This is a genomic window from Thiomicrospira sp., from assembly GCF_036568485.1.
GTDB lineage: Bacteria > Pseudomonadota > Gammaproteobacteria > Thiomicrospirales > Thiomicrospiraceae > Thiomicrospira.
In genome coordinates, this window is record NZ_DATCSL010000062.1 from 1 (window position 1) to 42,468 (window position 42,468).

The window sequence follows — 42,468 nt, forward strand, 5'->3', positions numbered from 1 at the left end:
AATCGGTCTCTAGCGTCGAGCTATAACCGTCCAAAACCAAAGCTGTTTTTTGTGTTGTTGGTAATGCCTGCAGGTTAAATCGAATGGGCTTGCGACTAAAGGTTTGATCAAAATTGACATCTCGCACTTTTGCCGTGATGTGACCCCAGTCAATATCTCCGTCAAAATCAATGCGTTTAATCATAAATTTCGGCTGGGGATCAAACTCTTTAAAAGCTATATTTTCACCGACGCTACGTGGTTTCTTAGCTTGTTCAGCCAAGGCTTTTTCCGCAGCCGATTCAGCGCGATATTTCTCAATCCATTTAATTAAAGGCTGGGCTTTACGATGCCAGTCCAATGCCAACTGCAATTTTTGTTGAAGACTTTCGCCAAACAATAAATAGGTTAAGTTAGACAAACCAGATTGATCCATCGAATAACTAGACAACAGGCGTTGTAAATCTTGGTTAGGCAGCTTTTCGAGTTGACCTAAACCTTGGCTTATTTCTGAACTGCGGTTTTGAATAAAATCTTGCGCTTGTTGAATCGCGGCTTGGTCAGCTTGCCAATCCTTCTGCAATGCCTTTAAGCGCTGTTGACGCTGCTGAAGGTCATTAAGATCTTTCACTGAGCCTTCAAAGATCGCTTTCAATTCGGTTTCATAACGCGCTAAACTTTTCGCGGTTGGCAAAGACTCTTCAATTTTTGCCCACTCTTTTTCTGTACTATTGGCAAGATCTTCCAGCCGTTTTGCCTGGTCAACCGTATCTAAACGCTCACGTGCGATCACCTCTTTTGCATCCGGCATGGCAACCGATGGCAGCTTAAAGTCCGAGGATGATTTTTCAGGTTTTTGCGTCGCAGACGACTCAAGTTCAGGTTTTAATGGCTTAGACAATTCGCCACTCGTTTCACGTGGCTGGTTCAATGCTAAGCCTGATATCACTAGGTCTTCAACCACAAAACGTTTAACCACTAAATGATATAAATTAACGCTTAAACGAATCTGTTTTAACTCTACTAAATTTTGCATCGGCTGCTCTGGGTCGGTTAGTTTTACACCGGTCAAATCTACCCCCACCGGATCAAAACTAAAACTCAAGTCTTCAATATCAACTTTGGCTCCCCAAGCATTAGAAGCCATACTTTCTATTTTGCTTTTTAATGCCCAGCTACTCATCACATAGCCTAAGCCCACAACTAACCCGAGCAACACCAACACACTGATCACGCCTGACCATCGAATCCACCCTTTGGGCTTGGCGGTTTTCAAGGGTTTCTTTTGGATTGATAATTCGTCTGATGCGGCTGTAGTTTTGTTTTGCTCACTCATTTAAAAAACCCCGACATTGTTTCCGCTTTACTTGAGACCTTCAACATTTGCACAAGCTTAAACTTGTTGACCCAAACCAAAAAGCGCTGACGATAAATGCGCACTAACAACCAGCTAAAGCCAAAAAATGGCAAGGCCAAACTATAAGCCACCACAATACTGCCCATCACAATCGTGTTGTTAAACGACATAAAACGCCACCAGGCCTGGTTGTACCACTGTGTCCAAATATCCACCAGGCCTGGATGATTCAGTATCCATAGGCCTAGTTGATGAAAAACCGGGTCGAAGGCATAAGCGAAGCCGGTAAATACACCCCAAGATACCAACACGGCTGAAAGATTGACTCTCAGAATCAGGATCAATAAAAGGGTGAGTAGCGTGTGCGGAAAAAACAACGGGGTGAGACCAAGCAGCAAACCCAAGGTTAACGACAGCGCAATTTGCCCCGGATGTTGATTGGCGTTGAGCGCCTTAAATAACTTAATAAAAATCGTCACTTTGCCACCTAGTTAATGAATTATGATAGGTCAATTTTAAACCGAAACCCCTAAAACGCAACCGGGATTCCGTGGATGCTTGCGTTATCTCAACTCTTGCGGATCAACATCCACACTCCAGCGTACTTTACTGACCCAAGGCGACTGATAAATCTTTGACTCAATCGCACTAAACCAAGTTTGCAAGGCTGCCCGACTTTCTGACTGCATCAGTAAATGATAACGATAACGGCCTTGACGCCGCTCCATCGGCGCACTCACTGGCCCCCAAACCTCGCAAGGCTCGGCCACCGCAACGCCTAATAACTCGTCTTTAATGCTGTTTAAAAACGCAAGTGCTTCATTAATATCAAACGCCTCCGCGCGAAGCAAAATTTGAAAACCATAGGGTGGAAGCTGGGCGGAGGCTCGCTCGGCCAGGGCCTTTTGCGCAAAATCATCATAACCTTTCGAGACTAAACGCATTAATAATGGGTGTTCTGGGTGATGGGTTTGAATCATGACCTCGCCTTTACGTTCAGCTCGGCCTGCTCGGCCGGCGACTTGAACAATAAGCTGCGCCATGCGCTCGGCCGCACGATAATCTACGCTAAATAAACCTTGATCTAAATCCAGTAAACCAACCAAGGTCACATTTGGAAAATGATGACCTTTGGCCAACATTTGGGTGCCGATTAAAATATCCGCTTCACCGCTACGAGCCTGCTCAATTTTTTGGCCGAGTGCGCCTTTTAATCGTGTGGTATCTCGATCGATGCGAACCAGCGTCTTATCTGGAAACCAAGTCCGAATCGTTTGCTCCAAACGTTCGGTGCCTTGGCCAACTCGTATAAATTCTTTGCTCTGACAGTCCGGACAAACCGGCGGCTTTTTTTCGCTATAGCCGCAATGATGACAACGCAGTTCATTCCAGGCCTGGTGGTAGGTTAAGTTAGCATCACAACTAGGGCAAGCCGCTTGCCAACCGCAATCATGACACATTAGAACGGGTGCATAACCGCGTCGATTTAAAAACAGCAACACCTGGCCTTTGGCTTCTAAGTGACGTTGCATGGCGGCTTTAAGGGGAGCGGACACACCTTCTGCTAAACGTTCACCCCGAATATCCAATAAATGAATACGCGGCATTTCGGCTGCGGCTGCACGTTGGCTTAAAACCAACTTTTGATAACGCCCTTGTTGCACATTGTAAAGCGACTCTAAAGATGGTGTCGCCGATCCCAACACCACGGGTACCTTGTGCATTTGTGCGCGTCGAACCAACAAATCACGCGCCGAATAACGAAATCCATCCTGTTGTTTAAACGACAAATCGTGCTCTTCATCAATAATGCACAAACCTAAATTTGCAAAGGGCGTAAACAAGGCTGAGCGAGTGCCTAATAACACCTTCACTTCGCCACTACGAATCGCTTGCCAAGCGCAATGGCGTTCTTGATCGTTCAAACCCGAATGCAATGCAACCACCCGCTGTTGTAAACGCGCTTCAAAACGTGCCGCCGTTTGCGGTGTTAAACCAATTTCTGGCACCAAAACCAAAGCTTGCTTGCCCTTCGCCAACACCGATTCAATCATCGCCAGATAAACTTCGGTTTTTCCGCTACCGGTTACCCCTTGTAATAAAAACGCACCAAACTCATCCGAAACGGATAAAACACTATCGACGGCGGCTTGCTGCTCGGGATTTAGTTGATGGTTCGGCTTATCTGCAAATTGAACCGGCGGCAAACACGAACCATAACTTAGCTTTAACCATTGTTTGTCTTGCCAGTTCTTCACCACTGGTCGCCAATTGTCGAACTGCTGATTTAACTGGGCTTCCGACCAGGCCTGGTCGTTACTGAACGCCTGCCAAATGGCGCGTTGTTTGTGGGCGTTTTTGGCTAGATCATCCAGCGTAATCGTTTGACCCAAGTCAGTGCGTTGCCATTGCTTGATTCCTTCAACCGAGACGGCTTCGCCTGCTCGCAGGCGCTTAGGCAAGGCGGCCATAATGACTTCGCCGATGGGTTCATGGTAATAATGAGCCGCCCAACTTAAAAAACGCAACTCCAACAGGCTAAATAGCGGCTCATCATCTAATACTTCGGAAATGGCTTTAAGTTTACTGGCGTCATAATCGCTTTCATCACTTAAGGCGAGAATCAGTCCCACCTTGAACTTTTTTCGAAACGGCACCCGCACACGCATACCTGGCTGGACTTGTTCGAAAGTACATTCGTAATCGAGGGCGTTTAAAAATGGGCCATTTAAGGCGACTTTGACAATCATGAGCGTCTTTGCATTAAAAATGTAGCCCTATTATAAACCAGTCTGTCGAGATAACTGGTTTGGCATAAGTTGTTTTACGCCTAGTTCAGCGTCATAATGCACAGATAGAACTTAAAAATTAAAGGTCAAACCTTTGAAACACGCCAACCCCTTTAGTCAGCATATTTGGGTCATCCTACCAGGCCTGGTTGTGCCACTCATTTTAGCCTTGGCGATCCCGATCGTATTTGGCTCAAGCAGCTGGCCAAATATTCCGCTTCACTCGGTGATTGAGGGCGCAGGCGTACTGTTAAACCTGATTTTAGGTTTATATATTATCCTTTTAATTCATGCCGACAAACTCTGCGAGCGATTCTATTGGGTGGCGTCTGGGTTTATTGCCATGGCCGTCATGGGTGCTTTTCACGGCAGTGTTGAGCCTGGCAACACCTTTGTTGGCTTGCACAGTCTGGGAGTTTTAGTCGGCGGGCTTTTGTTTTCTCTTTTTGTGTTACCGGTATCTTGGCAAAGCTCGCGTTGGTTAAAACAACTGCCTTGGTTAAGTCTATTTGGCGCGCTGTGTTTAAGCTTTGCCTTACTTTTGAGTCATCATTTGCTACCGAGCATGTTACAAGACGAAGGGATATTTAGCCCGGCCGCCATCACCTTTAATACGCTGGGTACGGCTGGTTTTTTGGTTGCTAGCCTGACATTGATGATGCACCCAAAATCGAACTTTTCCCACCAAAACTTAGCCGTACTAACCCTCATGTTTGCGGTTTCGGCGGTGTTGTTTGAATATTCAAACTTATGGGATGCAACCTGGTGGCTATGGCACTTTTTACGACTCGCGGCCTTGTCCTTAATCGTCGGCTATTTCTTTATTTGGTTTTACCAGCAAACTCAACATACCAAACAGCAAGCCGAAAGACTCGAGACACTTGCGTTTCGAGATGCGCTCACCCAGTTGCCTAACCGCGCGCTGTTTTACCAACAACTGGCACAAGAACTTAAGCAAGCTCAACGCGAGCAACACAATCTCGCGTTGTTGTTTATTGACCTTGATCGTTTTAAGCACGTTAATGATAATTTGGGCCATGATATTGGCGATCAACTTTTGATTGCGGTTGCGCAACGTTTAAGTCACTCACTACGCCAAGCGGATTTATTAGCGCGCATGGGCGGCGATGAATTTACCGTCATATTAAATGGCGCTCAAACCCGTGAAACTGCGGCGAGAGTGGCACAGAATATTATTGATTGCATTGCGCCTGCTTACCAAATTGAAGGCCATACGCTTCAAATTGGCGCCAGTATTGGCATTGCGTTTTACCCCGATGATGCCAAAGAGCTCGGCACCTTAATGCGTTTAGCCGATACCGCGATGTATCTAGCCAAGTCGAGTGGACGCAATACCTATCGTTTTTATGAAGCTAACCTGATTAATTAAGCGGTAAGATCAAGCTTAAATTTAACCTCACGCCGTTTTGTCACAAAAACCGCGTAAAATAATGACTTTTCAAATTTGCTTAAACCTATGAATCCAAAATCTATTTATGTTCTTTTAAATCAACTTCTGGCGTGGCAAAACCGCTTTCAATCAAGCGTTGGGCATAGTGTTGCCTGGTTAACGCTGTTGTTGGTTGTACTAGCGAGTTTAGCCGTCGGCTTACGTTATGGCTTCGATTTCAGCAGCACTAAACTCGATGAAAGTTTGCTCTATGTGCATGGCTTAATTTTTATGTTGGGGCTGGCTTATACCTATCAACAAAACCAGCATGTGCGTGTAGACGTGTTTTACGAACGTGCTTCAAAACGCCGAAAAGACTGGATTAACCTGCTGGGTGCGGTCTTTTTTGTGTTACCCATGATGCTGTTTATCCTTTGGTCTGGCTGGGATTATGTTGCCGCCAGCTGGGCAATTCAAGAACGTTCGGTCGATGCCAGCGGACTGGCTTATTTATACCTACTTAAAAGTGTAATTTTGATCAGTGCTGGCCTGGTGCTTTTGCAAACACTGGCTTTTATTGTGCAATACAGCCTAGCGTTATTTGCGCCAGATCAATTGAACCCTCAAGCACAAGCTGAGGCGTTTCAAGATCATTTTCAGGAGGGCATTTAATTATGGAATGGCTTGCTCTACTGTTATTTGCGTTGGTGCTACTGGCTTTAATGATTGGTTTTCCGGTCGCCTTTACACTCGCCGGGGTGTCGTTATTATTCGCTTTGGGCGCGAGTTTATTTGGTGTGTTCGACATGGCATTTTTAAACAGCGTACCGAGTCGAATTTTTTCCATCATGACCAACAGCACCTTATTGGCCGTGCCTTTGTTTGTGTTTATGGGACTGATGCTGGAAAAGTCTAAAATTGCCGACCAGCTCCTGCTAACGCTGGCCGAAGTCTTCCAGGGTGTACGTGGCGGTTTAGGTATCGCGGTGATTTTAGTTGGGGCATTGTTGGCGGCCAGCACCGGTTTAGTGGGCGCAACCGTGGTCATGATGGGCTTATTAGCACTGCCCACCTTGCTCAAGCAAGGCTATTGTCCGCGCCTTGCTAGTGGCACGATCTGCGCCTCAGGTACCCTTGGACAAATCATCCCGCCGTCAATTATTTTAATTTTATTAGCCGATGTGTTATCCAATGCTTATCAACAAGCCCAGTTACAACAAGGCATTTTTGCGCCTGAAACCGTGTCGGTCGGTGATCTATTTGCCGGCGCGATCATACCAGGCCTGGTATTGGTCGGGCTTTATATTTTATATGTCATAGGCGTGGCGATTTTTCAGCCTCATCGCGTGCCGGCTTTTCAATCCGAATCTAACAGCCTACAAGCCGGTTTACTCTTGCGCGTGATGCAAAGTTTACTGCCGCCGATAGGTCTAATTATTCTGGTTTTAGGTTCGATTATTGGCGGTATCGCCACACCCACGGAAGCCGGTGCATTAGGGGCACTGGGCGCCTTACTGCTGGCGCTAGCAAAACGCCAACTCAGCCTTGAAACCTTAAAGTCTGTGATGCTAAACAGTCTAAAAATCACCAGTATGATTTTTTTAATTTTCATTGGTGCCACCTTCTTTTCACTGGTGTTCAGAGGCCTAGGTGGCGATGAACTGGTACATGGCTTACTCGGCGATTTACCCGGTGGTTTATTCACCGCCATGCTGATTGTGATGGTGATGTTATTTGTGCTGGGTTTCTTTTTAGACTTTATCGAAATCACCTATGTAGTCGTGCCGATTGTTGCGCCGATTTTATTTATTCTGGGTGCGGACCCCATTTGGTTGGGGATTATGATTGCGATTAACCTGCAGACGGCTTTTTTAACCCCACCATTTGGGTTTGCACTTTTTTATTTGCGTGGCGTTGCTAGCCAAGCGAGCTTAAAAACGATGGACATGTATCGTGGTGTTTGGCCTTATATCGGGATTCAACTCTTTTTGCTCGGACTACTGGCGCTTTGGCCAAGTTTAAGCACTTGGCTACCAGGTTTGCTATCTTAAAACTTCACCCAAGGAAAGCGGATGTTTTGGATGTTTTTACGCTTAGGCTTGACCTCTTTTGGTGGGCCGATGGCCCATATCGGTTTTTTTCGCCAAGCGTTTGTTGAAAAACGCGCTTGGTTTAATGATCAGCAATTTGCTCAATGGATTGCACTATGTCATGCCTTACCTGGGCCATCCAGCTCACAACTGGGTTTTCTAATCGGTTATCAACGCGCTGGCTGGCCAGGTGCTTTTGCGGCTTTTTTAGGATTTACCTTGCCTTCGGCGCTGATTATGAGCGCGGTTGCTTATGGCTGGTTTGCCTATCACCAGGCCTGGTCATCGCTGATTCCAGCTTTGTTGATTGTCGCCGCGGCGGTGGTCATCCAGGCCACCTGGGGCATGACCAAACAGTTTTGTCGCCGCGCCGAATGGGCACTCACCGCGATCAGTAGCGCACTCGTCTTATTGGCCTTTCCCAGTGTCTGGACACCGATTTTATTATTGCTCGGTTTGGCGTTACTAGGTCAATGGTTAAAAACCTATACATCTAGCGCTCCCTTGGACTTGCAACGCACACCCAGCCGCACACTTGGCTTGGCGCTATTGATTGCACCTTTGAGTCTATTAATCATACTACCAGGCCTGGTACTTGTTTTACCGGAGTTGGCCTTATTTGATAGTTTGTATCGTGCCGGTGCGCTGGTATTTGGCGGCGGTCATGTGGTGCTGCCTTATTTACAAATCGAACTGGTGCAACCAGGCCTGGTGACGGAGTCGGCTTTTTTAAGTGGTTATGCGTTTGCGCAAACCTTGCCCGGCCCCATGTTTAGTTTCGCTAGCTATTTAGGCGCGCTTACGCAAGGTTGGCTGGGGGCAATTGTCGCGACCATCGCGATTTTTTTAGCCGGCTTAGCTTGGATTATTGGCGTGCTGCCATTTTATCAACAGCTTATTACAAATTCACACTTTCAAGCAGGCCTGGTGGCTATTCAAGCCGGGGTGGTGGGGTTTTTGTTAGCGGCCTTAATTAACCCGATCTTGCCGCACGCCATCGTGAGCTGGCCAAGCTTGGGTTTATTAGTTTTAAACCTGTTATTACTCTGGCGGTTTAAACTATCCGTAGTGGTTTTGATTTTACTAAACTTAAGTGTTGTGACATTGGCCGAATGGCTAGCACCAGGCCTGGTGCTTCAATAAAATAGGCTACGCCGGCTTGATTGAACGAACCGGCTGGACCAATCAGTCTTGTTGATCGTCTTTATTGGCTATCTTCTTCAAGTTCTCGTGAATCTTAAACAACACAATCAATAATTCGCACCAAATTCTTGCCAGAACCGCACTAAAAACCATAATTGCCAAACCCGTTGCAAAACTCCCAAGGGTGACACCGTAATAGCCTGACATGGCGTTTAAACCAGCCACCAACGCAACCAACAATAACAGCCAGTACACAAACGTAATGATCTTGGGGGTCAACATCGAATCAAACATCAAAACTTGCTTTAACATCGCATCCTTCCTTTTATTATTTAATAATATTCACCTAAGTGAATGAACCCCATTCTTCGGCAAAATCAGGGGTATGTACAATAAAATTGTTTTATCGATGGATTGTGTTTTAGGAGGACTTAGCTGATGCCTTGCGCTGAATCGTCAACACCCCCACACCAATCATCACCAAGGTAAAACCGATTAAGTGCGACAGGGTGAAAGGTTCGGCCAGAATCCATACCGCCAACGCGATCGTAAATACCGGCCCTAAACTACCGATAATGCCGGTTTGTGCCGGGCCTAGGCGGGCAATGGCTTCAGAAATCATAAAGCTGGGAATAACCGTGCTGACAATCGCCAACAAAAACGTCCAAAGCAGAATCTGTGCATTCAGCTCAAACGCGGACCAATCCATACTGATGCCAAAAAACACAATCACCCAAACACAGGCCGCCAACATAGCCCAGCTGGTAAACCATAAACTGCCGACTTGGGCGATAATCGCGCGGCTAAACAGCACATAAAACGCAAAACTAAACGCGGCTAATGCGACCAACAATGTGCCTTTGGCGACGCCATCACCGGCCAAGCTGGCTTCTTGCGCGTAAATTAGCCATATGCCGATATAAGATAAGGTTAAAGCTAAAATGATTTTGCGGGTTAGGGGTTGTTTAAAAAATAACGCACCTAAAATACCCACCATAATCGGGTAGGTAAACAATGTCAGACGTTCGAGCTGGGCAGAAATCAACTCCAACCCCATTAAATCGAGCCAGGACGAGACGAAATACCCCATGAAACCTAGACCGATCAAGGCCAACCAGGTGCGAGTTGGAATCTGTGCCCCTTTTTGCGGGTAACGTTGCCACAAAGCCCAAGCGATCACGGCATAAACCGGCATCGCCATCAGCATTCTGAGCAGCATCACGCCATCCGCATCCGAGCCGGCTTGATAAGCGAGCTTGATAAGAATCGATTTGACTGAAAATAACAAGGTGCCCACTACCGCCAAGCCAAATCCGATCCAAAAGTAGCTTCGTGTCACACGACTCATCCTTCTATCAAAAAGGCCATTATAGGACAGCCTGATGATTCACTGGTTAATTCTAGCTAGCTTAATTGAACTGACCTTGAACCAACCGCTAACTCGTTGCATGATAGATACCAAAACTTTCGTTTTATTTGGACGCGGGTTTTGTATAATGCAGGGTCAAGGTTGGTTTATTTTAGACGCTGTAACAAGGACATTATCCCCTATGAAATTTCGTTTCCCTGTCGTCATTATTGATGAAGATTTCCGCTCAGAGAATGCCTCAGGCACGGGTGTCCGTGCGCTGGCCGAAGCCATCGAATCCGAAGGCATGGAAACCCTAGGTGTTACGAGCTTTAATGACACCGCCATGATTGCACAACAGCAAAATAGAGCCTCCTGTTTTATTTTATCGATTGATGATGATGAATTTGCGGATGAAGAACACAAAGACGATGCGATTGAAAAATTGCGTTTGTTTGTAGGTGAGATTCGTCATCGCAACGCCGACATTCCGATCTTTTTATATGGTGAAACCCGCACTTCTCGCCATGTACCTAACGACGTGCTCAAAGAATTGCACGGCTTTATCCACATGTTCGAAGATACGCCCGAATTTGTGGCACGTCATATTATTCGCGAAGCGCGTGTTTACTTAAAAGGCTTAGCACCGCCCTTTTTCCGCGCCTTAACAGGTTATGCCGCTGACGGCTCGTATTCTTGGCACTGCCCAGGGCATTCTGGCGGCGTGGCTTTCTTGAAAAGTCCGGTTGGGCAAATGTTTCACCAGTTCTTTGGTGAAAACATGCTGCGTGCCGACGTATGTAATGCGGTAGATGAACTTGGTCAACTATTGGATCATACTGGTGCGGTGGCCGATTCAGAACAAAACGCAGCACGCATTTTTGGCGCGGATCACTTGTTTTTTGTAACCAATGGTACGTCGACTTCAAACAAAATTGTTTGGCATGCTAACGTCGCGGATGACGATATCGTGGTAGTGGATCGTAACTGCCATAAATCGGTTTTACACTCGATCATCATGACGGGCGCGGTACCGGTTTTCTTAATGCCGACTCGCAACCATTACGGCATTATCGGCCCGATTCCGGAGTCGGAGTTTCAGCCAGAAACCATTAAAAAGAAAATTCAAGCCAACCCATTGGTGAAAGACGCCACCGCCAAGCCACAGATGTTGACGCTGACCCAAAGTACCTATGACGGTATTTTGTATAACGTCGACACCATCAAAAAAACCTTGGGCGAATATGTTGAAAACCTGCATTTCGATGAGGCTTGGTTACCGCATGCGACTTTCCACGAATTTTATGAAGGCATGCATGCGATTGGTCGTGACACCAATCGTTCAGAAGGGCCAATGGTGTATGCGTGCCAATCTACCCACAAACTACTGGCTGGTTTAAGCCAAGCCAGCCAGATTTTGGTACAAGAATCACCTAAGCGAATGTTAGACCGCGGTCGCTTTAACGAAGCCTATTTAATGCACGTTTCGACCAGTCCGCAATATTCTATTATCGCCAGCTGCGATGTCGCGGCCGCCATGATGGAGCCACCAGGTGGCACAGCCTTGGTTGAAGAATCTATTGCCGAAGCACTGGACTTCCGTCGTGCCATGCGCAAGGTAGATGAAGAATTTGGCGATTCTTGGTGGTTTAAAGTATGGGGCCCAGACGAACTCGCGGAAGAAGGCATGGGTGAACGTGATGCTTGGATTTTACGCGCCGACGAACCTTGGCATGGTTTTGGTAACTTAGCTAACAACTTCAACATGCTTGACCCAATCAAAGCTACCATTATTACACCAGGCCTGGCAGTGAATGGCGACTTCTCCGAAACTGGTATTCCAGCGGCGATTGTGACGCGTTACCTGTCTGAGCACGGCGTTATTATTGAAAAAACCGGCTTATATTCCTTCTTTATCATGTTTACCATCGGCATTACTAAAGGTCGCTGGAATACCATGGTAACGGCTTTACAGCAGTTTAAGGATGATTACGACCGCAACGTGCCTTTATGGCGTGTACTGCCGACCTTCATCGCCAAGTACCCGCGTTATGAACGTATCGGTTTAAAAGACTTGTCAGATGCGATTCATAATATGTACAAAGAAAACGATGTGGCGCGCTTAACCACCGAAATGTACACTTCGCACATGGAACCGGCGATGAAGCCAGCGGATGCTTACGCGAAAATGGTCCATAACAAAATTGAGCGTGTTGAAATTGATGATCTAGAAGATCGCATAACCGCGATTTTGTTAACGCCTTATCCACCTGGGATTCCCCTGCTCATTCCAGGTGAGCGTGTGAACAAAAAGATCATGGACTATTTGAAGTTTGCACGTAACTTTAACGAAAAATTCCCTGGGTTCGAAACCGATATCCACGGATTAGTCAAAGAAGAAGTAGATGGCAAAATGGTCTATTCAATGGATTGCGTGAAAATTTAAATTCGCGCCAACCAGTCAAAAAGCCCGCTAAGCTGAAAGCTCACTTAGCGGGCTTTTTGCTACTAGGTTCGTGGTTTTTTCATAATCTAAACTATCGGTTTCTTTATACTTAGCCTGAGCCGATTAATTTCGCCATATTACTAACTGGAACACACCATGATTGTGAGCTTTAAAATCAAACTCATCGCCTTATTGCTTGTCTTTGGGCTTTTTTTGATCGTCGGCACGGTGGTCACGAACCATGCGATGCTCAAAAATAGTTTGATTGAATATGTAGATAAACGTGATCAGCAACATCTGGATCGTATCAAAAAGAACATTCAGTTTGTTATTGAAGAAAAATTTGCCGATGACTTGAGCATTATTGACGAAATTACCTGGCGCAAGATTGTCAGTATCTCCAGCCGGGTCGATTTTACTGAAACCTTTGTGCCGGTTGATTTATTTTTAAACTACCCTTATTCAGACTTTAAACAACGCCATCCAGATTTTGCCGAAAAACGCCTCAGCCTGGTGGATGAAAACAAGCAATGCATGTACGGGTTTCCATCAGAAGAAAGTCGCATGTTTATTCCGATCGAAATTAACCAACGTATCGTCGGATATATTGGTTACAGCCATCGAGCCGAATTAACCGAAGCACTCGACATTCAACTTGCCGAACGTCAACGCTCCTTGCTCACCTATGGCGTGTTTTTCTTAGTGTTATTATCTGGTCTGTTATTAATGCCATTTGGACACTACTTTTTGCAGCCGATTTTATCGGTTACCCAGGGCATGCGCTCCTTAACCGCCGGTAAATTTGAAACACGTTTAAACGTGAATCGACGTGACGAGCTAGGCCAACTGCAGCAGGATTTTAACCACTTGGCCATCAGCCTAGAAAAAAACCAGCAGAGTCGCAACCAGTGGATTGCCGATATTTCACACGAGTTGCGTACACCTTTAACTATTATTCGTGGCGATATTGAAGCCTTAAAAGATGGCGTGCGCCCGTTAAATAGCGATAGCCTAGATAACTTATATAGCGAAGCGATTCATTTAAACCGTTTGATCGAAGATCTTTACCAGATTACGCTGAATGATGTCGGCGGTTTACGCTATCAAATGCAGCCTTTGGAGTTCGGCTTATTGGTCAAACAATCGATTGAACCCTTTATTAGCTTGGCGCGCGAAAAAGGGCTTAAACTGGAGACCTATTTACCAGTATCAGAAATCAAGTTCCGTGGTGACGCTGATCGTCTCCAGCAAATGTTGACTAACTTAATCAGCAACAGCTTAGCCTATACCGATGCACCAGGCCTTGTACGCCTGAGTCTAAAATCCAACAAAAAGAGTTTAAGCATCGAGGTGGAAGATTCGGCACCCGGTGTGCCAGACGATGCGCTGCCTAAATTATTTGATCGATTCTTCCGCGGCGAAGCCTCGCGTAACCGTCGTTATGGCGGTGCGGGCATTGGCTTGGCATTAGTTGAGCAGATTGTACAAGCTCACCAAGGTAGCATAGACTGTCAGCATAGTCCGTTGGGCGGGCTGCTTATTTCAATTCGATTACCCCTAGAGGCCTTTCCAAAATGAACATTCTGATTGTTGAAGACGAACAACGCATTGCCGATTTATTAATGGACTATGCCAAAGCATCTGGCTATCAAGTTTCACACTTAAACACCGGCACTAATGCGGTCGAAACCATTCGCCAGACGCAGCCAGATTTAGTGTTACTCGACATTATGTTGCCTGGCGTAGATGGGTTAGACATTTGCAAAGAGGTGCGCAAAACCTCGCAAGTGCCCATTATTATGGTGAGTGCGCGCGTGGAAGAATTGGATCGAATTTTAGGCTTGGAAATCGGCGCGGATGATTATATCTGCAAACCTTTCAGTCCACGCGAAGTGATGGCGCGCATTAAAGCGATATTGCGCCGTCATTACGAAGCCCAAACGCCAACTGACTGGATTTTAGATGAGTCGCGTTCACAAGTGCAATTCCAACAAAAAAGCGTGGCATTAACCTCGGTCGAGTTTGCGTTGTTTCATGTGTTATTTGAACATCCAGGTCAAATTTTTTCTCGCACCCAATTGATGAACCGAATTTATCAAGATGGACGTGTCGTGTCTGATCGCACTGTCGACAGCCATATCAAAAAACTACGTCAAAAATTGCACCAGGCCTGGCCAGAAACCGAAGTTATTCATTCGGTCTATGGTATTGGCTATAAATTTGAAATACTGGATGACGAACAAGGTGAACCTGTTTAAACCCGTTTTACACGAGTTCATTAATCATCTTCTGCGCAACATAACGCGCTTGTGCCAATACGGCGGTGAGCAAATAACCGCCGGTAGGGGCTTCCCAGTCCAACATTTCACCCACACAGTACACACCAGGCCTGGTAATGAGCTCGCCCTGTGCATTTAACGCTTCAAACTTTAATCCGCCCGCTGTACTAATCGCTTCCGTAATCGGTCTAGGGCGCACTAAGTTTAGGCGGTAATGCTTTAACGTCTGGGCTAGCAAGGCACGATCTTTGAGTTGTTCTGCCGTGAGTTTATCACGCACCAAACCAATACGAAGCGCATCCAGGCCGACACGTTTTAAGAAGTTCGATACCGATAACTTGCCTTGAGGTTTGTTTAATTTTTGTAGCAAATCCGACTCGCTTAAATCCGGCATTAAATCCAACATTACCTCTAAGTTAAGCCCTGATTTTAGCGCTTGGCGAATCAGTTTCGACAAAGCATAAACTAAACTGCCTTCCAGCCCATGTTGCGTAATCAAACACTCACCACGCTGACGAACACTTTGCCCACCCGATTGCACGTTCAACACCACATTTTTTAATGGCTGGCCAGCAAAACGATCAACGAAAACTGAGGACCAGGCCTGGTCGAAACCGCAATTCGCCGGTTGAAATTCCGACAAGTCATGGTCTTCAAAAAAATCCGCCCACTGACCGTCCGAACCCAAATGTGGCCAACTGGCTCCGCCCAACGCCAAAATCGTGCTGTCGGCGACCACTTCTAGCTCATTCTGCGGGCTGACAAACTTGAGGCGGTCATCATGCCAACCTTGCCAACGATGTCTCATATGAAATATTACGCCTTGTTCGCGCAAACGATGCAACCAAGCACGCAATAGCGGTGCGGCTTTCATATCCTGTGGATAAACCCGTCCAGAACTACCGACAAAAGTATCGATACCAAAACCATGCACCCAATCACGAATCGCTTGGGGTGAAAACGCACGCACCCAAGGTTCAATCATCAGTTGGTGCTCAGCATAAGCTTGCAAAAATTCATCGAGCGGTTTAGCGTGGGTGATATTTAAGCCGCCGCGTCCAGCTTGCAAAAACTTACGCCCAGCCGACGGCATCGCATCATAAACCGTGACCACCAGGCCTGGTTGTTGCGACAGAACTTCGGCGGCCATCAAGCCGCCCGGACCCGCACCGATAATGGCGATTTTTTTCATCAAACACTCTTAAAAGATATAAAAAAGCCCCGAACTTGCGGGGTTTTTGTTGTCTAAGTTCAGACTACTTATTGTAGCCGAATCTACCAGACTCACTTAAGAACCGTTTGTAATTTCATCAAACACATGTTGAGCATTACCTTTGTGAGTTTGTTGGAAAACTTCTCGGTGCTTAAACTGTGATTGGTCAATATTCTCTGCATCCAGTTTATCGCCACCTTTATCCACCACTTTTTGAACCTCGGCCTGCAACCACTTTAAATAGTCATAAGTGTCACGTTTAACCGTGGCCATATCGGTCACACTACCGTGCCCAGGAACAATAATGGTCTCTTCTGGCGTGGTTTGCATAAAGCGTTCAAAGGTCTTCACCCATTCAAATGTATTGGTATAAGGGAACAAGGCCACCATGCGGCTGTTATAAGCCAAGTCGCCTGGGAAAATCACTTTGCGCGAAGGCACATAAGCAATCGTTGCACCTGGCGTATGACCCGGGCCGTTATAGAACAACATCACTTTTTCGTCACCGCCGACATCAATTTCCATCTTTTCATCAAAAGTGGTGAACTTATCCGACACATTGTAAGCAGGAGCCGTGTATTGATAACCGACTTCTTTGATCCAACGTTCTTTGGTCGCGTCCCAAGTCTCGCTAATATCTTTATGCGCCAGACTTTGAGAATAAAAATTTCGCACCCCCATGTCGTACCAATAACTTGCCCCCAAATGTGCATGGCCTTGATGGTTCTCAGCTACCACCCATTTAACAGGCTTGTTGGTATATTTTTTAATTACTTCGTGGAAAGCTTTCGCCAACGCAGGGTTGCCGCCCGCGTTATAAACCATCACACCATCCTCAAACTCCATAAAGCTCAAGTTATTATTAAGACCATAGTTTGAGGGCGTCGGCCACATCATGCTGCCAATCACGGTATAAATTCCGTCGGTAACTTTCTGCTCCTCAGGAAGATACACATCCGGACCAATATAACCCACAGCTCGATCTGCTTTTTCTAACTCGGCTTTGTAATGATCCATTGCGACCGCTAAAGGGTCTTGAGAACTTGGGGTGCCGGCTGACATAATCGCCGCCGATGATAAAAGTGCGGCACTTGCAGCCAAAGAAACGACTGTTTTTTTCATGATGATTAATCTCTCAAATTTTAGTGATGTGTTCCGTGCTAGTGTTTAACTAGTCAGGCTCTATTAATACATAGTTTTTGTATGGCTAAATAATAACCTTACAAAAACTATCAATAATGGAAGAATCCAGAAAATAGCGGGGAAGAAAAATGAACTCATAAAAAAGCCCCGTATAAACGGGGCCTTTAAGTGCATCAGTTAAGCATAAAATTATTTTAACGCGTCAACTCTTCATAAATATGACGCGAATTCGCTCGCCAGGTTTGGTCAAATACTGGACGATCTTTATAAGCCGACTGATCAATTTTTTCAGCTTCAGCTAAACCACCACCAGCATCGATGACCTTTTTAACTTCAGTTTGCAACCACACCAAATAGTCATAAGTATCACGTTTAACCGTTGCCATATCAGATGGTCCACCATGACCTGGAACAATAATCGTTCCTTCAGGGGTAAAGTCCATAAAGTTTTCAAACGACTTCACCCATTTAAAGGTATCCGTGTAGTTAAACAACGCCAACATACGCGTGTTATAAGCCAAGTCACCCGGGAAAATCACATTACGTGATGGCACATAAAGTGCGGTTGAACCTGGAGTATGACCTGGGCCAAAGTAATGCATTGAAACGGTTTCACCACCGCCCACATCGACTTCCATCTCGTCATCAAAAAGAGTGAACTCTTCAGAAATATTGTGTGCACCTTGGGTATATTGGAAGCCTACCGCATCTGACCAACGCTGTTTAATAATATCCCAGCTAGCGCTGAAATCCGCATAAGCTTGTCGGTTCGAGTAGAAGTTACGCACCCCCATGTCATACCAATAACTTGCGCCTAAATGCGCGTGGCCTTGATGGTTTTCAACCGCGACCCATTTCACCGGCTTATCCGTGTGTTTTTTAATTTGCTCATGCAAAGCTTTCGCTAGGGCTGGGTTGGCACCGCCGTTAAATACAAACACCCCGTCCTCAAAAATCATAAAGCTCAGGTTGTTGTTTAAACCAAAGTTAGAGGGGTTATGCCAGATCAAGCTGCCGACCACGGTATAAACGCCTTCGGTGACTTTAACGGCTTCTGGAATATAGGCTTTCGGGCCTAAGTATCCAGCCGCTTTCTCAGCACGGTTTAACTGATCGCGATAATGATTCATGGCATTGGCTAACGGATCTTGAGAAGCGTTGGCCCAACGGCTGCCTAACAGTGCCGCGGCCCCAAATATAAAATGTCGTCTATTCATAGTATCTTCCTTTTTTATTGTTTAACGATCGTTTTGTGCGGGTTAGCAATCGCACACCAAGCCGTTTCAGTCAGCTCGTCCACATACGCCATTAAAGGCTTTTCCAGCACGCCATCCAAATGAAGCTGCACCATTCTTAAGACACTTCCAAAAGCCAGTGAAACCGCAATCATGACATCCATAGGTCGCACCTCTTGCGAGGCCATGCCCTGCTGAATAATATCCCTTAAAATCATAAAGGGTTTTGAGGAGCAGATGTGGGAAAAATTGGGCAAGTAATTTTTATGACGTGCATAGAGAATAAAGCTCATGACCTCTGGATAGTCCAAACTAAACTCTACAATCCACATCACAAGCGCACGATAGCGAGCTTGAGTCGTATCCTGCGCTGCGATAACCGCTAATTCTTGCCGATAGAGTTCCTCAACCAACAATTCCATCAAACTATTCGCAAGACCTTGTTTGTCACCAAAGTGTTTATAAATGGTGCCGGTGCTCACGCCCGAATGTTGAACTAAGTCCGGAATGCTGGTGTTGTAATAGCCTTTTTCCACAAACAAACACAGCGCACTCGTCAGTACCTTAGTTTTGAGCGGTGAACCTGTATCTATTTGGAAAAAATTTTGCATAATCTGGACGAACCAAACAACGAGAATGAACGTTCATTCTAGTTGTTCAATCTCGACAATAACAGCCTTGTTTCATGCAAAAATTATGAAAGCGTGATTTGACAAAAGCAGATAAAAAACGGATTTAGTCAAATAAGTCAAAATAGAATTTGTATAAAAATTACTAATGGCATATAATTTCGGGGCTTTACCTCATGCTCTCTCATTAGTGACGACTTATTTTCACGGTTATTGTTTGATAAACCGTTTGATTTCGCTAGACCTGAGAGCCGTACGGAGCTCGGGATCATTTTTTTGGCGCTTTCGCCATCTTCGTGACTTATTACCTGCTAACAAATACTGGCTATTGGCCTTTTTGAACAGGAACTTTATCGCCCATCATCTCCGTGGAATTGAGTGTTAGCGTATTTAATTAACGCACTTTAAGGAATCCACCATGAGCGACACATCTAATACAGACATCACTTTTGAGAGTTTTAACCTCGACCCAATGGTTTTAAAAGGCCTAAAAGACATAGGTTATGAAACCCCGTCACCCATCCAGGCACAAGCCATTCCATCGATTTTAGAAGGCCGCGACATTTTGGGTATGGCGCAAACCGGTACCGGTAAAACTGCGGCATTTGCTTTGCCTTTGTTGTCACGCGTTGACGTCAAAAACACCAACCCGCAAATTTTAGTTTTAGCCCCAACTCGCGAATTGGCGATTCAGGTGGCGGAAGCCTTCCAAGGCTTTGCACACCACATTAAAGGCTTTCACGTTTTACCTATTTACGGTGGCCAGGAATATGGCGGCCAAATTCGCGCCTTAAAACGCGGTGCCCAAGTTGTCGTTGGTACACCTGGTCGTGTTATGGACCATATGCGTAAAGGCACGTTAAAACTAGATCAGCTACAAGCTCTAGTGTTAGACGAAGCCGACGAAATGCTCCGCATGGGCTTTATTGATGACGTGGAATGGGTGTTAGAACAAACCCCACAAGATCGTCAAATTGCCTTGTTTTCAGCCACTATGCCCAAAGAAGTGCATAAAATTGCATCTAAGCATTTGAACAACCCGGTTGAGGTCATCATTAAGCAAAAGTCTAATACAGCTTCAACCATTAGTCAGTCATACTGGTTAGTGAGTGGCTTGCATAAATTAGACGCCTTAACCCGTATCTTAGAAGCCACTGAGTTTGATGGCATGATTATTTTCGTGCGTACTAAAACCGCCACCGTCGAACTAGCTGAAAAACTTGAAGCGCGTGGTTATGCCGCAGCCGCCCTAAATGGTGATATTGCGCAGAACCAACGTGAGCGTATTGTTGATCAATTGAAAAAAGGCAAAATTGATATCCTAATCGCCACAGATGTTGTGGCACGTGGTTTGGATGTTGAACGCATTACCCATGTTGTGAACTACGACATTCCGTACGACACGGAAAGTTATGTTCACCGTATCGGCCGTACTGGTCGTGCCGGTCGTGAAGGTAATGCGATTTTGTTTGTTGCACCACGTGAACGTCGTTTGCTTCAGCAAATTGAACGCGCGACCAACAAAAAAATCGATATGCTGGAGTTGCCAAGCACCCAAACCATTAACGATCAACGCATTGAGAAGTTCAAATCACGCATTACCGAAGCCTTGGAACAAGAAGGCCTAGAGTTTTATCAGAAAATGATCGAAGACTTACAGCAAGCGTCAAATGTACCGGCTTTAGAAATTGCGGCTGCTTTGGCGAAACTGGTGCAGGGTGATACCCCCTTCTTCCTAGAAGACAAGCCGGTGCGTCAAAACTTCCGTGACGATGATCGTGGTTCGCGTGATTTTGGTCGTGATCGTCCAGGCCGTGGTCGTAATGATCGCAACTCAGATCGTCCAGAACGCGCGCCACGTCGTCCACGTGCAGACGGTCCGCCTGAATCTGGTATGAAGCGTTACCGTTTGAATGTTGGTTTTGCCAATGGTGTGAAACCAGGCAACATTATCGGTGCGATTGCCAATGAAGGCGGGATTGAAGGTTCATCGATTCGTCAGTTGAATATTCAGGACACCTTTAGTTTGGTTGACTTGCCAAGTAACTTGTCAAAAGAGCAGTTAGCGACCTTGAAGAAAACTTGGATTTGCGGTCAACCGAGCGGGCTAGCTGAAGTAAATGAAACGGCTGGAGCAGGTACCCCGCGCCCAAAACTTAGCCGTAAGCCAAGCACTGGCGCGCCACGTAAACCGCGTCGTTCTTAATCAGGTAGATTAAAACCGGCTTAAACGAAAGCCCAACCACCAGGCCTGGTGGTTGGGCTTTTTTTATATTTGCAAGAAACGTATTATCCGAAACCGCGAACTTATTTACCGCTTAAAAATTCAATAACCGTCTTGCCTTGCATTAATCGGCTGTAGCCGGTTGTGTCCTGAATAGCGGCTTGTTCACTGTCTGGTGACACACCGCGCGCTTTTATATTCGCCGTAGAAACAATTCTATTTTTAGCATCCGTCACACTAATTTGCGTATCACGATTCACCATCTTCAAACTCGCAATTCGAGCATCCGTGGTTCTTACTGATAATGGGGCCACTTGGGTACTAAGCTGGATGCGTACATTGGCTCCAACATTGGATACTTTGTAATTTTCGGTCGTCAATTGTTGCTCAATCAAGCGGGCTAAAGCTTGCGAATTTTGATCCGCTTGAATCGCAAACACCGCGGTTTGTTGTTGCTGGCTCATATAGGCATATAAATCCTGATTTAAACCAATCACGGCATCGGGATTATAGGAGGGCTGTAAAACCTGCATCACACTTAAGGTCGACATCAACTCGGCTGACGCTTGCATAATCACAGGCTTGTTTTTTAACTGCTCAAATAAACTGGTTTGTTTATAAAGCGCAAAGTCCTGTTTCAGTTGGGTATGCGCTTGGCTTAACTTGTTCTGATAATTTTGAATCAGAGCTTGGCGGTTTACACTCACCACCACTTCTATTTGTTCGCCATTTCGCTGCTGATCCAACAAGCTAACCCCAACAAAATCAATCGCTTTAGTTTGAGTTAAGACTTGATTTCGATAGTCTTGCTCCACCTTTTCATCACCATCACGCATGGTAACCGCTAGGTTGGTTTCGGTCTGAGATTGAACCGACACCGAAATCCGTGTCGCAATTCGCGCTAATGCATCTTTTTGGGCGGCTTGCTCCGACACGCCAAAACCTTGCGAATAAAAATGCGCTTGATTGTCTGGCGGTACCATTAATTCGGCTTTAGCTTGTTGAGTTTGATTGGACGAGTTTGACGCTTGTTTTGGATTTGACATACAACCCGTTAAAATCAACAAAAGACTCAGACTTATTAGACTATTTTTAAACATAAACTATTTTCTCAATTTAGTGTATTCAATCAATTTGAAGCAAAACCGCATTCTAATAACCAGGCCTGGTTAGTTAGTCGCCTGCATTTTTTTCTGACTTGCGTCGGCCTCAATAATCACCTCTACCACATTCGCATATTTACCCGCTAAGGAATATTGTTTCACTATGTAGTAACTGCCCATACCAATGGCCGGAAGCAAATAAATTACATTTTCAGTTAAACGCTCGATTCGAGCGCCCATCAGGTCACGCTTTTTAACCGGCACCAAGGCGGTTGCAGCAGCAAGACTCATCAATTCTTTGTCAAAGTTTTGAAAACTGTTACGCCCAATTAACGTAGCCACCGACAAGGTATAAAGCACACCAGCCTGCATGGAGCTGGATTTGACATCATCCAATACCCGCTTAATATTGTTTGCCAGCATCACGCTTTCTGGCGATAGGTTAATATCACTTTTAAGTGCATCAAGGGCGGAATCTAAAAGCTGAAAGTGAATTTCTTGCTTTTGATCAGCCTGCTGCTCGGCCTGTTTAATTTGCACATCCAGCACCGAAATTTGCTCATTAATCTGTTGAATCTCCTCAGTACTCAAAGGGCTTAGAGGCCCTGAATAATTAGGTTTTGTGCTCAATTTATTATCTTCCAACCGCTTTTCGAGATAAGCCTTGTCCTTTTTTAAATAGGCGGTTTCATCAAACGCGGTTTGCATTTCGTCATGCGAGACACTTAAATCTTTTTGATAATTAATCGGCATTAATGAGGTAATAGCGGCAAACAGATTTGGGTACATATTCGCTTGCGCCGCTTCTATCTGAATCGGGGTTTTGTCTTCGGCATCAACAAACTCAAGAAACTGATCCAGCTTTGGCGAATACTTGAGCAGGTTTGGCCAGTTTTCAACATTTGGACCATAGAGTATGCGGATTTTTTGATAGACCTCATAAGTTAAGGGTGAAATGCCCGGCGCCATATAGCCGCCCAGCACTTGCAATTGATACGGATCCGAATAATGGCGGGTAGCGTACCAAGGATCGTTCTCTAAGGCTTTACGGATTGCCTGATAATCATCATCCGTCATCTCATCCGTGATGACTTTAGGCCAGTTCGCATCCGCTGAAATCGGCATGTTGTTAAGCAGGTGATTATTCACTCTTAATACGCCGGTGCCGACTGCGACACGATTCGCACTGGCTTCTACCGATGGCACTTCAAGCAGTGCGGTCGCACCTTCTCCCATCGTAGCGCAACCGGCATTAAACAACACCCCCAACAATAAGCCGAGAACGGCCAAATAACGTTTAATCATAAGTACCCTTATTATTGTTTTATTTTAGAGATTAACGCATAAAAAATTGATCGTTCAACTCTTGATTCAGTTGCTGGTTTTGCGTTTTTTGGTCTTGAGTTAACACCAGTAAACGATAGAAATTATCAAAACGCGCTTTAGCCGAGGCGATCGTGTCATTTTTATTGCCGCCTAAACGAAAAGCTTCCTCGTAAGCTTGCTTCGCCTTGGCCGTGACATTTAAGTTTTCCGAACGACTGCCTTGCGCTTCATACAGCACGGCCAGATTGTAATAAAAGTTCACATCACGTTTACCTTGATATTTCAGCATGTCTTCAATGGCCGATTGAAAGTTACCCTTCTCAGCAAACCCAATCACGTGTGACAAATCCGATGGTAAAGTCAGAAACTCTCTTAGCTGGTTAGTACGAGTGGGTGAAATGTCGGTGACAAATTTTTGCACCACTGTTTCAGACAATTTAGCTAAGATTGCTTGTTTATTAGGCAAGCGGTTAGGGTCGCTTGAAAAACGGAATTCATTGCCATCGTAAACCTTAGCCAGTACCGCATTTGTGCCTTTTGACAAGGTAAAGGTCACGCTTAACTTGGCTTTGCGCTCACCACCTTGCTCTGTATATTGGAAATCCATCACTTCCATATCCAGTACCACACTGGCCATATCATAGATTGGATGGATGGTGATAAAGCTGGTTTCGGTAATCTGAACTTGAAGCTGATTAACCAAATTGCGCGCCAATAAATCAACCTCATCTGGCGCGGGTTTTTGGCTAGAAAACGCAAGTTCTGGATTAATTGCAAAACTCAAATACACCCCTTCGGTCGTGTCGCCGCCGCTTTTAAGTGCCTCGATTTTGCTGAGTTCAACCGGCGCGGTGTAGGATGGCACCACGATTTTAGTGTTTTGCGCACAACCACTCAGTAATAAGCTCAAACTCAAACCCATTAGGCCTACATGCTTAAATCTATTTTGAAACATACCCATTCCTTTATTTTTAATCGGCCGTTTTACAGGCTAAGCCTTTTGATAGTTGGCCTGCGCAGCCAGCACTTTGCGTAAATAATTTTTGGTTTCGTCATAGGGTAAATTAACCATTAATTGCTCGTGCAGCTGTGCTGCAGTCATGGCATTAACCTTAGCATACATGGGGGTTAATTTAGTGTTGCCCGTGATGGCGCGGGCCACATTACCCGGCCCGGTGTTATAAGCCGCAATCACACAATAAAGGCGCGCGGTTGGATCTTTAACTTCTTTGAAATAACGGTACTGCAATAAATGCAAATAGGCACTGCCCATTTGTATGTTATTGCTAGGGTTATAAAGATAACTGGGCGAAACTAACCTCGACTGACCATAAATCAATTGGCTTGCATCCATACCAGCCGAACGCGGCACAATCTGCATCAAACCAAATGCCGGCACATAGGATTTAGCCAACGGATTAAAGGCACTTTCAGTACGTGTAATCGCCATAATCAGAGCGGCATCCACCTGCCAACGCTTCGCTTGTTTATTCACTTCCTGCCAATAAGGTTGCTCACGTTTTGTTAAGGACTCAATGCTAAGCGGCATCACATAACGCACAATAGGTTGTTGGTTTTGGCTAACCAATTGAGGTTTCGACAAGGTTTCGGGCAAACGCAATACTTGGGTAGCCGCTAGAGTGCCATCTAACTCACTAAGCTGAGCCGCTTGTTGGCGCGTAAATTGATTTAAGGCTTGATCAACCGGATCTCGCTCTACCAATTCACTAAAACCACTGCGGTTGATCTGTTTAATCATGGCTTCGATTTCAGCCTGATGCGCTGCACTGGGTGGCAACACACTTTCAACACGTACCTCACCGGTTTCATAGTCAATGATCAGTTTATGCGACAAACCTTTATCATAGGTCACCCAACGTTTTGGACTCGACACTTCGACTTGAGACCAACGTTGCTGAATCGAAGCCTTATACTGATTAAACGCACGATCGTTGAGTTGTTTATAGGCATGAAAGGCCGCTTCTAGGTCGGATTTATAATCGCTAAAGGCTTGATTTTGGCTTTGCTGGTAGCGATCAAACTCATCTGTTTGCGCTTGTGAAATATGCCAGCTGCTAAAGAGCGACAACCCCATGCTGACTTTTAAAAATTCACGTCTAATCATGCTTTATCTATTTTTAAGGTTTTAATTTTATTCAACAAGCGGCACCACCCATAAATACAAGCGCTGGCTAACCGAATCAAACCATTCGGCTTTTATTTTTGCCTTCACAAGCGCCGACTCATTGGCCGAGGTGATTTCAGCATAATCCACCTGCTGAACTCGATCGGTTACTTGATCGTTATAAACCTGGGTCGATTTACTTAACTGAGTATTGAGTGAAATCTTACTGCCAAACTGGGCTTTAGAAAACTCCACCAACACCTGATTAAACACCCAATCGCGTGTCGCATCTCGGCCATTAATATGCAAAGCACCAGATCGCACCACACCTTGTTCTGGTACAAAGCCAGGCTGAGTCCAAGCTGGACGTTTTGTCTCTGAAAAAGTTTGGCTGGAGCTGGTTGCACAACCGGCTACTAGAAGCCCCAAGGCATAAAGAACAACGGCTGCGTAATAAAAGTTAATCTTTAGTAACACGATCCAGCTCTTTAAATGACTTATCTGATTCCGCTTTTTGTGCGTCCGCTTTGGCGCGCTCAAGTTGCATACGCTCGGCTTCCGACATCGCCATATTGGCACAACCACTGAGCACTAACGTACTCAAAGAGACCATCAAAAATAATAACTTCATATCATGCTCACTTATATTTAAGTTTGTAACAGATCGTAAAGTAAAAAAAAGCCTCGAGTTATCGAGGCTTTCTTCATCCCTAATTACATAGGTTGTTTTGCAATTTCGGCCGACATTTCCTCAAATGATTTTTGAGACTGGAACTGCTGCCACAAAGCTTGGTCATTTTTCATGCTGGTGTTAACAGACTGTTGAATGATTTTTTGCGCATTTTCTTTATCAATCCCCATCAAGACGAAGTAGCGTCCATCGGGCGCTTGTAATGAACGGTAGATTTTTGAACCATACAACTCTTGGTTGGCAACCGTACGCAAGGTTGAACTAGCCGCAGCGTCTACGGTTTCCGCATCACCCACACCAGTGGTACCTAAATAGCTTTTTACCATTTTCTGCGCACTGACTTGAACCTGCTCAGCTAAACGTCCACGCGCATCCGCCGCAGCCTGATCACGCATAAATGAGATACCGGCTTTAGACGGCTCCGTCACGCCAACAGCTGAAATTTCAACGCCGGGTACCGGCTCATCACAAATCCAACCGGGTGCCGGTGTTGTGGTACCTGGGAAGGAACAATCAGGTACGACTGTCTGAACGGGTTCAGGCTTGACTTCTTTACCGCCACAAGCGGCTAATAAACCGACCATTGATAACACCGGAATTAATTTTATTAGTTTCATTACTTCTCTCCTGAAAAAACTTAACCACACCGTCGACATCGCGACGACTTTAATTTCTAGTTCATCTTAATTCAACCATCAAAAAAACGTAAGCACTTGTTTGTAAAAATCAACCAAATTATTGCGCAAAAACAAGTGCGTTCATTTTTAAGGTAAAGCAAAAAATCATGCGTAATTTCAAACAAATCCAACTCAATCAAAACCTTAACCACCAGGTCTGGTGGTTAAATAAACTTATTTATTCAGAACCCTGTGTGAGCAGAGAACGCCAAATAATTAATGAAATTGCGAGTTGGCTAGACTGACTTCATTGCTTAAAGGCGCATGCTGTTTAAAAGCGAGGAGATTTTCGATGGTGGTTTGTGCGATATGGTCGAGTGCCTCTTCGGTAAAATAGGCTTGATGACCGGTTACCAGCACGTTGGGAAAAGTCATAAGACGTTCAAAATTATCATCTAAAATAATGTCATTGGAATGGTCTTCAAAAAACAACGGGCCTTCTTCTTCATACACATCCAACCCAACATAACCAATTTTTTTCGACTTTAAAGCCTGTATCAAAGCTTGGGTTTCAATCAATGCACCGCGTCCGGTGTTGATGAGCATTACTCCGTTACGCATTTTTTCAATACTGGCTTGGTTAATCATCCGATGCGTGTCCTTAGTCAAGGGACAATGTAATGACACAATGTGAGATTCTTCATAAAGCTGATCTAAAGGCACCTGCTCAAAACCTTGTTCTTTACAGGTTTTACACAAATAAGGATCGTATACCAACACATGACAACCAAACGCTTTAAGACGTTCAGCCACCAATAAACCTATTTTACCCGCACCAATAATCCCGACAGTTTTGCCATAAAAGTCGAAACCTAATAAACCATTCAACGAGAAATTACCTTCACGCACTCGGTTGTAGGATTTATAAAGTTTGCGACTTAACGCCAACATTAAGCCAATCGTATGTTCAGCCACTGCATAAGGTGAATAGGCCGGGACACGTACAATTTTTACCCCCAGACTTTCGGCCGCTTTTAAATCCACATTATTAAAACCCGCGCAACGTAAAGCGATCAGCTTACAGCCACCATTCGCCAAGATTTCTATCGTCGCTTCATTTAATTCATCATTCACAAACGCACTCACCGCGTCAAAGCCTTGCGCATAATGCGCGGTTGCAACATTCAACGGCACTTCAAAATACTGCATCGCCAATTCGGCTACCTCGTAACGGCGCAAGGATGCTTTATCGTAAGGTTTGCTGCTGAATACGGCGACTTTCATCTCAAGCTCCGATCGGGTAAGGGGTTATAAGTCGCGCAAATCTAAAAAAGATTTTAACGAGTGTTTCGTCCAGGGTGCGACTTGGTCACGAAAGGCTTTTTGTGAAGCCCATACTTTTTTCGCCAGCGGATCACGATCTGCCGCGGCTTCGACCACTTCTGCTGAAGCCTGTTTTAAAGCTAACAAGACCTCTTGTGGAAATTCGCGTAGCTGAACTTGGTGTTCATCAACCAAGCTGGTTAAAGCCTGTTGATTTCGAGCGGTATATTCGGAAAGCATATTCAAATTAGCGACTTTCATCGCATTACGCACAATACTCTGCAAATCCTTTGGCAGTTCGTTAAAGGCTTGTTCGTTGATCATACATTCCATCGTCGAACCTGGCTCTTGCCAACCGGGCGAATAATAGTAGCTTGCCACACGATGAAATCCAAAAGCCAAATCATTATAGGGCCCAACAAACTCGACCGCATCGATCAAACCACTTTGCATGGCTTGAAACAATTCATTACCGGGCAAATTAACGGGCACCGCCCCCACTTTGGCATAAACCTCAGCACCCAAACCCGGCATGCGTATTTTGAGACCTTTTAAATCCGCTAAGCTGTTAACTTCGCGATTAAACCAGCCCCCCATTTGCGTGCCCGTATTGCCGGCTGGATTCGGGATCAAGCCAAAAGGTTTATAAGCTTCTTCCCAAAGCTCTAAACCGCCGCCGTTATATAACCAGCTGTTCATTTCTTCAGCGGTTAAACCCAGCGGGACACCAGTAAAAAAATCGGCGCTGGGTAGTTTACCCTTCCAATAATAAGCGGCGGCATGACCGAGTTCGGCACGACCTTGAGAAACCGCATCAAATACTTCAAACGGCCCCACCATTTCACCCGCACCGTACACGCTCACTTGAATGCGACCACCTGACATTTCATTAATCAAACTGGCCAACTGATTCGCGCCTGTTCCTAACCCGGGGAAATTCTTAGGCCAAGCCGTGACCATTTTCCATTTAAATACACGATTATCTTTATTTGCCACTGAATCCGACTCGGATTGACACCCCACCAGGCCTGGTAAACTTGTAGCGGCCGCAAGCGCGGTTAACCCACCTAATAATTGACGTCTGCGCACTCTGTTCTCTCCCTAAATTGAATAATGGCCATTATAGACAAATCCATCCCTAATATAAAAAACCTAGCAAAATGGTGATTAGAGTCTTAAAGCCACTTCGATCACCGTCGGATCATCCTCCATTACCTGCGCTTTAAAGCCATGCTGTTTAGCCAGCTCAAGCATAGCGTGATTTTCGGCTAATACTTCGCCCATCATCACTTTTAAACCACGTGATTGTGCATGGCTGATTAAAACCTCTAATAATCGGCTTCCAATGCCTTGGTGTTGATAGTCATCGCGAACCACCAGCGCAAATTCACAACTTTCACCATCTGGATTGGTGGTGTAACGTGTTACACCCAGCTCGATGGTCTCGCCTTTGATACGGGTTAAAGCAACAAACGCCATCTCACGGTCATAATCAATTTGAGTAAACCGAATCAACATCTCATGACTGAGTTTCTGTACGCTTTGCATAAAGCGTAAATATTTGGTTTTTTCTGACAAGCTGGCGACAAAATCTTCTTCAATGCGTGCATCCTCAGGACGAATCGGCCGAATCTGCATGATTAAACCATTTGGCAAAGGCACATTGGTTTTTAAGTGTGCCGGATAAGGGTGGATCGCCATATGTGAATAAGCCGGCGCCATCGCCGATGTCTGTGCCACACTAATACGTGCATCCACCGCCATGACGCCATCTGGACCCGCGAAAATTGGGTTTAAATCCAGTTCATTAATTTCAGGCAACTCAGAAACCAAATCTGATACACGCATCAATACCCGAATAATTTCGTCCATATTAACCGCCGGCATACCGCGAAAACTCTCCAGCATTTTGGAAACTTTTGTACAGCCAATCATCTTACGCGCCATAAACGCATTCAAGGGCGGCAAAGAAGTGTGGCTATCCTTATCCACTTCTACCGCAGTACCACCACGACCAAACGAAATCGCTGGACCAAAAACCGGATCACGACTCACGCCAATAATTAACTCGCGTGCATGCTTCAGTTTCGCCATAGGTTCAACTGTCACCCCATCTAATCGAGCCTGAGGTTCGTGAGCTTGCACCGTTTCCATCAGCTCACGAAAGGCATTGGGTACATCCGCGGCATGACTGACATTTAACACCACACCGCCTGAATCCGATTTATGGGTAATGTCTGGTGAATTAATTTTTAGCGCCACCGGAAACCCTAAGGTTTCGGCTGCAATCAGAGCGCTGCTGGTATCTCGGGCTTCAATTACTGGCGTCACCGGAATATCAAACGCATGTAATACAGCTCGGGTTTCGGTCGCGCTTAGAACTTTACGTTTTTGTGCTAGCGCATGCTGAACGATTAAACGAGCACCTTCAAAGTCGGGCGTAAAATCTTCTAAAGCTTCGGGTACCTGCATCAACAACGCTTGGTTTTGATGATATTGCCCCAAGAAATGAATCGCTTCGACCGCCGCCTCTGGCGTGCGAAAGGTTGGTAGCCCAGCTTTAGCAAATATCTGACGAGCTTGTGACACCAAACGCTCACCCAACCAAGCGGTAATCACCGGTTTAGTGGTGTTTTTTGCCTTTAAATGTTTGACGATGGCCTTGGCAACACTCGTTGGATCGGTCATGGCTTGAGGAGTTAAAAGCACCAACACCGCGTCATAATTAACATCGTTTAAACAAATATCCAAAGCTTGAATATAACGTTCGGCATCCGCATCCCCCAGAATATCCACCGGATTGGCATGTGACCAATGCGCCGGCAAGACATCATTCAAGCTCGCTAAGGATTCGGCTTGTGGCGCGGGCATGACAATCCCTAATTCGGCCGCACGATCCGTCGCCATCACGCCCGGCCCACCGCCATTCGTCAGAATCGCCAAGCGTTGATTTTTCAAACGTACTTGGCTGGATAACACTTTAGCTGCTGAAAATAATTGAGAGATACTTAAGGCACGCACCACCCCGGCGCGTTCAATTGCGGCATTAAAGACATCGTCCGCCCCCACCATCGCACCGGTGTGCGAAATAGCGGCTTGCGTACCTTCTGGCATACGCCCAGATTTCAATAAAATCACGGGCTTCATGCGCGCAGCTTTTTTTAAGCCACTGATAAAACGTCTTGAATGGGCAATGCCTTCGATATAAAGCAAAATACTTTGAGTTTTCGAATCCGTCGCTAGATAATCCAGCAACTCACCAAAGTCCAAATCGGCCGCATCGCCTGTTGAAGCCACTAAAGAAAATCCAACATCATTCGCCTCGGCCCAATCCAGTACCGCGGTACACAAAGCGCCACTTTGCGAAACAAATGCAATATGCCCAGGGTTCGCTTGGTTTTTACTAAAAGTGGCATTAAGACCGATAGCGGGGCGCATAATGCCCAAACAATTTGGCCCCACTAATCGCATGCCATAAGATTGTGCCACTTGCAGCATTTGAGCTTGCAACGCTTTTCCCTTGGCATCTTCAAACCCGGCCGATAAAACAACCACATGCTTGATGGCCTTCTCGCCGCAAGCATGCAATACATTGAGCAATGTACTCGCGGGGGTCGCGACCACCGCTAAATCTATCGACTCTTTAATCAAGTCAACCGACGCATAACAAGGTTGACTTTGAATCATGCGATGCTTAGGATTAATTGGATAAACCTTGCCTTTAAACCCGGCGGCAAGCAGGTTAACAAAAGCCGTACCGCCCACTGAGTTAGCACGCTCACTGGCGCCAAACACCGCCACCGATTTCGGGTTAAATAATGTGGTTAAATAGTGCGGTCCCATAAAATCCCTTTACGCTTAATTTAAACGGGTTCACACCCCGGAGGCATGATGTTTTTATATGTTAGCCACCCAATGTGCAAACAACATAACAATGGCTCAGGTCACCCTGAAAACGCTGAACGTTTTAGTCGCATCGAAGATGCATTGCTCAGCGCGCGTTTGCTTGATTATGTGCTGAGCCGAGAAGCACGTCAAGCCAGTGACGAAGACATCTTGCGTGTCCACACGGCGCATTTTTTAAAGGTCTTGAGCGAGGCCATTCCCGAAACCGGTTCGGTCAAACTGGATGAAGATACCGCCTTGTCTCCACAAAGCTTGCTGGCGGCGCGTTATGCCAGTGGCGCGGTACTTGAGGCCGTTGACGCGGTATTGTCCGGCGAAGTAAAACGCGCATTCTGCAATGTGCGTCCGCCAGGACATCACGCCGAAGTAGACAGACCGATGGGTTTTTGTTTACTCAATCACGTGGCCATTGGCGCGGCCTATGCACTGGAAAAATATGGTTTAGAACGCGTCGCGATTTTAGATATCGATGTTCACCACGGCAATGGTACAGAAAGCTATATTCGCCAAGAGCCACGTGTTCACTTGATCTCTAACTTCGAAACCGACATTTATCCGTTTAGCCCGGCGGTGTCAGACTTGCCCAATGAGCTTAAATTGCCCATGCCAGCACAAACCAGTGGCGAAACTTGGTTGCAAAGCTGGCAGCAGGCCTGGTGGTTTTTAGAAGCCGCTAAACCACAACTGATTTTTGTTTCCGCTGGTTTTGATGGCCACCAAATGGATCCATTAGCCCATTGGAATTTACATGAAAAAGACTACCAGGCCTGGACTCAGATGTTGGTGGAAAAAGCCAATCAACTTTGCGAAGGTCGCATTATTTCAAGCCTAGAAGGTGGCTACGACTTAACCTCACTAGGTTTAAGTGTTGTTGCGCACGTAAAAACCCTCGCAGACCTGTAATCGGACGCTCTAGCTTAATTTGATCGGATATAGACCCATAAACAAATTTTGGGAAATTAAGGATATAGTAAGGCTTCCTTTTAAAATTTTAGGTCTGCATAATAGCCGCCACTATGCAAAAACAACTCGCACAACATTTATTCGATCACAGCCAGCAAGTTATCCTTACACTCGATGACCAGGGTTGCGTTAAATCTATCAACCCCTTTGCCTGTCAACTACTGGGGCAAACGGAAGAAGAACTATTGAATCAAAACTGGATCGAACGTTATGTGCCAGTGGACGAACAAACCGCGTTAAAACGTCACCTAAACGAAGTTAAGACCCTTCAACTCACGCATGTCACCTTTCATCATCACCTACTGGATCACGCTGGACATCTGCATGCGTTCAATTGGCACCATGGTTTTTTAAATAACGATCAAAATCAGGCTTCATTAGTGTGTTTAGGCCAAGATGTCACTGAGTTAGAAGACACTCAAAAGCGCTTAAGTTATTTAAAAGACTACGACAAACTGACTCAACTGCCCAAAATGGATTTGTTCAAAGAAATGTTTGAACATGCCATGCACATGGCAAAACGTTACCAGCATAAATTAGCCTTATTCTTTATTGATATCGACAGTCTAAAAATCATTAATGATCGCTATGGCCATCATGTTGGTGACGAATTGATTCAACACGCCGCGCGCTGCTTAAATCAACTAACCGAAGAAAACCATACCCTGGCTAGTTTTGGCGGTGATGAGTTTGTATTGTTAGTTGAAAAAGCCGACATGCAACAAGTTTTTAAACACTGTGAAGCGATAAATGCGCTATTTTCTCAGCCGTTTGAGACTCAGGTTGGCGAGATGATGATGTCTTGCAGTATGGGCATCAGTCTTTACCCTGAAGATGGCACGGATTGCAACACCCTTATGCAACATGCGGACATCGCTAAAAACCGTGCTAAACAAGATGGTAAAAACCAGTTTCACTTTTATCGCAGCGGCATGGATGCCGAAATCAGCCAGACTCATATGATGGAGCTGGAACTTAAAAAAGCGATTTTAAATAATGAATTTGAACTTTATTTTCAGCCGCAAGTCGATAACCATGATCAACACCTCGTGGGCTGTGAGGCCTTAATTCGCTGGCACAATCCATTATTAGGTTCGGTGTCGCCGGCTGAATTTATTCCGTTTGCTGAAACCTCAAATTTAATTGTCCCCATAGGCGAGTGGGTGCTAACCCATGCGATTGAGCAGCATATAGATTGGAAAAATCAAGGTTACACTATTCCCGTCAGTATCAATGTATCGCCCAAACAATTGGAACATAGCAGTTTTATTGAACTGGTGATGAGCTTACCCACACGTTATCCAGCGCTTGACCTGAGTCAAATCGAACTCGAAATCACCGAAACCTCGATGGTCAAAAACCCAGAAGCGACGTTTGCATTATTAAAAAACATTACCTCGCTTGGCATTAAAATCGCCATTGATGACTTTGGTACGGGTTATTCGTCTTTTGCCAGTTTAAAGCGCGGTATGTTCAACAAGGTCAAAATTGATCGCTCATTCGTCACCGACTTGCATTTAGAGTCTGAAGACGCGGTGATTGTGACCGCGATTATTCGGATGGCTGAAACCCTAGGCTTGAGCATTATTGCCGAAGGGGTTGAGCATCAAGAACAAACCAATATTTTGACTGAGTTGGGTTGCCGCCACATTCAAGGCTTTTTATATGGCAAACCCATGCCGGCCGAGAATATGATCGAATTTATGCAGAATGACTTTCCACTTGCCAATCCGCCTGCTTAATCATCAAACCGCGCCTTAAGCCAACGCTTAGCTCGTGACTCTCTACCGAATTTTCAGTATCATAACCCCTTTATAAATTTAACCCACTGAGTTGCTATGTATTTAGATCCATTTCACGCTAGCCAAGGTTCAACCATCACCATCACCCCCGAGCAGGGCAGTCAATTCGCCAAACAAATTTCAGACGATTTTAACCCCTTACACAATCCAGATTCAAAGCGCTTTTGTGTACCAGGCGATTTGTTGTTCGCCTTAGTTTTGGCTCGTTATGGTTTAGCCAAAAACATGGCATTTAAGTACACCGGCATGGTGGGCAAAGGCGTGGTGCTCAATTTTCCTGAAACTCAAGCGTCCGAATTTTGCATTGCCGACACCAATGAAAAACCTTATTTAGAAGTATCACGCGACGGCGACATTAGTCACAACATGACTTTAATTGAGGCCTTTTCACGCGCTTATGTCGCCTTTTCAGGCCACAGTTTTCCTCATATTCTAGTGCCCTTAATGCAGCAGGAAAACGTTATGATCAACCCAGATAAGCCTATGGTGATCTATGAAAGCATGGCCTTTAATTTTGAAAATTTAAGTGCCGAGCGCCCGAGTTTAGAACTCACCAATAGCTCGTTAAATGTCAGCGGCAAACGTGGTTTGGTTCGAATGGAGTTTGATATTTGTGAGTCCGGCCAACGTGTTGGTTCTGGCTATAAAACCATGGTATTAAGTGGTTTGCGCGAGTTTGATCAGGCTCAACTCGATAACCTGATCCAGCTATACGAGCAAACAAAATCCAACTATCGCATCTAACTTAACCACCAGGCCTGGTGGTTTTGCTCATTATTGACAACCTAGGCAGTCATGGTAAGCTTTTGCACTTATAAAACGAATTTATTACTACCTCTTAAATAGTTAGGAAGCCCATGAGTTTAGTTGCGTTTAATCTCCCGATTGTTGCCTTACTTCCCTTTGTCGGAGCCATTTTAGCGGCTTGGTCTTCCAAACTAAGCCGGGTCGCGTCAGCTTGGACGGCGGCGGGCATTACCGTGCTGGCCATGGCTTTTTTAGCACCGACGTTTAGCATCCCTTTTAACGGCGAAACCCTAGTACAAAGTTGGGCATGGATGCCCGCCATTGGCCTCGATTTTGCCTTCCGTTTAGACGGGCTTTCTCTGTTATTTGCGATGCTTATTTTGGTGATCGGCTTACTCATCATTGTCTATGCCCGCTATTACTTGTCACCAAAAGATTCAATGGGACGTTTCTTTGCTTACCTATTAATGTTCATGGGCTCCATGCTGGGGATTGTGTTATCCGAAAACATGATTCAGCTAGTGGTGTTTTGGGAACTGACCTCATTAAGCTCTTTCTTATTAATCAGTTATTGGCAACATCGCAAAGACGCCCGTCAAGGCGCACGTATGGCTTTAGCCATTACCGGTGCGGGTGGCTTAGCTTTATTAGGTGGCGTGTTAGTATTAGGGAACATTGTTGGCAGCTACAACTTAACCGATGTGCTGGCCGCTGGTGAACTGATTCGCAACCACGAACTTTATGTCCCCGCCTTGGTATTGATTTTATTGGGCGTCTTTACCAAATCTGCACAGTTCCCTTTCCACTTTTGGTTGCCCCATGCGATGGCGGCGCCGACTCCGGTTTCGGCTTATTTGCATTCGGCGACGATGGTTAAGGCTGGAATTTTCTTATTGGCACGTTTTTTCCCGGCCTTATCTGGCACGCCGGAATGGATGTGGTTAGTCGGCGGGGCTGGGATGATCACGTTTGTGATTGGCGCTTATACCGCGTTATTCAAACATGATTTAAAAGGCCTGCTGGCTTATTCCACCATCAGTCATTTAGGTTTAATCACCTTACTATTCGGTTTTGGCACCCATATGGCCGCGGTGGCCGCGATCTTCCACATAATTAACCACGCGACCTTTAAGGCTTCCTTATTTATGGTGGCCGGTATTATTGATCACGAAACCGGCACACGTGACATGCGCAAACTCAACGGTTTGCTTAAATATATGCCACACACCGCTGTATTGGCGATGATTGCCGCGGCCGCCATGGCTGGCGTGCCCTTGTTAAACGGCTTCTTAAGTAAAGAGATGTTTTTTGAACAAGCTGTCACAGCCTCACATGCCTCGATATTAGCTTGGTTTATTCCGATCATTGTGACGATCGCCGCAATTTTCTCGGTAGCTTATTCATTGCGTTTTATTCACGATGTATTCTTTAATGGCGAACCCATTGATCTACCCAAAACACCCCACGAGCCGCCTCGTTTTATGAAAATCCCGGTCGACCTGCTGGTGATCATTTGTTTGGCGGTTGGCATCGTTCCGATGTTTACGGTCGCTCCGATCCTTGCCGTGGCGGTAGCTGGTACACTTCAAGCCACACCGCCGGATTACAGCTTAGCAATTTGGCATGGCTTCAACTTGCCACTCATGATGAGTTTACTCGCCCTGTCTTTAGGGGTAGCGGTCTACTTTGTACGCGAGCGTTTGTTTGTTTGGCATGAGCGTTTCATCGCCCGAATGGATGCGCGTATTATCTATAACGCGATTCTCTTGTCTAGCTTACGTTTTTCGGTTCGCCTAACTCGTGCTTTTGACAAAGGTTCACTTCAACATGCCGCCGTTTGGGTAATTGCCAGCGCGCTTATCGCTGGCCTGATTGGCTTTATATCGATGCCGGCTGCTTTGTTGGGCAATCGTGAAACCTTACCAGTGGATGCGGTAACCCTAATTGCCGCATTGGCTTTAATTATTGCAAGTTATTTAACCGTGCGCTGGCATCAACAACGTTTAACGGCGCTCATTACCATTGGTGTTGTCGGGTTAATTGTGTCACTAGGCTTTGTGAAGTTTTCAGCCCCCGACTTAGCACTGACTCAGCTGTCGGTGGAAGTGGTCACAGTTGTTTTATTATTGTTAGCGCTTTATTTCCTACCGCAATCCAGCCCCAAAGAAGTCGGGCGCCTGCGTTTAAGCCGTGATGCCATCCTTTCAATTTTGGCAGGGGTTGGTGTCACCTTATTTACCATGGCGGTATTAAGTCGGGAATACGATCCGATTTCAACCTATTTCCTAGAAAATGCTAAGCCAGGTGGTGGCGGTACCAACGTTGTCAATGTGATCTTAGTGGATTTTCGTGGCATTGATACACTCGGCGAAATCGTGGTATTGGCTCTGGCTGGTTTGGGTATTTTTGCCATGCTAGAAGGCATGAAGCTGCCTGCCCCAGACAAGGATGCACATGGGCGCCAATGGAACTCAGATAACCACCCCATGATCATGCAAACTTTGACCCGCCTCTTGTTACCTTTAATGTTGATGGTTGCGGTGTACATTTTCTTACGCGGCCATAACTTGCCAGGCGGTGGTTTTATCGCAGGTTTAATCGCAGCGGTCGCCTTAATTGTGCAATACCTGTCGAATGGCATTGAGTGGACCAGTAATCGCTTAAAAGCAGATATGCATTGGGTAATGGGCTTTGGCTTATTGGTCGCAACCGGCACTGGCTTAGTTGCGATTGGTTTAGGTTTCCCATTCTTAACGTCTACCTTTACCTATTTAAATTGGCCGGTAGTCGGCAAGTTTGAAGTCGCCAGTGCGATCGCGTTTGATGTCGGGGTGTTTTTAGTCGTAGTGGGTGCAACCGTGATGAGTTTGGTTCAACTCGGTAAACTCAGTTACGCCTCTCACCATAATGGTCACAGCCCGCAACAGGAGTCAAAATAATGGAGTGGTTAATCGCAATTCTTATTGGTGTCATGACCAGCGCCGGCGTTTATTTAACTTTACGCGCCCGAACCTTTCCGGTCGTATTAGGTTTAACTTTATTGGCTTATGCCGTAAACGTATTTTTGTTTGCAATGGGACGTTTAACCATTGGTCAACCGGCGGTCATTGATGCCGCCGCAGCCGGTTATGCCGACCCTTTGCCTCAAGCTTTGGTACTCACTGCGATTGTTATCGCATTTGGGATGACCGCCTTCTTAATCGTATTGGCTCTAAAAGCGCGCGGTGAAATGGGCAATGATCATGTCGACGGTATCCATCTCGCAGACGATGAACGGCTATCTGAACAAACCACAGCCCATAATAACCAGGAGGCAAAATCATGATGCAATTAACTGCCTGGGCTGTATTGTTACCTCTTATCGCTGGCTTTGTTTTACTCTTCGCCCGCATGGGTGGCTTACGCCTACAACGATCGCTTAACCTACTGGTCGTATTAGGTTTGGTCTTTATGAGTATCGAGATGGTTAAAGTCTCGGTTACCGGCGTTCATCAGGTTTATTTAGCTGGCAATTGGATCGCCCCCTTTGGCATCGTATTTGTACTGGATCAACTTTCAGCTTTAATGGTTTTAATTACGTCTTTGCTGGCATTAGCGGCACTTTGGTATGCGACTGCGGCTCAATATGACAGACAAGGCTCTCACTTTCATGTGCTATTTCAACTGCAATTATTCGGTTTAAACGGCGCCTTTTTAACGGGGGATGTGTTTAACCTATTTGTATTCTTTGAAGTCTTACTACTAGCCTCTTATGGTTTGCTTTTGCATGGTGGTGGGCGTTTACGTACAAAAGCGGGTCTGCATTATGTGGTCATTAACCTGATTGGCTCCACATTATTCTTATTTGCGGTCGGCGCGCTTTATGGTGCGGTCGGCACGTTAAATATTGCCGATATGGCCGCCAAAATATCGGTGGCGCCTGCCGAAGACTTAGGTTTGATTGCCGCTGCGGGGTTATTGCTTTTAGTGGTATTTGGTGTCAAAGCTGCCATGTTCCCGCTGTATTTATGGATGCCAAATGCCTATGCTCAAACTTCGGCGCCAGTTGCAGCCTTGTTCGCAATTATGACAAAGGTCGGCATCTATTCCATTATCCGCGTACACGGTACTATTTTTGGTGAACAGGCGGGTGATTTAGCCAACTTCTATACACCTTGGGTACTGAGCTTGGGCTTGGTCACCTTGCTGCTGGCGGCCTTTGGTGTCATGGCCGCGCGTGGCTTACGTGAACAAGTGGCTTATTTAGTTTTGGCCTCTGTCGCGACCTTACTGATTGGTGTCGGCCTGAACAGTCCAGAAGCGCTGACGGCGACCTTATATTATTTAATACACTCCACCTTAATAGCCGGTGGTATGTTCTTACTCGCCGATGTTATTGCACGTGGTCGAGGTGTTGCTGAAGATCGATTTAAATCTGCCCCCATTATGCCTAATGCTATTTTAATTGGCAGTGTCTTTATGTTTGGCGCCATCGCCATGACCGGCATGCCGCCGTTATCAGGTTTTTTTGGCAAGGTATTGATCCTGTCTGCGGCGCTTGAAAATACCTGGTTCTTTGCCATATTAGCAACGGTGTTAATTGCCAGTTTGTTAATGATCATTGCGATGGCGCGTGCAGGGTCGCTGCTTTTCTACCGCACACAACCGGTCGAAGTTTTACCTGGCGAACCCCTTAATCGTGCGTCATTTAGTGCGGTCATCGGTTTATTGGCGATCAGCCCAATTTTGGTTATCTTTGCCAACCCGATCACCGCTTATACCGAAATGGTATCCACCCAAGTTTTTGATAACGCCACCTATATTGAAGCGGTGTTATCAATACCAGCGACACAGAGGGTTGAATAATGCTTAAGACACTGTTTCCGCATCCGATTTTAATGTTGGTTCTTTGGGCAACCTGGCTATTACTTAACAACACGCTATCTGCCGGGCATATCGTTTTAGGATTTGTTTTGGCGACGTTTATTCCGTGGTTAACGTCTAGCTTTTGGCCTGAAAAGATTTGCCTGCATAAACCCGTGACACTGCTCAAATTTATCCTGGTGGTGTTATGGGATATTTTGGTCGCGAACTTCACCGTCGCCAAACTAATATTGGGCAAAAATGAATGCTTGCAACCTAGCTTTATTTCTATTGATTTGGACATTACCAGTCCGATTGGTATCAGTTTATTAGCCAATACCATTTCATTAACACCGGGTACGGTATCTTGTGATCTCTCAGCCGATAAGCGCCAATTATTGGTACATGGGCTGCACGTAGAAGACATAGATGCCACCATTAATGAAATCAAACAGCGTTATGAAAAACCACTAATGGAGGTGTTTGTATCATGCTAACCACGGTGTTACCGATTGCATTTGCGCTGGTCAGCTTAGCGCTGGTACTCAGTTTGGCTCGCTTAATAAAGGGCCCCGATCTGCCAGATCGAATTTTGGCGTTAGACACCCTATATATTAATGCGATTGCGCTACTGATTTTGCTTGGCCTCCACTTAGGAAGCGCGCTTTATTTTGAAGCCGCGCTGTTAATCGCGGTAATGGGATTTGTTGGCACAGTGGCCCTAAGCAAATATCTATTGCGCGGCGATATCATGGAATAAGGACATAGTATGTTGGAATGGATTTTAGCTTTACTGGTACTCATTGGTGCCTTTTTTACGCTCGTCGGTTCGGTTGGACTATACAAATTACCGGACTTTTTTATGCGTTTACACGGCCCAACCAAAGCCACCACTTTGGGCGTAGGTGCAATTTTATTAGCCTCGGCGCTTTACTTTACATTTAAAACAGACCAAGCCAGTTTGCATGAAGTTTTGGTGACGTTATTTTTGTTTATCACCGCTCCGGTTAGCGCACATTTGATGGCCAAAGCTGCTTTACATATCAAACTGAAACAAGTCGAACGCACCAAAAACATATCTGAAACTGATCATTTCTAACTATCTGTCGCTCTCACCACCAGACCTGGTGGTGAGGCGCTTGCCTACAAAAACTCCGACAAAACTAGCCCTTACTGATAAAATGACGGTTTTTTACACTTAAGCTGAATCCCACCATTATGAGCCAGGCGCAACTGATTTTATTTGATAAACGTAACCAACCTTTAAAAGAATACATTGTCGCTGTCACGGCCTCAGATGGCTTAGATATCAAAGGGGTTCAGCTTGTTGCCTCCCCCGCCAAAGGCGAAAAGGCATTGTTATCGGCCGGTCTGCGTATTCCACCGCTTGAACAGTTCGATTACAACACCAAAAAAATTGCCCATACCGCGTTAGATCAACTCATCATCTCAGAAGACGAAGTCATCAGTTGTGAAGAATTTATTCAACGCGCTTCAGAAGATGAAGCCGTGCGTGCGTCCTTGACCCGCTCCATGAATAAAGCTCAACTGGCGATTGAGGCCTTAATTAGCGAGTTCACCCAATCAGATGTGATCCCACTGATCAAAGAAAACCGCAATGATGCTTTATACAAACTTAAACAGCACGATAAAGCCCTCAAAGGCAAAAAAGTGCTGTGTTTGGATATCGAAGCGACTGACATTTGCACTAATCCCGAAGCGGACGTGATTCAAATTTCGATTTGTGATTTGGAAGGT

36 protein-coding genes and 1 pseudogene are annotated in these 42,468 nt (G+C 45.7%); 18 read left to right on the forward strand and 19 right to left on the reverse strand.

Features of this window, described 5'->3' with window-relative positions; genetic code table 11:
* The 3 genes from VIM91_RS06520 to VIM91_RS06530 all read right to left on the reverse strand — a co-directional run.
* On the reverse strand, positions 1-1,315 hold a 1,315-nt coding region (locus tag VIM91_RS06520), incomplete at its 3' end, for a TIGR03545 family protein (RefSeq protein WP_331864011.1).
* On the reverse strand, positions 1,312-1,815 hold the full coding sequence (locus VIM91_RS06525; protein WP_331864012.1) for a TIGR03546 family protein: 504 nt from the start codon (positions 1,813-1,815) through the stop codon (positions 1,312-1,314). The genes VIM91_RS06520 and VIM91_RS06525, both read right to left, overlap by 4 nt.
* An 84-nt stretch (positions 1,816-1,899) precedes the next feature.
* Positions 1,900-4,086 carry a primosomal protein N' gene (locus VIM91_RS06530; protein WP_331864013.1) on the reverse strand — a complete coding sequence of 729 codons (2,187 nt, stop codon included), beginning with the start codon at positions 4,084-4,086 and terminating at the stop codon, positions 1,900-1,902.
* A 133-nt stretch (positions 4,087-4,219) separates the two neighbouring features.
* Here VIM91_RS06530 and VIM91_RS06535 point away from each other — a divergent pair, with 133 nt between their 5' ends.
* From VIM91_RS06535 to chrA, 4 genes are all read left to right on the forward strand, one after another.
* Positions 4,220-5,515, forward strand: a complete 1,296-nt coding sequence (locus tag VIM91_RS06535; RefSeq protein ID WP_331864014.1) for a GGDEF domain-containing protein — start codon at positions 4,220-4,222, stop codon at positions 5,513-5,515.
* Between the two features lie 87 nt (positions 5,516-5,602).
* Positions 5,603-6,187: a TRAP transporter small permease subunit gene (locus VIM91_RS06540; RefSeq protein ID WP_331864015.1), complete on the forward strand. Its 585-nt coding sequence runs from the start codon at positions 5,603-5,605 to the stop codon at positions 6,185-6,187.
* A 2-nt stretch (positions 6,188-6,189) separates the two neighbouring features.
* Positions 6,190-7,566: a TRAP transporter large permease subunit gene (locus tag VIM91_RS06545; RefSeq protein WP_331864016.1), complete on the forward strand. Its 1,377-nt coding sequence runs from the start codon at positions 6,190-6,192 to the stop codon at positions 7,564-7,566.
* 21 nt (positions 7,567-7,587) lie between these two features.
* A complete protein-coding gene (gene chrA / locus VIM91_RS06550) occupies positions 7,588-8,748 on the forward strand; it encodes a chromate efflux transporter (RefSeq protein WP_331864017.1) in 1,161 nt (386 codons plus the stop codon).
* A gap of 42 nt (positions 8,749-8,790) precedes the next feature.
* Here chrA and VIM91_RS06555 read toward each other — a convergent pair whose 3' ends face one another.
* Positions 8,791-9,060, reverse strand: coding sequence for a DUF4282 domain-containing protein (locus VIM91_RS06555; protein ID WP_331864018.1), 270 nt, complete (start codon positions 9,058-9,060; stop codon positions 8,791-8,793).
* A 109-nt stretch (positions 9,061-9,169) separates the two neighbouring features.
* On the reverse strand, positions 9,170-10,096 hold the full coding sequence (locus VIM91_RS06560) for a DMT family transporter (protein ID WP_414719619.1): 927 nt from the start codon (positions 10,094-10,096) through the stop codon (positions 9,170-9,172).
* 202 nt (positions 10,097-10,298) lie between these two features.
* Between VIM91_RS06560 and VIM91_RS06565 the strand changes: the two genes are divergently transcribed.
* From VIM91_RS06565 to VIM91_RS06575, 3 genes are all read left to right on the forward strand, one after another.
* Positions 10,299-12,542 (forward strand): Orn/Lys/Arg decarboxylase N-terminal domain-containing protein, encoded by a 2,244-nt coding sequence (locus VIM91_RS06565; RefSeq protein ID WP_331864020.1) that lies wholly within the window; start codon positions 10,299-10,301, stop codon positions 12,540-12,542.
* Positions 12,543-12,698: 156 nt separating this feature from the next.
* Positions 12,699-14,120, forward strand: coding sequence for an ATP-binding protein (locus VIM91_RS06570; RefSeq protein ID WP_331864021.1), 1,422 nt, complete (start codon positions 12,699-12,701; stop codon positions 14,118-14,120).
* Complete coding sequence (locus VIM91_RS06575) at positions 14,117-14,800, forward strand: response regulator (protein WP_331864022.1); 684 nt, start codon at positions 14,117-14,119, stop codon at positions 14,798-14,800. Before VIM91_RS06570 ends, VIM91_RS06575 begins: the two co-directional genes overlap by 4 nt.
* 7 nt (positions 14,801-14,807) lie before the next feature.
* Here VIM91_RS06575 and VIM91_RS06580 read toward each other — a convergent pair whose 3' ends face one another.
* The 4 genes from VIM91_RS06580 to VIM91_RS06595 all read right to left on the reverse strand — a co-directional run bounded on the left by VIM91_RS06580 (position 14,808) and on the right by VIM91_RS06595 (position 19,023).
* Complete coding sequence (locus tag VIM91_RS06580; protein ID WP_331864023.1) at positions 14,808-16,013, reverse strand: TIGR03862 family flavoprotein; 1,206 nt, start codon at positions 16,011-16,013, stop codon at positions 14,808-14,810.
* Positions 16,014-16,109: 96 nt separating this feature from the next.
* Positions 16,110-17,156, reverse strand: a complete 1,047-nt coding sequence (locus VIM91_RS06585) for an MBL fold metallo-hydrolase (protein ID WP_331864024.1) — start codon at positions 17,154-17,156, stop codon at positions 16,110-16,112.
* A gap of 215 nt (positions 17,157-17,371) precedes the next feature.
* Positions 17,372-18,394, reverse strand: a complete 1,023-nt coding sequence (locus VIM91_RS06590) for an MBL fold metallo-hydrolase (RefSeq protein WP_331864025.1) — start codon at positions 18,392-18,394, stop codon at positions 17,372-17,374.
* A gap of 14 nt (positions 18,395-18,408) precedes the next feature.
* Positions 18,409-19,023 (reverse strand): TetR/AcrR family transcriptional regulator, encoded by a 615-nt coding sequence (locus tag VIM91_RS06595; protein ID WP_331864026.1) that lies wholly within the window; start codon positions 19,021-19,023, stop codon positions 18,409-18,411.
* A 436-nt stretch (positions 19,024-19,459) separates the two neighbouring features.
* Here VIM91_RS06595 and VIM91_RS06600 point away from each other — a divergent pair, with 436 nt between their 5' ends.
* Positions 19,460-21,247 (forward strand): DEAD/DEAH box helicase, encoded by a 1,788-nt coding sequence (locus VIM91_RS06600; protein ID WP_331864027.1) that lies wholly within the window; start codon positions 19,460-19,462, stop codon positions 21,245-21,247.
* Between the two features lie 101 nt (positions 21,248-21,348).
* Here VIM91_RS06600 and VIM91_RS06605 read toward each other — a convergent pair whose 3' ends face one another.
* The 10 genes from VIM91_RS06605 to VIM91_RS06650 form a co-directional block, all read right to left on the reverse strand.
* Positions 21,349-22,311 (reverse strand): hypothetical protein, encoded by a 963-nt coding sequence (locus VIM91_RS06605; RefSeq protein WP_331864028.1) that lies wholly within the window; start codon positions 22,309-22,311, stop codon positions 21,349-21,351.
* A gap of 123 nt (positions 22,312-22,434) precedes the next feature.
* Positions 22,435-23,673, reverse strand: coding sequence for a hypothetical protein (locus tag VIM91_RS06610; RefSeq protein WP_331864029.1), 1,239 nt, complete (start codon positions 23,671-23,673; stop codon positions 22,435-22,437).
* 31 nt (positions 23,674-23,704) lie between these two features.
* Entirely contained in the window at positions 23,705-24,649 is a 945-nt protein-coding gene (locus tag VIM91_RS06615) for a hypothetical protein (protein ID WP_331864030.1), read from the reverse strand.
* A 36-nt stretch (positions 24,650-24,685) separates the two neighbouring features.
* The gene (locus tag VIM91_RS06620; protein ID WP_331864031.1) at positions 24,686-25,819 is read right to left on the reverse strand and encodes a transglycosylase SLT domain-containing protein; all 1,134 of its coding nucleotides are present in this window, start codon (positions 25,817-25,819) and stop codon (positions 24,686-24,688) included.
* Between the two features lie 27 nt (positions 25,820-25,846).
* Positions 25,847-26,296 (reverse strand): hypothetical protein, encoded by a 450-nt coding sequence (locus VIM91_RS06625; RefSeq protein ID WP_331864032.1) that lies wholly within the window; start codon positions 26,294-26,296, stop codon positions 25,847-25,849.
* A complete protein-coding gene (locus tag VIM91_RS06630) occupies positions 26,280-26,450 on the reverse strand; it encodes a hypothetical protein (protein ID WP_331864033.1) in 171 nt (56 codons plus the stop codon). Before VIM91_RS06630 ends, VIM91_RS06625 begins: the two co-directional genes overlap by 17 nt.
* Before the next feature lie 83 nt (positions 26,451-26,533).
* Entirely contained in the window at positions 26,534-27,127 is a 594-nt protein-coding gene (locus VIM91_RS06635) for an LPP20 family lipoprotein (RefSeq protein ID WP_331864034.1), read from the reverse strand.
* Between the two features lie 276 nt (positions 27,128-27,403).
* Positions 27,404-28,411, reverse strand: a complete 1,008-nt coding sequence (locus VIM91_RS06640; protein WP_331864035.1) for a 2-hydroxyacid dehydrogenase — start codon at positions 28,409-28,411, stop codon at positions 27,404-27,406.
* Between the two features lie 24 nt (positions 28,412-28,435).
* Entirely contained in the window at positions 28,436-29,539 is a 1,104-nt protein-coding gene (locus tag VIM91_RS06645) for a TRAP transporter substrate-binding protein (protein WP_331864036.1), read from the reverse strand.
* Between the two features lie 78 nt (positions 29,540-29,617).
* Complete coding sequence (locus VIM91_RS06650) at positions 29,618-32,293, reverse strand: bifunctional acetate--CoA ligase family protein/GNAT family N-acetyltransferase (protein ID WP_331864037.1); 2,676 nt, start codon at positions 32,291-32,293, stop codon at positions 29,618-29,620.
* A 48-nt stretch (positions 32,294-32,341) separates the two neighbouring features.
* On the opposite strand from VIM91_RS06650, the gene VIM91_RS06655 reads away from it, so the two are divergent.
* The 10 genes and pseudogenes from VIM91_RS06655 to VIM91_RS06700 all read left to right on the forward strand — a co-directional run.
* Positions 32,342-33,259: a histone deacetylase family protein gene (locus tag VIM91_RS06655; RefSeq protein WP_331864038.1), complete on the forward strand. Its 918-nt coding sequence runs from the start codon at positions 32,342-32,344 to the stop codon at positions 33,257-33,259.
* A 113-nt stretch (positions 33,260-33,372) separates the two neighbouring features.
* The gene (locus VIM91_RS06660) at positions 33,373-35,061 is read left to right on the forward strand and encodes a sensor domain-containing protein (RefSeq protein WP_331864039.1); all 1,689 of its coding nucleotides are present in this window, start codon (positions 33,373-33,375) and stop codon (positions 35,059-35,061) included.
* A 96-nt stretch (positions 35,062-35,157) separates the two neighbouring features.
* Positions 35,158-35,865, forward strand: coding sequence for a DUF3581 domain-containing protein (locus VIM91_RS06665; RefSeq protein WP_331864040.1), 708 nt, complete (start codon positions 35,158-35,160; stop codon positions 35,863-35,865).
* Positions 35,866-35,978: 113 nt separating this feature from the next.
* Positions 35,979-38,807: a monovalent cation/H+ antiporter subunit A gene (locus tag VIM91_RS06670; protein WP_331864041.1), complete on the forward strand. Its 2,829-nt coding sequence runs from the start codon at positions 35,979-35,981 to the stop codon at positions 38,805-38,807.
* Positions 38,807-39,193 carry a Na+/H+ antiporter subunit C gene (locus VIM91_RS06675; protein WP_331864042.1) on the forward strand — a complete coding sequence of 129 codons (387 nt, stop codon included), beginning with the start codon at positions 38,807-38,809 and terminating at the stop codon, positions 39,191-39,193. Before VIM91_RS06670 ends, VIM91_RS06675 begins: the two co-directional genes overlap by 1 nt.
* Complete coding sequence (locus VIM91_RS06680) at positions 39,190-40,713, forward strand: monovalent cation/H+ antiporter subunit D (RefSeq protein WP_331864043.1); 1,524 nt, start codon at positions 39,190-39,192, stop codon at positions 40,711-40,713. The genes VIM91_RS06675 and VIM91_RS06680 overlap by 4 nt, the downstream gene beginning before the upstream one ends.
* Entirely contained in the window at positions 40,713-41,207 is a 495-nt protein-coding gene (locus tag VIM91_RS06685) for a Na+/H+ antiporter subunit E (protein WP_331864044.1), read from the forward strand. Before VIM91_RS06680 ends, VIM91_RS06685 begins: the two co-directional genes overlap by 1 nt.
* A complete protein-coding gene (locus VIM91_RS06690; protein ID WP_331864045.1) occupies positions 41,201-41,470 on the forward strand; it encodes a K+/H+ antiporter subunit F in 270 nt (89 codons plus the stop codon). The genes VIM91_RS06685 and VIM91_RS06690 overlap by 7 nt, the downstream gene beginning before the upstream one ends.
* Positions 41,471-41,479: 9 nt before the next feature.
* Positions 41,480-41,809: a Na+/H+ antiporter subunit G gene (locus VIM91_RS06695; RefSeq protein WP_331864046.1), complete on the forward strand. Its 330-nt coding sequence runs from the start codon at positions 41,480-41,482 to the stop codon at positions 41,807-41,809.
* Between the two features lie 119 nt (positions 41,810-41,928).
* Positions 41,929-42,468: pseudogene (locus VIM91_RS06700) on the forward strand (3'-5' exonuclease); the annotation flags it as partial.

What these genes read in the sequence shown, in the direction of transcription:
- VIM91_RS06530 (WP_331864013.1), bottom strand. Translation starts at nt 4,086, where the DNA reads ATGATTGTCAAAGTCGCCTTAAATGGCCCATTTTTAAACGCCCTCGAT.
- VIM91_RS06540 (WP_331864015.1), top strand. Translation starts at nt 5,603, where the DNA reads ATGAATCCAAAATCTATTTATGTTCTTTTAAATCAACTTCTGGCGTGG.
- VIM91_RS06545 (WP_331864016.1), top strand. Translation starts at nt 6,190, where the DNA reads ATGGAATGGCTTGCTCTACTGTTATTTGCGTTGGTGCTACTGGCTTTA.
- chrA (WP_331864017.1), top strand. Translation starts at nt 7,588, where the DNA reads ATGTTTTGGATGTTTTTACGCTTAGGCTTGACCTCTTTTGGTGGGCCG.
- VIM91_RS06555 (WP_331864018.1), bottom strand. Translation starts at nt 9,060, where the DNA reads ATGTTAAAGCAAGTTTTGATGTTTGATTCGATGTTGACCCCCAAGATC.
- VIM91_RS06560 (WP_414719619.1), bottom strand. Translation starts at nt 10,096, where the DNA reads ATGAGTCGTGTGACACGAAGCTACTTTTGGATCGGATTTGGCTTGGCG.
- VIM91_RS06565 (WP_331864020.1), top strand. Translation starts at nt 10,299, where the DNA reads ATGAAATTTCGTTTCCCTGTCGTCATTATTGATGAAGATTTCCGCTCA.
- VIM91_RS06570 (WP_331864021.1), top strand. Translation starts at nt 12,699, where the DNA reads ATGATTGTGAGCTTTAAAATCAAACTCATCGCCTTATTGCTTGTCTTT.
- VIM91_RS06575 (WP_331864022.1), top strand. Translation starts at nt 14,117, where the DNA reads ATGAACATTCTGATTGTTGAAGACGAACAACGCATTGCCGATTTATTA.
- VIM91_RS06580 (WP_331864023.1), bottom strand. Translation starts at nt 16,013, where the DNA reads ATGAAAAAAATCGCCATTATCGGTGCGGGTCCGGGCGGCTTGATGGCC.
- VIM91_RS06585 (WP_331864024.1), bottom strand. Translation starts at nt 17,156, where the DNA reads ATGAAAAAAACAGTCGTTTCTTTGGCTGCAAGTGCCGCACTTTTATCA.
- VIM91_RS06590 (WP_331864025.1), bottom strand. Translation starts at nt 18,394, where the DNA reads ATGAATAGACGACATTTTATATTTGGGGCCGCGGCACTGTTAGGCAGC.
- VIM91_RS06595 (WP_331864026.1), bottom strand. Translation starts at nt 19,023, where the DNA reads ATGCAAAATTTTTTCCAAATAGATACAGGTTCACCGCTCAAAACTAAG.
- VIM91_RS06600 (WP_331864027.1), top strand. Translation starts at nt 19,460, where the DNA reads ATGAGCGACACATCTAATACAGACATCACTTTTGAGAGTTTTAACCTC.
- VIM91_RS06605 (WP_331864028.1), bottom strand. Translation starts at nt 22,311, where the DNA reads ATGTCAAATCCAAAACAAGCGTCAAACTCGTCCAATCAAACTCAACAA.
- VIM91_RS06610 (WP_331864029.1), bottom strand. Translation starts at nt 23,673, where the DNA reads ATGATTAAACGTTATTTGGCCGTTCTCGGCTTATTGTTGGGGGTGTTG.
- VIM91_RS06615 (WP_331864030.1), bottom strand. Translation starts at nt 24,649, where the DNA reads ATGTTTCAAAATAGATTTAAGCATGTAGGCCTAATGGGTTTGAGTTTG.
- VIM91_RS06620 (WP_331864031.1), bottom strand. Translation starts at nt 25,819, where the DNA reads ATGATTAGACGTGAATTTTTAAAAGTCAGCATGGGGTTGTCGCTCTTT.
- VIM91_RS06630 (WP_331864033.1), bottom strand. Translation starts at nt 26,450, where the DNA reads ATGAAGTTATTATTTTTGATGGTCTCTTTGAGTACGTTAGTGCTCAGT.
- VIM91_RS06635 (WP_331864034.1), bottom strand. Translation starts at nt 27,127, where the DNA reads ATGAAACTAATAAAATTAATTCCGGTGTTATCAATGGTCGGTTTATTA.
- VIM91_RS06640 (WP_331864035.1), bottom strand. Translation starts at nt 28,411, where the DNA reads ATGAAAGTCGCCGTATTCAGCAGCAAACCTTACGATAAAGCATCCTTG.
- VIM91_RS06650 (WP_331864037.1), bottom strand. Translation starts at nt 32,293, where the DNA reads ATGGGACCGCACTATTTAACCACATTATTTAACCCGAAATCGGTGGCG.
- VIM91_RS06655 (WP_331864038.1), top strand. Translation starts at nt 32,342, where the DNA reads ATGTTTTTATATGTTAGCCACCCAATGTGCAAACAACATAACAATGGC.
- VIM91_RS06660 (WP_331864039.1), top strand. Translation starts at nt 33,373, where the DNA reads ATGCAAAAACAACTCGCACAACATTTATTCGATCACAGCCAGCAAGTT.
- VIM91_RS06665 (WP_331864040.1), top strand. Translation starts at nt 35,158, where the DNA reads ATGTATTTAGATCCATTTCACGCTAGCCAAGGTTCAACCATCACCATC.
- VIM91_RS06670 (WP_331864041.1), top strand. Translation starts at nt 35,979, where the DNA reads ATGAGTTTAGTTGCGTTTAATCTCCCGATTGTTGCCTTACTTCCCTTT.
- VIM91_RS06675 (WP_331864042.1), top strand. Translation starts at nt 38,807, where the DNA reads ATGGAGTGGTTAATCGCAATTCTTATTGGTGTCATGACCAGCGCCGGC.
- VIM91_RS06680 (WP_331864043.1), top strand. Translation starts at nt 39,190, where the DNA reads ATGATGCAATTAACTGCCTGGGCTGTATTGTTACCTCTTATCGCTGGC.
- VIM91_RS06685 (WP_331864044.1), top strand. Translation starts at nt 40,713, where the DNA reads ATGCTTAAGACACTGTTTCCGCATCCGATTTTAATGTTGGTTCTTTGG.
- VIM91_RS06690 (WP_331864045.1), top strand. Translation starts at nt 41,201, where the DNA reads ATGCTAACCACGGTGTTACCGATTGCATTTGCGCTGGTCAGCTTAGCG.
- VIM91_RS06695 (WP_331864046.1), top strand. Translation starts at nt 41,480, where the DNA reads ATGTTGGAATGGATTTTAGCTTTACTGGTACTCATTGGTGCCTTTTTT.